Below are 57,671 nucleotides of genomic sequence, written 5' to 3' on the forward strand. Positions count from 1 at the left end.
ATATAGATTTCCTTCGTATTGATGGCGAGTTTCGTCATTAAATAATAAATATCTTTCTTCATAGATACCTTTTTTGCTTTGATTACCTTCTGCTGTAAATAAGGAAAAGTTAATAAGTCATTTAACGCTTTTGCTTCATCATACGCACGATGCCAAATCTCTGTTTCTTCATCAGCCATCCGCCTTAATAAATCATCTATATACTCTTCCATCTCCTTCTCTCCCGTCCAAATGAAATCTATCTCTTTGCATTCTATATACGATAGACTACTATATCAATAGAAAAAAGAGGATGCCACAGCATCCTCTCCTTCTCTTCTCTATTCCACACAAGTAAACTGCGTCCAAGCTCCTACATAATTTAGTAAGAATAACTCCTCTTCCGCAATTGTACCGACGATATTTTTCCGTTCATCTATCGGCATTTCTTTTAAAATGATTTGCAGTTCACCTTTATACTTTCCGAATGAGTTATTACCAATTACAACTTGCCCTCTTTCCTGTAGCACACTTTCGCGCACTGGAAAGTCATAGTCTTTATATTTTTTACGCACTTCTGTAGAACGTATCATATACTCTGTTATGTCGCCGCGTCTTACATGTAATTCTTGCAGCGTAGCTCTCTTCTCTACTTCAGTCGCTTCGTCTACAAAGTGCACTTTTAGCTGTAACATGTAGCGATTTAAATTTCCTAGTTTTTCTAACTCCTCTTCACTTGCATAAGCATTTCCGATAATGACATCATCAATTAGCCCTGTTGCCCATAAATGCTTCGCTTGTACTTCAATTGGTAAATTACGATGCTCTTCTAACGTACATAATCCGTCGTTAATATCCCATGGACCGATGTTTGCGGCATGTGATGTAATAAAGGCTGCACTGCGAATACCATGCTTTTTAAAGCGTTCACTACAGCGAATGAAATAATCGTACGGAAGACCAGTGAATTTTTGCGGATAAAAATTATGGCAACCAATTAAAGCTGATTTATTCGCTTGATGCGAAAGAATATTTTCTAAGTACGCAATATCGTTACTTACATTTAACTCGATTTTTAAACCGTACGGATTATTCGTCATTTTCGCTTCCGTCAATCCGTCAAAGCCTACATCTAATCGAATACCATCTGCACCTAACTCTGCGAAAAATGATAGATCACTATAACTAATACCAAGCTGATCAAACACAGCTGGAGCTACATCTAAAATAACTTCCATATTGTTATCTTTCGCATGATTAATAATCTCTTTAAATTCAGCTATAATTTCTTCTTTCGGACGATTCACAGATAACAAACAAGTAAATATTCTTGAAAAACCGTGTCGTGCCGCTGACGAAATATAAGCCATATCTTTTTCTTTCGTTGAATGTTCTGGATAAAGTGAAATCCCTAATTTACGCTCCATGCTTTTGCATCTCCTTCACACGTTGTATTAATGCCATGCTCGTAAATCTATATTTTGCAGATAAACATGTTGCACATAAAATTGTCGGTACAATAATTACGTACGGTGAGTGTAGACCTAACATTACATATGCACCCATTGAACAACCGATAAATAAAACTGATACTAGTAGTAACACTAATAAGGATTTACTTTGTACCCATTTCGAATAATGGGCAATACACTGTCCGATCACAAATGTAATTAAGATGATAATTGCTCCGAGCATTCTGTTTTCTCCTCTCCTGCTAATTGTTGTTTCTCATACATTTTGAAGAATGGATAGTAAATAACGAATGAGATTACAAAGTTAACAAGTACAAGTACACCAGCCATAATTGTCCAGTCCGTACTAATCACCGCTGCAATTGGTGCTAACATCGTAAATGGCAATTTCGCCATCATGAGTGGAATCATACCTGAAACAACTGCGAAATATGATACTGTCGTTGTCACTAACGGTGTAATAACGAACGGAATAATTAAGATTGGGTTCATTACAATTGGTGCCCCGAAAATAATTGGCTCGTTAATATTGAATAAACCTGGTACGAATGATAATCTACCTAACTCTTTTAGGAACTTAGATTTAGAGAACATAAACATAATTACTAAAGCTAACGTTGAGCCAGATCCGCCAATCCATACGAACCATTGAATGAACTGCTCTGTAAATAAGTTTGGTAACTGATGTGCATTTCCTGTAGCCGTGAACACTTCCATATTTTCAAGAATTGCGGAATCCCACATCGGACGAATGATTGGTCCTAAAATTGCCGGTCCATGTATACCAAATGACCAGAAGAACACGATTAAGAATACTGTTAATAAACCACCGAATAAGTTATTTCCTACTAGTACTGATTTTAATGGTGCGATTAAGTATGTAATTGTTGTATTTACATCGAATTTCAAACCGTAGCGAATGCCCCAGAATAAAAGAATAACTACTAATGTTGGAATTAATGCTGCAAACGAATTTGAAACTGCTGGTGGTACACTGTCTGGTAATTTTCTTGAGATATTATGCTTAATCATAAAATGATAAATTTCCACTGCAATTAATGCTGTCACAATTGCGCCGAATAAAGACGTTGCACTTAGTGTTCCTACTGAAATATATCGACCTGCATCAATAACACCTGGTACAGCTTTCGTAATTTGAATTGGTTCAACTGATGCTAGTAAAAAGGCGAGTACAGATAGTAGCCCTGCACTTAATTGATTGAGCTGATAAAAGTTCGCGAGCGAAGCCCCTACTCCAAACGCTGCGTATAAGGCCATTAGTCCTACTGTAAATCGGAATGGAATATCTAAAATATGGCGAAACGGTGCAATCCATTCCATATATGCATCAATTGGTAAATTTAAAAAGATAACGAAAAATGACCCGACGATCGTTAACGGTAATGTAGAAATAACCCCATTTCGAATTGCCAATAAATGTCGTTGTCCTGCAATCTTTTGCGTTGTTGGCATAATCTTTTGTTCCATAAAACTCATAAACCCATTCATCAATAGCCCTCCTCTTTCTCTCTACTATAAAAGAATGAAATAAACTTTATAACATTATAATGTTTATATTTAAAAAGATATAATTATGCTAAAACTAATTGTTCTGCTTGCCTAAGCACTTTCAAACCATCACACATGCCATAATCTCGTTGGTCTATAATTGCAACTGGTATGTTGTATGAGTTTGCAAGAAACTCTACAGCTGGAAATAAATATTTCACTTGTGGACCGATTAAAACGACATCGGCTTCTTTTATTTCAAGTTTCACAAGTTCTGAATCAACCGCCTTAATTTTATAATTCTTCTCCTGTTTCTTTGCCTCTTCTTGCATTTTTCTTACGACCATACTCGTTGACATGCCTGCTGCACAACATAATAAAATATACATCTTATACTGTCACTTTCTCTTCTACTCGTTTATGAAGAGTAATAAATTCTTCAGCTAGTTCTTTCACTGTAATTGCATTCATTAAATGGTCTTGTGCGTGCACTAACAGTAAACTGATTTCTGTATGATTTCCTCTTGCCTCTTCTTGAATTAAATCCGTTTGAATACGATGTGCTGCTGAAATTTCCTCACTAGCAAGTTTCATCTTTTCACCCGCATTCTCAAAATCTCCTTGTCTTGCAAAAGCGATTGCTTCAAGCGCTGCACTTCTCGCATTGCCACCATGTAAAATTAATGCAAATGGAGTTTGCATATCAGCCATTTTAAATTCCCCCAAGCTATATGTTTTCTATATTTTTATCTTATTATGAAAACGCATACAATTAAACATAAAAAACTTCCGTTATGTAACGGAAGTTTTTATATACTTTTTCAAAATGATAATAAAATCTCTTGAAAATCTTCAATTACCTCGGTCTGAGTAAGTTTCTCTATCGTAGTTTGACTAGACATAATATCATATAAAAAATCATAAAGCCTTTGCAAATCTTCATTATTATTGCGCTTTACACTAAATAAAATAATTACTTGTACTTTTTTATCTCCCCAATCAACAGCCTTTTCAAGTGTGCAAAACATCAAAAAAGTTTCCTCACTTAATAACTGCATCGGATGCGGGATTGCAACTGAATTCCCAACCGCTGTCGGAGACGTATTTTCTCTTTCCATAACAGAAGCATAAAAGTTTTCTTGTACATAATGTTTCTCAGCAGCTTTCTCACATAAAAACTGAATAACATCCTCTTTCGTAGAAGCACTATGATTTAAAAAAATTAAATCTTCCTTAATATAAGGCTGCACACTATTATTCACATGCGTAAACAACCGCTGACCAATCGATTTAATCTCTTTATCATCAAATATTGAATTCACTTTTATAACTGGAACAGGCAAGCCACTCGGTATATGAATCGTACTAATAATACAATCTATTTTTTCTTTATAAAGATCTTCTACTTTCAATTGATAATAGCCTGTAATACCTACAATCTCTAATTTATCTCGGAACTGTGATAAAATTTTATATTTTAATAGTTGTGCACTTCCTTGACCAGTCGCACAAACTAATAAGCATCTTTTCTTTTGATTTTGCTCCTGCAAACGGCTCATCGCTCCGCCGAAGTGAATTGCAATATAGCCAATTTCACTTTCAGGGATCGATTCACCCGTATATTCACCAATGATATCTCCAACAAGAACCGCAATTTCAAAAGCATACGGATAATTCTTTTTCACTTCTGCCAAAAGAGGATTTCTCGTATTTAACTTATACTTCAAACGATTTAATAACGTTTTTAAATGAATACCAAATCCAAATAATAATTCTTCATCATAATAAAAAATAAGATTCCGTTCTTCCGCTACTTTAAAAAGAATATGTTGCATAAATGCATATATATCTTTTCCTAATAGCTCTTCTACATTTTCATAGCGATCTCTCGTTGTAACAGCAGTACTTAATAAATGCATCGTCACATATAATACTTCTTCTTCTGGAAATGAAAATTTCAACTCTTTCTCTAAATCTCCTAAAATCTGCTTCGCAATTGTATATTCTTTCTTTATTATAAGTTCTGATTGCTCCGTATGCAGTTCTTTCATATAATGTTGACTTTGACAACGCTTTAATGCGATTGCAATATGAATGACTAAATTATCAATTTCTATATCAGATAAATATATTGTTCCACCTTCAATATACTTTAATATAATTGAACGGATGTGTGATATATAAGGTAGCGATAAATATGTCTCCGTCTGCTCAAATTGCTCATGAAACGGAGTATGGTCATAACGCGGTAAACCATATTGTGATAAACAAGAACGAATATTAAATTCCTCTCCAACAATACGTATACCATAATACGGTCTCTTCTCAATTTGTAATTTATAGCGACCACATATATCTGTAACTTCTTTCATAATTAAATTAACCGTTGATTTGCTCACATAAATCTCTTCCGCTAATTCTGAAAGCTTCACATATCCCTCTGTCGTTAAAACACGCTGCAGAATGTACGCTATTCTTTCTTCATAAGAAGTTGGGATCTTTTCCGTCTGTTTTTGAAATAGACTCACACAAAAGTCTTCAAATTTCTTCGTTTGTATAATTTCTAATTCGTACCCAGTCCCTCTTTGCGATTCGATTTTCGCTCCGTTTTCTTCCAATATATCATTTAATAATTTTATATCCTTTTGAATCGTCTTCGTTGATACATGTAAACGGCCCGCTAAAAAAGCTCGATTTAACATCGATTTCTCTTCTAAAAACTCCTCTAAAATAGAAATTAATCGCTGCTGCACCTTTGTCATAGCTCTTCCTCTCGCTCTTTATATATAAAGGGGGAAAAGCTGCTGAAATCAGTAGTTTTTCCCCTTTATATTCTCTCTATTTCTTTAATATGAATCCGAATTTATCCCATGCTTGTAAATAATCTAATAAGAAAATTTCTTCTTCTATAATTCGACCAACTACATTTGTTTTTCCTGTATTCACCATATCTTTTAATGCAATTTGTAATTCGCCCTTATACTGGCCATATTGTTCATTATCAATTAATAAATCTCCACGCTTAATTTCGCGCGTATTATGAGGTTTAAACTCTTCTTTTTTATATTTCACACGACTTTGTGTAGAACGAATCATATATTCAGATACATCTCCGCGATAAAAATGTGGTTCGTCTAATACGATAATTCTTTCTAGTTCTGTCGTTGTATCATATAGTTCTATATCAAATGTTTGTTTCTCTTTATTTAATGCACCTAGTGCTTGTAATTCTTCTTCTGACGCATATGCGTTTGCAATAATAACATCATCAATTAATTCTGTCGCAAATAAATGCTTCGCCTGTGTTGTCATCGATAATTCACGATGCTGCTCTAATGTACATAACCCTTCTGTTACTGGCCAAGGTCCGTATGTTGCATCAAATGATGAAATAAAAGCAGCCGTTCTCATACCGTAATCTTTAAATTGTTTCGAGCATTTAATGAAATGATCGTATGATAACCCTGAATAACGATGCGGATAAAAATTATGACAACCAATTAAATTTTCACGATTTGGTCTATGACTCATAATGTTATCTACATACTTCGTACCATTGCTCATATTAATCTCAATTTTCAAACCATACGGATTATAAGTCATAATTGATTCTTCTAATCCTGAGAAACCAACATCTAAACGAATACCGTACGCACCCAATTCATGGAAGAATGATAAATCATTATACGAAATACCTAATTGTTCAAAAACAGATGGACTAATATCAACTAATACTTGGAACCCTAATGCATTCGCATGTGAGATCGTTTCTTTAAATTCTTCAATAATTTTCTCTTTTTCTCCATCCACAGATAATAAACATGTGAACACACGTGTAAATCCATATTTACTTGCTAATGTTAAATACTCCTTATCTTTCTCTACTGTTGAATGTTCTGGATAAATAGAAATACCTAATCGTCTCATATGTACACGCCTCTTTCTTCATCATATTGTAAACCTTTTCAAATATATGTAGTGAAAAAGTATATCTCCCCTTCTTGTTCACTACTCTTTTGAATCCGCTTTCTTTAAAGAAAAAACAATTTCTATCATTCTTAACACCTACAAGTCTATACATCTATACTTTACATCTTTTTTTCATAGTTGTGTAGCTTTTACACAACTTTGTCAGTTTTTCGCCTTAAAAATTGTTATCCGTTTTCAAGACACCTTCCTTGACTGTTGCATTGGCCAATACATATACTCGAAAGAAAAGAGATAAAGTGAAACTTTAATCAGTGAGGGGGGTGTTCATCCCCCACTGATTATTAGTTGAACCAATCGGGCATTTACGGGCAGTTGATCTCCCACCTAACTTCTTTGCTCCAGTCCGATTTTGAGGTGGGAGTTTTACTGCCCGTGAATAGCGGGAAAATTTTATATAGGGGATGAATATATGGGAGAAGCAATACTCGTAAAACGAGAACCGTTATGGACAAAAGAGTTTGTTGCTTTAATTTTTGCAAACTTATGTATGTTTTTAGGGTTTCAAATGTTAATTCCAACCTTACCTGTTTATGTGAAAGAAATTGGTGGCACAAGTTCCAATATCGGATTTGTTGTCGGTATGTTTACCGTTGCGGCACTTTTTGTTAGACCGCTAACTGGGAACGCCTTGCAAAAATTTAATAAAAAAATCATTTTAATGATCGGTACTGCTATCTGTTTACTCGCTATGGGCAGTTACCTTTTCGCCTCAACTATCTTTCTCTTGCTTGCTGTTCGTATTTTACACGGAGCTGGTTTCGGTATTACAACGACTACATATGGAACTGTCGTTTCTGATTTAATTCCCTCAGCTCGCCGCGGAGAAGGCATGGGATATTTTGGCCTTTCTGGAACAATTGCAATGGCCCTCGGTCCACTTATAGGACTATGGCTCATGCAAACATATAACTTCACAATTCTTTTTTTATGTGCACTATCGTGCACAATTGTTTCATTAATATTAACGAAACTACTTCAAATCCAAAAAACGAAACAGCCGCCACAACAATCATCTAGTACTTTTCTCGATGGATTTATTGAGCGTAAAGCTTTACTTCCTTCATTATTAATATTATGTATTACATTAATGTACGGAGGAATCGGAAGTTTTATCACACTATTTGCTACAGAAGTCGGCATAGCTGATATTAGCCTCTTCTTTTTATGTAATGCACTAGCAATTGCTGTAACTCGTCCATTCTCTGGAAGGCTATATGATGCGAAAGGCCATACATTCGTCATCATTCCGGGAGTTATTATAACGTTTACAGGCATTATTTTATTGTCGTATACGACGACAATTCCGAGCTTAATTATTGCTGCAGCATGTTACGGAAGTGGTTTTGGAGCGATCCAACCTGCACTACAAGCATGGATGATTGACCGCGTAGCACCGCATCGACGCGGCGTAGCAACAGCTACATTCTTCTCCGCATTTGACCTTGGAATCGGCGCTGGAGCGATTATATTTGGATTTATTGCTCATTTTACAAACTATGCAACTGTATATCGTTACTCCTCTCTATTACTTATTGCTTTTCTCTTCATTTACATTACAAGCATAAGAAAACAAAAGTATGGCGATAAAAACACGGAAAAAGCTGCTGGATAATTCAGTGGCTTTTTTATCGTGTTAAAAAAATTGTTTTCTCTCGTTTTGCTGTTATAAAACTACATGCATTTTCCTACATATTTTTTTAACTTTCATCAAAAAATATACGATGAACTCGCAGACGCTTTCCTTGATATTCAACTGAACAATACTATTCTAAAAAGTATGATTTCTTTACAAAATTAAGATTTATACAAGATGAAAACCAATAAAATACAGCTGTTTCTTTAAGGTATTGTAAACTTTTCTACCCTTTGTAAATTTAGTGTAAATTTTACTAGCAAACCGTTTACAGTGACTCAAGGTTCAGTTAATAATTACATCGTACATGAAATTTAAGGAGTGGAATGCGTGGAATATAATGTTCAAGATATGATCTTCCAGTTCATTGGTGGATTAGGTATTTTCTTATTCGGGATTAAATACATGGGCGATGGACTGCAACAAGCAGCTGGAGATCGTCTTCGTGATATTCTAGATCGTTTTACAACAAACCCACTCATGGGTGTACTAGCAGGTATGTTAGTTACGGTATTAATCCAATCAAGCTCAGGAACAACCGCTTTAACAGTCGGACTTGTAAGCGCAGGATTTATGACATTAAGACAAGCAATCGGTGTTATTATGGGTGCAAACATCGGTACGACAGTTACTGCATTTATTATCGGAATTAAAATCGGAGAATACGCTCTCCCAATTATGGCAGTTGGAGCTATCTTATTATTCTTCTTTAAAAATAAAAAAGTACATTCTTTAGGTCAAGTTATATTCGGCTTTGGTATGTTATTCTTCGGTTTGGAATTAATGAGCGCAGGTATGAAACCTCTTCGCTCTTTAGAATCATTCCAAGAATTAACGGTTAGTATGAGTGATAACCCAATTTTAGGAGTTGTTGTCGGTACAGTCTTCACTTTAATTGTACAAAGCTCAAGCGCAACAATCGGTATTTTGCAAGAATTATTCGGTCAAGGTGCAATCGATTTACAAGCTGCCCTTCCTGTATTATTCGGTGATAACATCGGTACAACAATTACAGCTGTATTAGCAGCAATCGGTACTTCTATTGCCGCAAGACGTGCAGCATTAGTTCACGTTATCTTTAATATCGTCGGTACAATTATATTTACGATTTTATTAGTACCATTTACAAGCTTAATTCAATATTTCCAAACATCATTAAACTTAAATCCAGAAATGACAATTGCATTTGCACACGGAACATTTAACGTAACAAATGCAGTTATTCAATTCCCATTCATCGCTGTATTAGCATGGATTGTAACAAAACTTATTCGCGGCGAAGACTCTGCTATTGATTTCAAACCGCAACATTTAAACCCAATCTTTATTGAGCAATCTCCAGCTATCGCTTTAACAGAAGCTCAAAAAGAAATTATCCGTATGGCTGAGTTTTCATTACATGGATTAAAAGAAGCAAACCAATTTTTAAATACACAAGACAAAAAACACGCTGACATGGCTACTCAATTAGAAGGAGCTATTAACAATTTAGATAAAAAAATTACCGAGTATTTAGTTCTACTATCTGAAAAGCCGCTTTCACCTACGGATTCTGAAAAACATTCCGTTTTAGCAGGTGTTGTTGGAGATATTGAACGTGTTGGTGATCATGTAGAAAACCTTGTAGAACTTGTAGATTTCCAAATTTCAAATCGTGTTTCACTATCAGACGAAGCATTAGGTGAATTAAACGAAATGCTGGAATTAACGATTTCAACACTGCAAGACTCAGTTGAAGCTTTAACAAACTTCGATACCGAACTAGCTCAAACTGTTATTGCAAAAGAACGCAAAATCGACCAAATGGAACGTGTTCTTCGTAAACGTCACGTATTACGTCTAAACGAGCGTAGCTGTTCAGGTGATGCAAGTATCATCTTCGTCGATATGGTAAGTAACTTAGAACGCATTGGCGATCACGCTGTAAATATCGCTGACGGTGTTTTAGGTGAACAAGGAAAAATCAATTTAAAACAATCATTATAATGAAGAAAAGAGACGCTACATTGATGTGCACCCCAATTGTTAGACACAATTAACAATTGGAGGTGTATTTTTTTATGGGAAAGTTTTCTCCTAAAGAAAAGATACAGATAGTAAAACAATATTTTAATGGAATAGATGGTGGAAAAAGGCTTGCTAAATCTCTAGGGATTCATTCTAGTGTAATTTATCAGTGGATCAAACAATATGAGGCATTTGGAGAAAAAGCTTTTGAAAAACGCTATACAACTTATTCGCTTCAGTATAAACTAGATGTGCTTAAATATATGGATACGCAAGGGACATCTATTAGAGAAACAGCGGCAATTTTTAATATTTCCTCTCCTGAAATAATTCGTAGATGGAAAGTAGCTTATGATTCAAATGGTGTGGATGCCCTACGTTCAAAGCGGAAGGGACGTCCAGCTATGAAAAATAAGAAGGTTAAGGTGCAACCCAAAAAAGATACAGTGCTAGTTGAGGGGTCTATAGAAGCACTACAAGCAGAAAATGAACTTTTACGTATGGAAAATGATTATTTAAAAAAGTTAAATGCCTTAGTTCAGAAAAAGAACAAATCATAGATCAAGACAGAGCACAGGTAATTTATGAATTAAGGCACGAATACAAAATCATCGATCTTGTGAAAATCGCTGGTATTGCCCGCAGTACGTACTATTACTGGATTAAACAAATGGAACGTCCAGATAAATATAAGAACATTAAAGAATTAATCCAAGAGATTTTTGAAGAGAATTATGGTAGATACGGTTATCGTCGTATCACATTAGAATTACGTAACCGTGGATATATATTAAACCATAAAACAGTTCGTCGTTTAATGAATATTATTGGATTAAAATGCATGGTTCGTATAAAAAAATACCGTTCATATAAGGGAGAAGTAGGGAAATTCGCAAAGAATATTTTGAAGCGTGAATTTAATGCATCTAAGCCTAATGAAAAGTGGGTAACAGATGTCACTGAATTTCATCTCCATGGTAAAAAACTATATTTATCTCCTGTTTTAGACTTATATAACGGGGAGATTATAGCTTACAATATAGAAAATAAACCTGTGTATTCACTTGTATCAAAAATGCTTAATAAAGCCTTTACACGCTTAAATGATGGAGAAACTCCTATTCTTCATTCAGATCAAGGATGGCATTATCAGATGAAGATATATCAACAATCACTAAAAAAACATAAGGTTATCCAAAGTATGTCCCGTAAGGGAAACTGTTTGGACAATGCAGTCATAGAAAACTTCTTTGGCTTATTAAAATCTGAATTATTCTATCTTAAAGATTTTGAAAGTATGGAGCATTTTAAGATAGAATTAGAGAATTATATTCATTATTATAATCACAAAAGAATTAAAGTGAAGTTAAATGGAATGAGTCCAGTACAATACCGGACTCACATCCAATCAGTCGCTTAACTTCTTTGTCTAACTTTTTGGGGTCAGTTCACATTAAGCGTCTCTTTTTTCACTTTATTTTAACAACTGTTCTTCCTTTTAACTTTCCTTGCAATATAAGTGCAAACTTCTCATCTAATTCTTCTAATGTACATTCTTCTGTATAAGACGCTAACTTTGAATTTTCCCATTCATCCGCTAACAATGTCCACACATCTCTTCTCACATCCACCGGGCATTGCACGGAATCTATCCCTAAAAGGCTTATGCCTCGTAAAATAAACGGATATACCGTTGTATGTAATTCCTGTCCTGCCACATTACCGCATGTCGTTACACAACCACCATACTTTACTGTTTTTAAAGCTGTTTCTAACATATGTCCACCTACAGTATCGATAACTCCGGCGTATATCCCTTTTAACATTGGTCTTCCTGATTCATCATTCAATTCCGCGCGATGAATCACTTTTTTCGCTCCTAGACGTAGTAGCATCTGTTCCTCTTCCATTTTCCCTGTCGCTCCTACTACATTAAACCCTAACTTACTTAAAATACTAACAGCTACACTCCCTACGCCGCCTGTAGCACCAGTTACTAGAACGTCTCCCATACCAGGATTAATTCCTGCTCCAATAAGCTTATATACCGACAAAGCAGCAGTAAAACCTGCTGTCCCATACATCATACTTTCCTTTAATGACATTCCTTCTGGTAAAGGCACGACCCAAGATGATGGGACGCGAATATATTCTCCGAAACCACCAGAGGTATTCATACCTAAGTCATATCCCGTTACAATAACTTGATCTCCTACATTAAAGGAGTTATCTTCACTTCTCACAACTTCTCCTGCGGCATCAATTCCTGGCGTATGAGGATACGTTCTCGTAACACCTTTATTACCAGTAGCTGAAAGGGCATCTTTGTAATTTAATGAAGAATAATGAACTTGTATGAATACGTCTCCCTCAGGTAAACTACTTACTTCTCTCTCAACAACTTTTCTTACAAACTGATGATTTTCCGTTTCGTTCACAACGATTGCTCGGAATGATGTATGATTCATTATGCTCTCTCCTTTATCCGTCAAATTCTTCTTTATTATATAGAAGAAATAAGTAAGCTTACTCATTTCTTCTTGGCTATATTTCAACAAATCTTACTTCCCTATCACTTTCTCATAATATATATTTTCATTTCTACCAAAAGCCCTTATACTTATTCTACATCTAAAAAAGAATATATAGAAAATCTGACTTTTTATAAATAAATTGAATTTTTACGAAATGTAAATGATTTGTAATGTTTTTTTTCGCTAAATTTCATTATAATAAGTGGATATGAGTGTCGTATTTCAATCCAAATGAAGGAGTACAGGAAATGGAGCAAAACCCATCTTTGCAAGAAAATACACGCAGTAAACCGAACAAAAATAAGAAAAAAATAAAAATTATTATAAGCGCTATACTATTCGTTTTATTAATAGGTGGCGGTTATACTTGGTTTTTAGTAAATAAAGCATCTTCTGCTGTTCGAAATGCCGCACACGATTTAGCACGCGGTGATAAATCAGATTTACGAGATAAAGCTGTTAAACCTATTACAAATAACGTCTCTGTTTTAATAATGGGTGTTGATGAAAGCGATGTCCGAGGAAAAGAATATGGTGAAGCTATAAGAACAGACGCGCTTTTACTTGCAACATTTAATAAAGATAGCAAAACTGTTAAACTATTAAGTATCCCACGTGACACATATACTTATATTCCAATAGAAAAGAAAAAAGATAAAATTACACATGCTCATGCATTCGGTTCTGCTAAAAACGGAAAAAATGGTGGACCACAAGCAAGCATTGATGCAGTTGAAAAATTAATGAATGTTCCTGTCGATTATTTTGTGAAATTTAACTTTAAATCATTTATAAAAATCGTCGATGACTTGGGCGGTGTTGAAGTTGATGTACCAGTTGAATTTACTGAGCAAGATAGCAATGATAATGCTGAGGCAATTCACCTAGAAAAAGGTGTTCAAAAGTTAAATGGCGAAGAAGCTCTTGCTCTTGCTAGAACAAGACACATCGATAGTGATGCAATGCGTGGACAACGTCAACAACTCGTTATCGAAGCTATTTTAAAGAAACTAACAAATGCTGGTTCTGTAACAAAAGTTGGCAACATCATTGATGATATTAACGGACAATTCGTTACAAACTTAACATTTGATGATATGCTTTCATTCTATAAGTACGGATCGGATTCGGAAATTGAGAAATTACAAATCCAAGGTGATGATTGCTATATGGCAAAAGGTGACGATACATGTAGCAAATCTGCTGGTGGTGGTCGAACTTACTACTACAATCCAGATAAAAAAGAATTAGCTAATGTTACAAATGAACTTCGTACTCATCTTGGGCTACCTGCATATACAAAGTCTGACTCAGACTCTGATTCGAAAAAGACAAAAGAATCTAAGTCTGAAAATTCAAGTGAACGCGAATCAAGTAACAATGAAGTGAAAAATAAGAACAAAAATAGCAGTGAAGATACAGAAACATCGTCTAACGACAATGAATAGTAAAGAAGCAGTACTCTATGGAGGTAGAGTACTGCTTCTTTTTATTTCGTCAGAATCAAAAATCAGAACTTTCTAACTATCTTTTTTAATATTTTTAAATTATAATAAATAGTAGCAATCTATTCCAATTATCAGGGGGCTCATACATATGAAAGCTGCAGTAAAACATAACATCTCAGATTTTAAAGACTACTTAAAATCCAACGATATATACATGGAAGAAAATATAGATGAAAATGATGGCTCTGTTCATTTTTCAGTAGGATTAGAGACAGAAGCTGGCGCAAAAATTCAACTTATCGCTGCTTTCCAAAACGAACATCCTACGGTGGATATATACTGCTTCAATGTTGCTCACGTGCCTGATGCAACATCAACAAATGATATTTTACATGTCATTAATGAATTAAACACATCTTATCGCTTTGCAAAATTCACATTAAACAAGCAAAATGCAATTGATATTTCAGCATCTCTTGCATTCTCAGAACCAAACTTTAATCCAGCACTTGTCTTTGAACATACGAGAATGCTATATAAATTAGCAAATGACGAATATAAAAACTTAATGAAAGTTATTTGGGCATAAATAAAAGGATGGGCTACAAGCAGCCCATCCTTTTATTTCGATATCATATCAATCCACATTTTAACAGCAGTGCCTACAATCAAAATCGATAACATATATTGCAGTGCTTTTTGATTGGTCCCCTTCCCGACTCGCACTCCAAGCGGCGCAGCAAAGATACTTGCAACCGCAATAATAAGAGCTGGAATTACAACTACTTGACCAGTTATCACTTTTCCAGTCGTAATCCCTACTGAGGAAATAAACGTAATAGCGATAGATGTTGCTATTGTTGTACGTATCGGCAATTTTAAAATAACTAACATAATCGGTACTAATAAGAAAGAACCGCCAGCACCTATAATGCCTGATGCTCCTCCTACAATAAACGCTAACAAGCTTGCTAACCATTTATTATATGTCACTTCACCACTGTTATTTCGTTTCGGTACGAACATCATAATAGCAGCAATTGTTGCTAACGCTGCATAAACAACATTGACCGTATGTTCCTCTAATACGTTAGCACCAAAGCTCCCTATGAAACTTCCTATTAAAATACTAGCTCCCATATACACAACTAACGTTTTATCCATATCATTACTTTTCCGATAAGCCCATGCGCCTGCAAAAGTTGCAAAGAATACTTGTACCGCTGTAATACTACTCACTTCATGTGACGTATAACCAGTAAATCCTAACAATACTGGAATGTATAAGATCATCGGATAATTAATAATCGCACCGCCAATTCCAACCATTCCTGATATAAACGATCCTATAAACCCAATTATAAAAAGTAATAATACTAAACTCACCTGTTATGAAGTGACCTTTGTCAATAGTTTTTCACCCATAATATTTTTCTTGATGGCATACAAAAGCTTCAGAAATAAGATCTATCGACAGTTAACCACTCTGTTATTCGTGGATTGGTTACCTCAGGTTAATGGTTCGTCGTTAGGCTCTTATAATCTCACTGCGTGGATCACACCTTTTCAAATTCTAATAAATAGCTTGTTTATCAGAATTTCAGCCATGCCAGAAGAGGTGAGTCATAGATAGCCAGACCTGTAATTCACTATCTCTGAAGCTCATCTATGCCATCAATTGATACCTTTGATTTCTAACTATGAATCAATCAACTTCATATCCTTCCCTCTTTATTTTCGGTGAATTTTACCTGTTTCTAATCCCCATATAAAACACCCCAGTTCTCTTGCGATAGCTGTAACGGCAACATTTCTAGGCTTCCCTTGATATATCATGCGATAATATTTTCTTTGTAACCTTTCTACAGCCTGATCCGCATAAGCAATCACTTCGCTTCGTTGCCCTTTTTGTCTTGCTTTCACTCGCTTCGATTTTAATCCGATTGCTCCTTTTACCAACGCATTTGCACATTCTACAAGAGTAGACCTAACGGTCGAATTTCCTTGTTTTGTAATCGAACGTCGACTGATTTTCTCTCCACTTGAGCTTTCGCTTGGCGTCAATCCTACATAAGCCATAAATGCTTTAGCCGTGGGAAAACGAGTGAAGTCTGCAATTTCCACATGAACAGTCATTGCCGATGTTGTATCTATACCTTTTAAGCATCTTAACTTTGCGATTGGTTCTTCGTACCTTTCACGATGAGATAATTCTTCTAATCTCAAACTGAACCGCTCAATTTTATCGACTAGAACATCATACTGTAATAGGTATTCGCCTAACGTTTCTTTGAATAATCCTTGTAGATCAAGATTCTTTAACCATTTCATATAAGCGATTGTCCAGCTTGATTTCCCTTCATACACATAGCCATGTCTTAAAAGGAATGCTTTTATCTGTTGTTTTATTTTTTTCAAAGATGTTTTAAAATCACCTAACATGCGGATATACTCTTTCACGGCAACATCCTCTTCTTCTGGAACATATACTTCTTTATAGGTGCCATTTGCTAAATTAAGAGCAATCATTTTGGCATCGAATTTATCATTTTTCACCATTTTGTTTTTTGATGAACTGTACATTGTTGTGGGAGCTAAAATATCACAATCAATTCCATTTTGTTCAAGAAGATTATGAAGTGAATACCCTAAACAACCAGCCTCATATCCAGCTTTAATTTTTATATCTTCACCATATTTTGTTTTCAGTTTCTCAACGAATTTTTTTACGAGAGATACATTTGAAGCACATCGTGCTTCTCTTACAATTTCCCCAGTTGTTCCGTGTAGTGCACATAAGCTAAAACTTTCCTTGTGGACATCCATCCCAATATATATTATATTTTCCATAGTGGCCTCCTATTATCATAGGGTATAACCCCATTCATAATGTTTTCATTCATTATTATGGGTTAAAATCCCTGACTTGATAATCTAGGAGGTCACTTCATATTATCTTACATCCCCCTCCTTCTAAAAAGAAGGTGATTTAAATGAATAAGTTTACATTCCCATCCGAAGCATCTGCTAAATATGCCCCTACGCCTGCAAACTCTATCCCTTCCATAATCTCTTCCTCTTTTAACCCTAATAAATCTACTGTCATTTGACAAGCTACAAGTTTAATTCCTTGTTCTTTCGCCAAATCAATTAAATCTGGCAAAGGCATTGCGTTATGTTTTTTCATAATGCCTTTAATCATCTTTGGCCCCATGCCAGCAAAATTCATTTTGGATAATCCCATCTTATCGGCACCGCGTGGCATCATTTTTCCAAATACTTTTTCTATAAATGTTTTCTTTACATTCACATGTTCATCTTTCCTTAAAGCATTTAATCCCCAGAAAGTATGAAAAATAGTTACCTCTTGGTCATACGCCGCTGCACCATTTGCAATAATATAAGCAGCCATTGCTTTATCGTAATCTCCGCTAAATAACACGATTGTCGTTTTCTTCTGTTGTTCCATATTGTTCCTCCTTCGAATTACCTATAGGGGTATTTAATTATTTATAAAAAGGCTCAAACCTTTTATCTCTATGCTATATGACTTTACCTTCCCAAGCTAACATACCACCTACCATATTGATTGCTCGAAAACCGTAACCTTCTAAAAATTGAACGGCTCTTGCACTTCTCGCGCCAGAGCGACAAACGATAATATATTCTTTCTTTTTATTCAACTCATGCATACGAAACTCTAATATCCTTAGCGGAATATTACATGCTTCTGGAATTTTTCCTTCAGCTACTTCTTCTACTTCACGGACATCCACAATATTTACTGCTTCTTTACGTAATAATTTTTCTTCTAATTCTTTTGCTGTCATTTCTTTCATTTTAAAGTCCTCCTCACAAACCATTCATACCACCTGAAACATTGATAAGGTGCTGGAATCCTAATTTCTTTAATACCTTTGCCGCTTGCTTACTTCTCATCCCGCTCTGACAAATAACGATTACTTCCGCATTTTTATCTAATTGATTTGCTTTACTAGCTAACTCATTTAACGGGATATTTCGAAATCCCTTCATATGATTCCCTCTATATTCACCTACTGTACGAACATCGATAAATTGCTTCCCCTTTTTCCCCACTATACTCTTTAATTCTTTTCCACTTATATTTCGAACACCTTTTACCGGTAAAAAACGTGAAATAACAAATCCTGCAGCAAGTACAATGAAAAGCGTACTTAATATTGTGTTCATATAACTCCCCCTCTATATTTATAAAATTATTTCTTTACTACGCCTTCTTAATCCAAAACTTTAGTACATCGCCTTCTTCTTCATGCTTTACAATGTCATGACCACTTTTATTTGCCCACGCTGGAATATCCTTAACTGACCCTTTATCCGTTACATGTATTTCTAACACTTCTCCAGTGTCTAAAGCATCCATTGCTCTCTTTGTTCTTACAATCGGCATTGGACATGCTAAACCTTTCGCATCTAATACTTGTTTTATATTCATAATCAATTCCTCCAATTTGTTATTTTTATAATGACTCATGCACTGCACAACGATTTGGGCCAATCTCCATTTCTCGCTCTTCTTCCACACTCGGATGAATTTTCCCCATATTCGTTTGACGAATTTCTTCATATGCATTTGGTTGTGGCGGTAAGTTCTCTGTCACAGCTTTACGAAACTCTATTTCATCAGCAATATTTAACCCTACATTCTCTTTAAATAAATCTTGTAAGCTCGCACTCACAACGCCTCTTTCATCCATTTCACTTATTTTTGAATAATGGGCTGGTAAAACAATTAAATCTTGAGACAGTTCCTTATAAAGTGTATATAACGTATTTCTTAAATCACTCACCCAATCTTCAGCCTTACCAGCAAGATCAGGACGCCCGATTGAATCTACAAATAAAATATCGCCTGATAATAAATAAGAATCATCAACAATGAATGACGTACTTCCAATCGTATGCCCTGGTGAGTATAATGCGTCAATTACAATTTTAGTACCCCCCACCGTAATAACAGATCCTTCAACAAGCGGTTCGTATGAGAAAACAACTTCCTCGGCATCTTTTGGCGGTAACCAATACGTACCACCTACCTTTTCAGCTAACTTACGTCCACCAGAAATATGGTCTGCATGTAAATGTGTATCCATTACATTCGTAATCGTAACGCCATGCTCTTTCGCAAACTCTTCATATGCCTCGGCTGTCCTTACCGCATCAATAACTGCTGCTTCACCGTTAGAAACAACCATATAAGATAAACAGCCTTTTCCAAGACGATTAAATTGATATATACTCCCTCCGCCCTGTACATCCCCTACTTTTAACGGCTTCACATATTCACTCCAAGCTTTCATTCCACCAGCTAAATAATAAATATTTTGTAATCCCGCTTCTGTTAATTGCTCTGCCACAAATATAGAAGACCCTTCTTTTGCACATACTACTAAAACATCTTTATCTTTAGGTAATTCACTTACAATATGATCTACACCATCTAACAAGTCAAAGTAAAGTTTATTAATAGAAGAAACTTGTTTCCCTTCAATTTTCCAATCTTCATAATCCGTCTCATTACGAACATCTAAAATGAATAACTCTCCGAATAAAACTTTCTCTGCAACATCTTTTGCTTGTAACGGTTTAACATTCATCTTATTACCCCCATAGGTATATTTTCGTTCAAAAAAATTTACTTCTCTATATTCCCTTGCCACTCTACCATACCTGGAATGACATTTTTCACATTTAAATAACCTTTCTCATTCAACATTTGGCAAGCTATATCACTGCGATTACCAGTTCGGCAAATAACATAAATTTGCTTCGTCTGATCTAACACTGCGCTGTCTAATTCACCTAATGGCACCGAAATGGCAGATGGAATATGGCCAAAAGTAAATTCCGCTGCTTCGCGAACATCTAATACAATGCTCTCTTCCCCATGAGACAATATAGACTGTAATTCTGCATTCGTAATTGTATGTGGATATTTCACAGCTTCATTCACTTCATACTCGTTTGCTTTCCTAACATAATGCACCAATACATCCCCCTCGTGTTTCGTCCCGATATATTGATGTCCTACTTTACTCGCCCAACTTTTTATATCTACCGTAGATCCTTTATCTGTTGCCTTAACTTCAATCACCTGCCCTGGTGTTAACCCTTCTATCGCCTTCTTCGTTTTCACAATAGGCATCGGACAAGCCAAACCTTTACAATCTAAACTCATATCCACTTTTATACTCATAATCGATTCCTCCACAATTCACATACATATACCTGTAGGGGTATATTAAAATGTTTTTGAAAATCTGTCAACACTTACGTTTGACAGATTATCGGCTTTTTACAAGTAATTGAACAGCTTCTTTAATTAACTCTTCATTTGAACCATTACCACTTTCAAACTGTTCACGCAAACATTGCTCTAAATTCGTTCCAACAACGAGTCCAATTGTACGATCAAGTGCAGAACGAGATGCCGTTAACTGTGTAATAACCTCTCGGCAATCTTTTCCTTCTTCCATCATACGAAGCACACCACGAACTTGACCTTCAATACGTTTCAATCTATTTTTCATATCTTGATTGTATTCCACTATAGACCACCTCCGTAATTGTAACTATATTATACATTACTTTATAACTTTGTATAATATCATATACCCTTCAGGGTATATTGTAAAGTTTTTAATCTTTAGACTGAAATTTATACTTACTTCACAATTTTTCTAAATTATATAAAAATAGGCCGAATCAACCATATGATTGGTTTCGGCCTATTTTTATTAATTTACGTTAATCATTATTAATTTAGCTACATTTCTATCATTAATCACAATCTCTTTTTTCTCATTATTCGGCAATAAAATTATATACTTTCCTTTTCTAGGAATCTTCCAAATCAATTTTCCTTCTTGATTAGTTTTCCCTATCGAAATCACGATTTCTTTACTAGGCTGAGGTAATTCATCTTTTATAAGCATAATTTCAAAGTCTTTTATCTGTTGTTTCTCTTTATTTTGAACATAGAAAGTTATAGGATTAACAACTTTACTAACATTCTCTTCGTTATTTACTATATAACTAGACATCATGATTATGACCAATATACAATACAAAATCCAAATAGAATTACTATATTTATTCAGGCCATTTTTTAATATTATTAAACACATCGTCTGTTATCCGATTTCCAAAATTCATATTTTTATGTAACTACTCAGCTTAGTTAGGAAACAAGGCATGCCAAATACATGTTTTCCATTCGAAAACATGAAAAAGAAAAGACTCCAATAAGAGAAATAATCTAGATCAAATAGAGAATTTCTCTTATGAAATTGTGCAATTCCACGGAACCGTTCCGGTTTCTATAACCTGGCCTATCGCTTGTAACACAGATTGTTTTTGTTTTTTCATGGTACTCATAAAGCTTCGTATCTGACAAAAAGATTCTGCGCCTTCCTTACTTCGGAAAGTCCCAGATACTTTCTGTTTCACTTTCGTCATTCGAATATCTCGTTCCGCTTGATTGTTATCAAATGGAACGTCTGGATGTTCTAAGAATGCTAGAATTCTGTCATCATATTTGACGAAGCGATTCCATAAATTTTGAGCAGGCGTCTGTTTTCTTTTCTTTTTTGAGTCTGAAGAAAGCAACTCCTTTTCTTTCAATATGGATTGATAAATGGTAACCAGCTTCTTTTGTTCTACTTTTGGCAGAATTCCTTTGTATTGTTTTTTTTGATGCAAAGCTTCCGAGAGAAACTCCTGCATGTGTTTGGCCCATTTTTCTCCGGTACTATCTATAATTCCTTGCAGATCTCGTAAGAGATGGGCATTACATAAAACGTGTCGACAATCTGTAAACACATCATATGGCTTCCAACCATCATGCATCGCAATTCCAGAAAAAGAAGGCAGTATTTCACCCGCATCCATGGCTTCTTTTCCACGTTTTGCATGAATATGTTGCAATGTCACCTCCGGTGTACTGGCAGTATGTAACCACTGTGTTTTACCTTCTACTCGCATACCTGTTTCATCAAAATGAACAACCGAAGACTGAAGAATCTTTTCTTTGGCTTCCTGTACAAAAGGCTGCAGTTGAGAAGCGAAAGCTTTTGTATGATTGACTAGGGTTCCTTCGCTGATAGAATGGCCAAAACAGTCTTGAAAGAATTCTTTTGTTCGTTGCAAAGAAATACACTGATAATGTGTTAAATAAGGAATCAGTCTTTTTATATGCGGACCATATTGTACAGAACGAGACACTGTAGAAGGAAACTGGGATTCTTGGATAGTATGACAATGAGGGCATTCTTTTTGTTCTACTTTGTGTTCCGTTACTTCTATCTGGATAGGTGGTAAATCATATACTTGGCGAATGCGGTATCCTTTCACAGGTTCGTTGTGTAAGGACGTGTTACAACACGTACAATGCGTAGGAGAATAGGTAATTGTATGGTCTAGAGCCGTTGTCAAACCAAGAGTATGTCCTTTATGGCCCAACTGGCCACCTGTTTGACGATTAGACGGTTTGCGCAAACTTTTGGTAACCGGTTTACACAAACCATCTGTAGAAGGCGGTTTATGACTATTTTTGGAGTTTTTTTTAGAACGATTTTCTAATTCTTCTATACGTCTTTCAGATTTAGAGAATGTTTCTTCAAATAAAGAAATAACAGCTTCAGGACCTTTTTTATAGGCCGTTAAAATGACTTTTCGATCGACCATACTATCACCTCCACACTGTTTGATATACTCAGTATTTACAGATAGAGGGCATATGAAACTAGTAAAATAAAAAAGACGCCGACAAGTGGCTGAGTAGTTACATTTTTATTTCCTCTTGTATGAATGGCTATTATTTTGATACCGGTATCGAAATACTGATATACAGGTGATCCACTTTGCCCCTCATAAGTATCAATCTTGTATGTTAACATTCTAGGAGAAACTCCCTCAATTGGACCATAGTCTCTCCACATTGTGTAACGTTCATTTCCTATTTTATCAGCGGGATATCCAGGAATCGCCGCAAGTAAACCTTTTGGTGATTCTACATAGGTAGTTCTATATCCCAACCAGCCAATATAATCTCCTGGAGACCCATTTAATTTAATCGTTCCATAATCATAATCTGAATTTTCATTATCAGTCCATCCACTTACTGAATAGAGTTTTGTCCAACTATAAGGTAAATACGGTGCTTGGTTTCCATTTCTACCAGGGGTCACAATAACATTTGTCGCCCATCCACCAATTTCTTTATTGTAAATACAATGTCCAGCTGTAAGCACTGTATCTTTACTAACTAGTGCTCCTGTACACCCATAAACTTCTCCACTATTTTACTGAGTCGCAACATGGACTATAGCGCTATACGGATATGAATTTGTATCATTAACCCGTATTCGATCATCGCTTCCTATAACAGAATAGGTAAGAATATTAGGTGAATAATTTAACGTACTATTTTCCAAATATGCTCCCCAATCTTCCCCACCATGTTTTCGCCCTTCAAATGAGGGCGAAACAAGATCTTCTCCCCTTCGATCATTACTATACAATGATTGTTCTTGAAACAGTTCACGTTCTCCCTCATTTGAGACCGATGTCCACGGTACATCTTCTGCATACACCTTCTGATGCACCAAAAATACTATGCAAAAAAATATAAAAAGAACACCAAAACGATAAAGAGCCAACCTGCATCTTATAGAAATAAAGCTATCCAACATAACTTACCTCCTATACAAGTGATAGCAAACAATTGAGGATCCCTTTATAAATTCTAGTTTTTCTTTTTTTAGAAGTCAATGTAATTAACAATGATAATCATTGTTAATTACATTGACTTAATAAACTCAAACAATTATTTATATTCTTTACTCTGCTTTCAAAAATCTGTCTTATTAAAGCTTCACTTTATTACATAAGCCCGTAACCTTCTTCACAATCAGCTCCGCAGTATTTTTCTCCGGTGGCATCAATAAATTCGTAACAGGCCCATATACAACAGGATTTAATTCTACTTCATATCCACCATATGTAAACTCTTCCCTTGTCGGTAAATAACCAATATATCCATTCGTATATCCACCAAGAAAGGCTATTTCATTTTGAAGACTCTCTTTCACTTCTAACGCGGTTTCTGAAAAAGGTTCCATCGGTATACCAAAGAACATTCCATCATTAACTTGAAACAGTTGAACTTCTAAATCAATACGTAACTGCCGAATACCTTGCTTATATTTCTCTAAAACGATAGTAAGCCACTCGTCCGTGTTCACACCCCACTGCTTCTCCGCCAATTGAGCCATGCTTCGTATCTCATTCATTTCAGGAATATCTTTCAACTTCATTTGCATCATACTCGAAACTGTTCTTAAATTTACAATTGGGCTATATGTAACTATTGGCAATATTGTTAATACATGTCCACTAAGTGTGTAAGCCATTTGCTTTACTGCTTCCCTTGAACCGCGATACTTCGCATTTACATTACCAGCAGCTCCTTGCACAATAATAACAGGGCAATTTACGATTTTCTCAAGAATCTCCCTCGTCATTCCAGGATAATCCGCTGATAATACATCGCTATCACCTTTTAAAACATTCGGATGCGCAGTACAAAATACAATAATCCCAGATAGCTCCTTCGTTTCAGCATTTCTTATTGCTAACATGCCAATTCGCTTATCTACAACACCCTCTATATTTGTTCCCATCTTTGCTCTTCCATCAGATGTTCTCTCTCTTCGGTTTATCCCAATATCACCTGTCGTAACACTCCAGCCAACTTCACATAGCCCCAAGTTATTATTTGCAGTAACAGCACCGTGCACTACATTATTTACTAAACTCGTTTTATACGACTTTACTAAAGCTTGCTCACCAACAGTTTCCGGACCAGAATGTGTATGTGTATAAACAACTGTTATTCGCTCAAATGGCACATGAAGCCTGCTAGCTACGCGCTCACGAATAATATTCGTATCTTCTACTAACATCCCAATATTATCAATGCTTATAAACACAGTTTTCATTTCATCTTTTTCAAATACAAAAACTGTCCCATAAATATGCTCTTCAATATTATTTATTCCTGTCTCTCTATGGTATCCAACAAAATCAATACCGACAGGCGGCGTAATATCTACCTTGCATACCCCTATTTTGCTCATTTGAATCGCTCCATTTCTCTATATAACTCCCTTTCTTCAAGAATAGCATATTTAACTTTGCCCCAAATAAAAAAGAACGGACATAGCATTCTATGTCCATTCTTTTCATCACACATACTTCCGATGCACCATCTTCCCATCATAAGAAAACACAACGCCCTTACTTTCCACAATCGACTCCATATGCACCGTTCTTCCCCATAACTGATGAATGTATGGCAGTACTTTTTCTAAGTATTTTAAATCGAGCTCAATTCCTTCGTAACTATGTTTAATGTACAACTCTCCGTTCTTTAAGTAGTCACCATCTTCTACTACTAAGTACGGGAAGCCACCATTTGTACGCATATTTACGAGCTGATCACGTACATGTTCCCACTCTTTATCTATTACCTTATATTCTTTTCCTTGGCGTTGGAATAAGTACATATCTTCTCTCATTACGAGATCTTTGTTTAAGTAGTTCCTTAAGAATGATACATCCCATTCGATTTCGCGTACTTCAAAGATTTTGTCACGGCCAGATCCTGGTTTTACACCGCGTCGTTTCATTTCTTCTGTCGGGTTATTGTAGCGCTCCTCTATATCTTCAAACATTTTAATACCTAGGTAGTATGGGTTAATACTTGTTTTTGATGGTTGAACTACACCTGCATTAAGCTTTGCGAATTCAATCGCTTCAGAAGATGTTAAGTCCATTTCACGGAGTATGCGTTGATGCCAGTATGATGCCCAGCCTTCATTCATAATTTTTGTTTCAAGCTGCGGCCAGAAATATAGCATTTCCTCACGCATCATCGTTAATATATCTCGCTGCCAATCTTCTAGCTCACGGCTATATTCTTCAATGAAGAGGAGTAAATCTTTCTCTGGTTGCGGCGGAATTTTCTTCTTTTTATGCATATTAGGTCGTTCTCTCTTTTTGTTTCGATCATCTAAATTCCATAAGTCATCGTACTGTGATATCTTTTTCTTTTCTACATCCTCTTCTAAATCTTCAATACTCCACGCAAGTTTTGGACGCATAATCGATGGGTCAATATGCTCTTGAATGGCAAGTACGGCATCTAAAAATGTTTCTACCTCTGCTTTTCCGTACTTATGCTCATACGCTTTCACACGGTCCGCTGTTGCCGCCATACTTTCTACCATATCTCGCTTCGTATTTGAAAAACGAATATTATTTTTGAAGAAGTCACAGTGTGCTAAAACGTGCGCTACAATTAATTTGTTTTGAATTAAAGAGTTCGTATCTAATAAAAAGGCGTAACATGGATCAGAGTTAATAACGAGTTCGTATATTTTACTAAGACCTAAATCGTATTGTAATTTCATTCTGAAAAACTGTTTTCCAAAACTCCAATGTGAAAACCGCGTTGGCATCCCATATGCACCAAATGTATAAATAATTTCCGCTGGACATATTTCATAACGCATCGGATAAAAATCAAGCCCAAATCCCGTCGCAATTTCCGTAATTTCCGCAATCGCATATTGCAGTGCTTTATCGTCACTTGCTCTCATTATTTTCCCTCCTTACACTTTCCCTTAAGAAAGTGTATGATGAAAAACAAGCTTTCATGAGGATTGATTGCATAATAAAAAGACACCCCCGCAAAAACGAGAATGTCTCATCTATTAACCTTCAATAATCTCCATCTTCTCCGTAATCGGAGTACGAGCTTTTCCTTCTGGCGCTTTATCGAAATAGCCGATATGAAGAATTCCAACGATACGTTGTCCTCTTGTTAAACCGATTCCTTCTATAAATAATGGATTGTAGTTCAATCCGCCTGATTTCCAAACGCAACCTAATCCGCGTTCCCAAGCAAGAAGCTGGAAGTTTTGCATAAATGCACATGTTGCAGCGTAATCTTCGTCACGCTGAATTTGACGCGGATCTTCATTTATATATACAACGATTTGTGCAGGCGTGCTTAAGAAACGATCTGATAAAATTTTACCGCGCTTTGCTCTTTCTTCTTCTGTGAAAGAGTTTAATACTGCATCTACTAATTTCTTGCGGCCTTCTCCAATGTATAATTTACAATTCCATGGTTCACGATATTTATGATTCGGTGCCCACGTTGCGTCGTTTAATAGTTCAATTAATAACTCTTTATCTACCGCTTTGTCTGTAAATGTACGAACAGAGCGCCTTTCTTTAATCACATTAGCGATGGAAGTATATGTAGTCATATTTATCTCTCCCTTATTTTTATCTATATGTATAAGTTTATTGTTGGCATTGATATTGATTTTCAATTTCGATTATACCTTAGTTTTTTACTATTAATCAATGTTTTATGTTGGAAAACTTCTAAAAACGTCATTTCATACTGTGAATAAAAAAACTTAACTTGTTCACAAGTATTTCACATTTTATGGAAATGATATGTGTACAGTTTTCTACATTATCCATCTAGGAGGAGTTTACATGTACAAAAAAATCGCAGTAAGTATGACTATGGCAGCATTATTATGCGGGATATCCACCTTCCCTACGTCCGCTGCCACGCCAAAAGAAGTAACAATGCATCATCATAAACCAATTTCAGAAGAAGAAATACAATCGCTAGAAAAACTTGGCTATAACAAACATGAAATTTGGAGAGCTGCTCACATTGCAAGAATCAGTAAACAAGAAATAAAAGATGTTTTATCTTACTATAAGCAAAATAAATCTTGGGAGAAAACAGCCGAGCATTTCGGTGTAGATCCAAGTAAGCTGAAAAAGCATCATATGAATAAAGAAACAAAGCAAGCACTGCTACAACAGTTAGCAACTATGCAAAAATCCACACCGGATCAGCTAAAGCAAAAAATGAAAGAATATAACATCAAATTGCGTCATCTTACTGTGTTAACAATCATCTCTCAAAAAAGCAATACCCCTCTTGATGATGTATTAAAAATGAAAAAAGATGGAATGGACATTAAACAAATTGCCGAAAAATTAAATGTAAAAAGAGAAGATATACGAGCGGAAATGATGAAATTAGTGAAGTCTATTAAAGAACAAAAAACAAATTAAAATGCTAAAAAGGAAGAGCCATTCACCACTCTTCCTTTTCTTTATGAACTTTCAATTTTTAAGTATAAATTCCCGTCTTTCCCAAAAACTAACACAAGTAAATGATGTAAGTTAGGGGTGAGAAAATGTTCGGTTTATCATCTAAGAAATCAAAAAAGACTAATACAAAAACACTTTGTTCTATCCCAGAATTTATACAAACCATGAAAGAATCAAGCGATTTTGTTTCTTATAACGTACTTGAAGATGAAACGTTATGCTTGTTTTATTATAAATCTGTCGTGGAAGCACTTATTATTAAACAATTTATTTTAACTCCTCTAAAAAAAGAATCGGAACAAATTCAAAATATCTCTGATTTATGTAATATCGTCTCTATTGAAGATATTATTACCTCCCCTTCTGTTGATGATATTCGTGAGAAATTATTAGGTGGATATATTTTAATACGCTTAAAAAACAATTCGAATCCCGATCAATATGCTTTAATTCGTGCTGAAAGTACTGTTTTAGGAACACGATTATATAACGATACAGAAAATGAGTATAGCGTAATCGGGCCTAAAATCGGTTTTGTTGAAAACCTTGATACAAATATACACTTATTACGCCGAAATATTGTAACGGAGCAACTCATTTTTAAAGAAGTTACCGTCGGATCTATATCAAAAACGAAAGTAGCAGTTGCTTATATAGAAGGAGTTACAAATGAACAATTTATCAACACCGCAATACAACGGCTAGAAGACATTGACTTTGATGTCCCATTTGATTCAACTATGATTGAGCAATTTATTAGTGATAATAGCAATTCACCTTTTCCTGTTCTATTACCTACAGAACGATTAGATCGAGCTGTATTTGCGTTAATTAACGGGGAAGTTTTGATTTTAACAGATGGCTCTCCATATGCTTTATCAGGACCAACAACGTTACTGGATTTTTTCATTTCACCAGAAGATTATTATTTACCGTGGATGATTGGATCGTTCTTTCGTATTATTCGTTTTTTTGGGGCTATATTTTCTCTTTTTTCCTCCGCTATTTATACAGCGGCTTTAACATATCATTATCAAATGATTCCTGCCGATTTACTAGGTCCTATTATTTTCTCGAGAGCTAACGTACCTTTCCCTCCTATTCTAGAAGCACTCTTTTTAGAAATTACAATCGAATTGCTTCGTGAAGCAGGAGCACGTTTACCAACGAAAGTCGGACAAACGATTGGGATTGTTGGGGGGATTGTAATTGGCCAAGCATCCGTGGAGGCGGCTTTGACAAGTACAATTTTATTAATTGCAGTCGCTTTATCCGCTCTTGCATCTTTCACAACACCAACCGTAAAGATGTCTTCTACTATCCGGTTATTACGCTTTCCACTTATTCTTTTAGCCGGTGCATTCGGAGGATTAGGCCTTATTGTCGGATTTGTATTCATTTTAGCTCATTTAATTAAATTAAAATCACTTGGATCACCTTATTTATTACCTTTATATCCATTTCGTGGTTTAGGTACAGCAGAAGGTTTTCTTCGATTACCATTTAGTCAAACGGCTCAAAGACCTTCTTTTCTTAGACCAAAATCAAAATGGCGCTATAATCCAAACAAAGCGAAGCAAAAACGTGATGGTGAGAATGAATGAAAAAAATTTTATTGCACCTTATCATTATCTTCTTCATTTTACAAACTGGCTGTACACAAACCTATATAGTGGATACACAGCGTATTATTCATATTGCTGGATTTGACATCACAAAAAACAAAAGATTCCAAGGAACTATCTTATTCCCTGAATACACACATGGTGTAAAGTCTAAGCCAGAGACGCAATCAACATCTGCTCGTTCCCTTGAAACAATCGCTTCACGATTAAATGCGAAATCTCCTCACAATGTCGTTGTAGGTCAAATGCGTGTCGTCCTATTTGGAAAAACGCTAGGAGAACGCGGAATGGGAGAAATTATTACTAACTTACAACGTGACCCAAATATCGGGCGTGATGTACAACTAGCAATTGTAGATGGATCGGCTGAAGAGCTTTTAAATTACGGAAAAAAAAATGGGTCTTTATATATTGCCGATTTACTCGAGCAAAATATACGAAATGAGAACATTCCACAAACCACATTAAACATTTTTTTATATAATTATTACTCTTCTGTATGTGATGCCTATGTTCCTTATATTAAAATGGACGATAATCATTCTATCGCTGTCAAAGGACTTGCCTTTTTAAAAGGCGATAAAGTAGTCATGTATACAGATAAAAGACATTCTGTTTTAGCAAAATTACTTATTAATCCTACGAAAAATGGACGTTACGAAGCAGCAATAAAAAAAGATAAGCATAAAGGTATGGTTGTTATACAAAACTTAGCTGGAGAAAACAAGTATGATATAGATCAAACTGGCGACATACCAAAAGTAAAAATCCATTTAAAATTAAATGGATTAATTAAAAACTCCCCCAATTGGATTGATTTAAGAAAAAAAACAAATATCAACTATATAAGAAAACAAATTGAACGAAATGTTGAAAAAGACTGCGAAGATTTAATAAAACAATTTCAAGAAAAGGAAATTGATCCTTTAGGAATACGAGATGAAATTAGAAGCCATACGAGAAAATGGAATATAAAACAAATTCGAAATATGTATAAAAATGTAGCAGTAGATATAAATTTAGATCTTAATATTGTACAATCTGGAATCGGTGAATAGTGAGGTGAAATGAGCAATGAATACAATGAATACATCAAAAACTGTCTCTCCATATTTTGCATTTATTTTATTGCATTCTCTCCAGATTGGTATAGGAATTCTCGGATATCAACGTGTAATTTTAAAAAACGCTGGTTATGATGCCTGGATTTCTCTTATTATTGCGGGAATTGCAACTCATATTGTACTGGTTTGTATGTTAAAAATGCTTGAAAAAGACGGAGATTTAATTAGCATTCATACAACAACCTTTGGAAAATGGATTGGCTCTATATTTTCTGTAATTTTCACTCTTTATTGCTTATTATTTTGCCTTACTGTTCTTCGTACATATATGGAAGTGATACAAGTTTGGATTTTCCCTACCATTAAGTTATGGAAACTTACCCTTATGTTTTTATTAGTCACTTACTACATTATAAAAGGCGGCTTCCGCTCTGTGACAGGGATATGCTTTTGGGGTATTGTGCTTCCTATTTTCGTGATATTTTTTTTAATTTATCCAATGAAGTATGCACATTTCCGTAATATTTTACCTATTTTTACGCATTCACCTTTTGACATGCTTATATCTGCAAAGCACTCCGCATTGGAATTTCTGGGGTTTGAAACAATTCTTATCTTTTATCCCTTTATTGAAAAAGGAAAATCTTTAAAACGATGGGCCCATGCTGGAATTGCTTTTAGCACCTTAATTTATGTAGTTTTAGCTATCGTATCCTTTATGTATTATAGTGAGGGTCAATTAAACCGTACTATTTGGCCTACTTTAACAATGTTAAAAATAATTAAAGTTCCTTTTATTCAGCGTTTTGAATATATTATTATTTTCGTTTGGTTTTTAATTATTTTACCAAACCTTTGCTTAACCATTTGGTCATCATGTCAAACGATGAAGCGTTCCTTTCATATTTCATTTAAATTTACATTACCGTTTTTTATTTTCATCATATTTTCAGCTTCTCTGCTTTTCACAAACCGTGAAAGTATCAATACATTAAATACCGTACTATCTCAAGCGGGTTTATATATTGTATACGCTTATATCCCAATTTTATTTCTATTTCATTCGCTAAGATGGCGTTTCAAAAATCAGTCGAAAAAATCTTCACCCGACACTCCATAATCTCTGATACAATTTGATTAATACATTTGTAAAGGGGACAAGCGAATGAAAAAGTATGTATTTTCTTTACTTGCAGTACTAAGCTTAATTCTTGCTGGATGCGGAAGTACTGGTACAAATGACCAAAAATCTTCTGAATCAAAAAAAGAAGAACATGACCATGCATCCCACACTCAACAAGCTGACATTCAAGAGAAAACAAAAGGAGTCGACACACTTCCGACCTTCCTAGATAAGCTTGATCCACAAATGAAAGATATTTACACCGTCGCTGGGCAAGATGCAGAGCTATTAGATTGGATTCCATGCTATTGTGGTTGCGGTGAAAGTGTAGGACATAAAAATAATAAAAACTGCTTTATTCGTGAAATTAAAAAGAATGGTGAAGTTGTTTGGGATTCCCACGCAACGACTTGCGTCAATTGCCTAGAAATCGCAGTTGAATCTGCTTCCATGAAACAAAAAGGAAAATCAACGCTTGAAATTCGTAACTATATCGATAATAAATACAAAGAAGGCTATGGCAAACCAACACCTACGCCAATGCCAAAAGCTTAAAAAACGAGGGAATTCCTCGTTTTTTCTTTTCATTCTCTTTTTTTCTTAACAAATTCTTTCAAGTGTATTTCTCCTTACTTATCACACACTATATATAACTCTCGGTAAGGAGGGTACACAGTGCAAACATATAACGACTATGATAAAGCTCTCTATTACACGTATTGCTGTAATTGGGATAAATTACTCGTTCTCATGGTTCAAACGAACGATCAATTATTTTCTAAGCGTATTGAGCATTTTTTACACGCTTATCAATACAGCAAAGAACTACCAGAAGTTGATAAACAACTGCAGCTCCTATTTCAATATATTGACCATGCATCCCAAAAGTCGCATGTAGAAGAAGTAGAGCAAATTCAAATGTAAAATATAGCGCTATTCTCTTTAGGAGAATGGCGCTTTTTTAAAATATTAATACCAATAAAAGTTTCCTCTTATAAAACTTTTATTGATAAACATATTTTTTCTTTCTTTTCTATACCACTTCATACTATAATTTAGTATGTAACTATTATAAGAGAGGTATAAAATATGGGACGAGAAAAAAAGCAAGAATATGCTTTACTTACCGCATGGGGAGCTTCTTTTATCGCTACACTAGGAAGTCTGTACTTTTCCGAAATCATGAAATTTGAGCCTTGTGTCCTTTGTTGGTATCAACGCATTTTTATGTATCCATTCGTTTTATGGCTTGGTATTGCTGTAGCAAAGAAAGACTATCGCATCGCAAGTTATTCTTTACCAATCGCAACTATTGGCGCTTGTATTTCTTTATATCACTATGCAATTCAAAAAGTCGCAGCATTTTCAGCAGCTGGGGCAGCTTGTGGACGTGTACCATGTACGGGAGAATACATAAACTGGTTCGGCTTTGTGACAATCCCGTTTTTAGCACTTATCGGCTTTATTACAATCGCTGTTTGTAGCTTTATTGTCATCAAAAACAAATAAGGAGATGAAAGAATGAAAAAAATGCTTATATTTGGTGGTATTATTATCGCCTTGTTCGTGGCAATTTTTGCAGTAACACAAATGGAAGAAAAAAATGCTACTAGCCAAAAAATTGATAATCCTACTGAAAGTAAGACAAACGGTTCTGACTACTACACAAATAAAATCTCTCTTTCAGATCTTCAAAAGAACTTAAAAGAGAAAAAAGAAGAAACAGTATACTTTTATCAAACATCTTGCGTTCATTGCCAAAAATTATCTCCTGTCGTAGTGCCGATGGCTAAAGACTTGAACGTTGATATGAAAGTTATGGATATTGAAAAATTAGATGCTCCTTGGGATGAATATAAAATTCAAGGTACACCAACAATCATTCATTTTAAAGATGGCAAAGAAGTAAGCCGTATTAGCGGTGAACAGCCAAAAGACAAATTAAAAGAATGGCTTGAGCAAACGAAAAAGTAACGAGAAAAGGAAACTCCTTCTACACATGAAATGGGCGTAAAATCCCACACTAATGTATAAGGAGGGGGTTTTATGCCAGAAGTAAGATGTTCTGTTTCCAACTGTTCTTTTTGGGGACAAGGTAACTTTTGTCAAGCAAGTGCGATCGTCGTTCAGCCTGATGCAGATGAAACTGGTCAAACTGAAAATGATTCATATACAGCTGCTGTTTTAACAAACGAGACGCTAGAAAGTTCTGTAGCAACGAGTGTAGAGACTTGTTGTCATACATTTAAGCCTAAATATTAAACATAAAAAGCATACGATTCATCGTATGCTTTTTTACATCCCTCTCCAAAAATCATGCATAATAAAAAAATATAAAATAACGAGAACGGCCGTCCCGCATAGGGTAATGCGCCGATATATACTCTTCTCTCCTTCCCTCGCTTTCACAAACGCCCAAATAAATCCGAAGAATAATATTAAATCAACATATGGAACATAAAAAGAAAAGACGAGAAACGCATATAAATACACGATAAATAAACAGGTCGTTACTAAGAAAACTTTAAACGCAAATTCACTTTTCATAATATAACCGCCCCCTATCTGTACTGTATTATATTCAGCAAAATACAATAGTTGCAGTTAAACTCCAAGTATAAATAAGCTACCGTCTGTAATACGGTAGCCATTACGGAACATTGTATTTCCGTTTATATATATTACTTAAGATCGAAGAAGGAATTTGCTCGTAACGAATTTTCTCTCCTGTTTCATCTATAATATACGAATTGTTTCCTATATAATATATTCCATCTTTTCGCTTTGAGTACACTGGATATCTTTCGTTCGGCAATACCGTTTTCACTTTCGTTAACTGTCCATTTGGTTCTTGCCAATATATATCTGCGCGGTCTACTAACGTAAGTACTCCAATTTGTTCTTCTTCTATTTTTCGTCCATTCCAGCTCACAACGCGATAACCAAGCTTATTCGCTTCATATTCGGGGCTCGTATGAAAACGAGAAATGATTACTTTTGTTTGTAATTGTACTCGGTCATATAACCATTGTATATCCCTGTCATGCATGCGAATACAGCCATTTGATTCCCTACTTCCAATCGTCCATTCCCGATTTGTCCCGTGAATCGCATATTCATTCTTATCTAGCCCAAGCCATCTCGTACCAAGAGGGTTATTCGGTGCACCCCCAGCTATTTTTTTTCGATGGTATTCTTTATTTTTAAATTTAGTTATAATACAAAAATTACCTTCAGGCGTAGGTGTACGATCTCTTCCAGTCGTTACTGGAAATGTTTTTGTGTAATTTCCATTCTCAAAAAAAGACAACTGGTTTGTGGTAAGATTCACTAATATTAAATGATCTGTATCAGCAAAAGCACTAACCGGTAGGAAGAAAAATAATAGTAAAACGAAACATACCCTTTTCACCTATATCCCCCCTAGCGCTCACCATAATAATTGTAATTAGCTTTACTTTGCTCTTATAAATGAAAACTATCCATTTACAATAACGCCCCCATTTACATGTATCATTTGTCCCGTAACATAAGAAGAATCACCAGACGCTAAATATACATATGCCGGCGCTAACTCATATGGTTGACCAGGCCTTTGCATCGGGACATTGCTCCCAAACTGAGAGACTTTCTTCTCATCAAAGCTCGATGGAATAAGCGGTGTCCAAATCGGTCCCGGCGCAACACCATTTACACGAATTCCTTTTTGTACTAATGATTGAGAAAGTGATCTTGTAAACGCTACGATTGCTCCTTTCGTTGCGGAATAATCAATTAACGTTTCATTCCCTTCATATGCAACGATAGATGCCGTATTTATAATGACATCTCCTTTCTTCAAATGAGAAAGTGCGGCTTTCGCAACGTGAAAATAAGAAAAAATATTAATACGAAAAGTCTTTTCTAGCTGTTCTGCTGTAATATACTCTAGTCCTTGCTGCGGATATTGCTGCGCGACATTATTTACTAAAACCTGTAAACTACCTAGCTGCTGGACGGTCTCTTCTACAATATCTTTACAATGCTGTTCATCACTTAAATCACCTGGCAACAATACACACTTTACTCCTTCTTTTTCAACACGTTGTTTCGTCTCATTTGCATCTTCTTCCTCATCTAAATAAGCAATCGCAATATTTGCTCCCTCTTTCGCAAAAGCGATGGAAACAGCTCGTCCAATCCCACTATCTCCCCCTGTAATTAATACATTCTTTCCTTTTAACTTTTCGCTACCTTTATAATTCGAATCTTCAAACTGCGGAAGTGGATTCATTAATGATTCAATACCAGGCTGTTTATTTTGATGTTGCGCTGGCATTGTTACAAAGTTTTTTTGCTGTGGCATAGCTTCTTTCAACTCCTTTTTCTTATAATGTGCATAATAAAAACTGAAATTCAAACATCAAGTTACGATTAATATTCGAATTTAAGACACAAAATATGAATTGTTGTAAACTTTTTATACAAAACTATTGCAAAATAGTTAAAAAACGAATATTATATATAACTGTTGTGAAAATTATTCGTAAACAGAAAGGATGTTTATATGTTTAACCTTTCAAAACATAAAACTTCTATTAAAACTGAAATTATGGCAGGTATTATTACCTTCTTAACAATGGCATATATCATTGTCGTAAACCCAGTCATCCTTGGGGATGCAGGTGTTCCATTTGAACAAGCATTTACAGCAACAATTATCGCTGCTGTTGTCGGAACATTATTTATGGCGATCTTTACAAACTTACCAATCGCAATCGCGCCAGGTATGGGATTAAATGCTTACTTCTCTTACTCTGTTGTAAAAGCTCATGAAGGCATGACTTTCGCAATTGCATTCTCTGCTGTATTCGTAGCAGGTATGATTTTAATTTTGCTATCATTTACATCTTTCCGTACAAAATTAATGGAAGCAATTCCTGAAAACTTAAAACATGCAATTACTGCTGGTATCGGGCTATTTATCGCCTTTATCGGTTTACGTTTAACAGGTATCGTTACAAAAAATGATGCAAACTTAGTTGGACTTGGTGATCTTCACTCTGCTCCAGTTCTACTAGCATTAGCTGGACTTGGAATTACTATTATCCTTATGTCTTTAAATGTAAATGGCGCACTATTTATCGGTATGCTATTAACTGGTATTATCGCTTTCTTCACAGGACAATTAACATTCTCAAACGGTGTTACATCAATGCCTGGATTACCAGAAGGAATTATCGTTTCAAATCCAATTACTGCTGTATCTGACGTAATTAACTACGGATTATACGGCGTTGTATTCTCATTCTTCCTTGTTACATTATTCGATACAACAGGTACATTACTTGGCGTTGCTCAACAAGGTGGATTTATGAAAGATGGAAAGCTTCCAAAAGCTGGACGAGCTCTTCTATCTGACTCATTCTCAGCAACAATCGGTTCTATGTTCGGAACAACACCATCAACAGCGTACATTGAATCATCTGCTGGTGTTGCAGCTGGTGGTCGTACTGGTTTAACAACTGTTACAGTAGCTGTTTTATTCGCACTAGCAGCATTCTTCGGACCATTAGTAAGTGCCGTTTCTGGTGTATCAGCTATTACTGCACCATCATTAATTATCGTTGGTAGTCTTATGATGGGATCAGTTCGCCACATCGATTGGGACGCATTTGATGAAGCATTCCCAGCATTCTTAGTAATCTTAAGCATGCCACTTACATCAAGTATCGCAACAGGTATCGCTCTTGGATTTATTTCATACCCACTTATGAAAGTGGCAAAAGGTAAATTCCGTGCTGTTCACCCACTTGTGTATGTATTTGGAATTTTGTTTGCTTATCAATTAATTTTCTTACCACATTAAAATCCCTCATAAAGAGGGATTTTTTATTTATAAAAGAAAAGTAGAGCATCGAAATGAAGTGACCCCTAAAAGTTAGACACGGTTATTTGATTAGGCAGCTTGATAAAAGTGAGTCCGGTATTGTACCGGGCTCATTTTTAATTTTGCCTTAATCCGTTTCGTATTATAATAATCTATATATTTTTCTAATTCTATTTTAAAGTGCTCTACATTTTCAAATTCTTTTATGTAGAGGAACTCCGATTTCATAATCCCAAAGAAATTTTCTATTACTGCGTTGTCGTAACAGTTGCCTTTTCGAGACATACTCTGGACGATAGCTCTTGATTCTAGTGTACGGACGTATTGTCTCATTTGATAATGCCATCCTTGATCCGAATGCATCAGTAGCTGGTGCGTTTCAGGTAAACGTTCCAATGCTTTCTCTAACATGTCTGAAACAAGCGAATACGTCGGTCTAGAACCAATTGTATAGGTAATAATTTCACCATTATACAAATCTAATACAGGTGATACATACAGTTTTTCTCCAAACAATTTAAACTCTGTGATGTCTGTTACCCACTTTTGATTCGGTGCATCTGTATGAAAATTACGCTCTAAAATATTAGGTGCAATTCTACCGACTTTTCCTTTATAGGATTTATATTTCTTCATACGCACAACACACTTTAACCCAAGCTCTTTCATAATGCGCTGAACCTTCTTGTGGTTCACTTTCTGGCCACGATTCGTTAATTCATCACGAATGCGACGGTAACCATAACGACCTTCATTTTCCTCATAAATCGCTTTAATCTCAGCTTTCAAATCGGCATCTACATCTGGACGATTCATTTTCTTTACTAAATCATAATACGTGCTTCGAGGAATAGTAGCTAGCTCCACGAGTGCCTTCACCGAATATTTATGCCTTAATTCATAGATTACTTGCGCTTTGTCTTGTTTTGTGATTTTTCCTTGTTTTGAACTAAGGCATTTAACTTTTTTAAGTACTCATTTTCCATCTCAAGCTGTTTAATGCGTGCTTCAAGTGCTTCGACTGACCCTTCAGCTAAATGTTGTTTTAATTGTTTATTTGAATCTTTTTTCATGGATGGACGCCCCTTTTTCTTAGATTGAAGGGCATCAATTCCTTGTGTTTCGAGCTGTTTTTTCCAAACAGAAATCGTTGAAGGGGCAGGAATATTAAAGATAGCTGCCGTCTCAAATAAGGACATACCGTTTTCAATCATAAAGTTTAGTACGTCTAGTTTAAATTGTTGTGTGTAATTTGTACATCGTTTTAGAAAAGCTTCCAGACCATTCTGTTTATATTGGTTTACCCAATTCAAAATGATTGTGTCACTTATACCGAGCGATCTACCCATTTCTCGATAACTTTCATTTCCGTTCAAATAACGTAGAACGATTTGTATTTTTTCATCAGCTGTAAATTTAGCCATAGAAAAACTGCACCTCCAATTGTTAGACTGTGTCTAACAATTGGGGTGCAGTTCAAAATTAGATGCTCTACTTTTCTTTTGTTACTTTTAACACTTCTCATTTACTTGTAATTCTTTACTGTACTTTTGAATGAACACTGACGAAATAACCATTACCATCCCTACACTTAACCCAATAAGCTGATCTAGTAGCATTTCATCATGAATGAACCAGCGCAGTAAAAATACACCACTAAAAATAAGCAACATAGCAAATCCAGTATGTCTAAGACCTTTATATACATTTTCCATATGTATCACCTCTTCACATACTTTTATCCATATTATACTATACATCCATCAAGCAAACGTATTGTCCTCTGGCAGCATGCAGCTACCTTTTGATCGTGTGTTACAACTAGCACCGTTTTCCCTTGTTTATGAATCTCTTTTAAGATGCTCATAATTTTCTTTCCGTTTTCTTGATCAAGAGCACCCGTTGGTTCATCAGCGAGGATAATTTTAGTATCTTGTGCTAAAGCCCTTGCTATTGCTGTTCTTTGCTGTTCTCCACCTGATAACTCGTAAGGATATTTGTTAATATGCCTCTCAATCCCTACCATTTTCAGCATTTCTTTTGAAATTTGCATACGTTTCTTATGAGAAATTCTTCTATATACAAGCGGAAGCATTACATTTTCAACAACTGTATAATCATCTAATAGCGAAAAGTTCTGAAACACAAATCCCACTTCCGTATTTCTATACTTATGATAGTTTGCCTTTAATGTACTTGTATCCACTCCATCTAAAAAATACTTTCCAGTAGAGGGGCTATCAATTAAGCCAATAATGTTAAGAAGAGTAGATTTCCCTGAACCAGAGGGGCCCATAATAGCTATCATTTCGCCTTGTTCTATTGTAAGATTAATATCTTTTAAAGCACTAAAATTACTATGTCCAAAGCACTTCGCTACATTCTCAAGCCTAATCATCTATAACACCTCTTTCATATATATTTTTTTATTTTTAATACAGTGAAATAAATGATTGCATATATAATGAAGATCATTATAATTGATAAAGCACCTATAACAACCAATGATTCTATAGAGACTTTTAACGTTCCAAAGAAAGATACTATACTATTTTCTAACCCTTTCTGAATTTCAATTACTCCGCTATTCTCCCATTGAAAATACATTATTCCTAAACATATCGATAAAACGAATAGCAACATATACTCAATAATAAATGGAAGACATATTTGAAAAGTGCTTGCACCTAACGCTGATTTAATAGAAATATTTTTATACTCCATATAAAGTGCTGCCATTGATGTTAATACGATAGATAGAAATGAAAAAAATAAGACTGTACCGCTTAATAATAAGGGGTATGACATATTATCAATACCTTGTTTTTCATTTTCTAACAATTTATTCGGATTTGTAACATAATACGAATAACCCTTACCTTCTGTTACCTTTAATACTTTCTTTTGAAATTCATTTATATTTATCTTTTCATTTGTTTCTATAATTAACCCATTGTATAAAAGTTCTGCACTATAGAACTCTATTTCTTCTGTTCCAATTGGTAAAATCGCCATGTCATCTAATAATGTAATACGATTATCCGATATTTCACCGCTTCGAGGATATGTGAATGGTGAATTTTTTTCTAAAAAGCCAATTACTTTTAGCTTCATTTTTCCAGATGGTATAACATCACCAATAGATACCTTACCTATATAATTAGCCCCTAATATAACAGGTCTAATATCAAATACTGATTTATGAAATTCCAATTCCTCAAAATATCTTCCTTGTGAAATTCGTATATGAAAGTACTTATTAATATCTTTATCAACAATAAGAGTCTTTATCGTTCCATTTTCTTCTTTTAAACTAAGTGAATAGTTACGGAACAAATAATTTGTTTTATTTGTTATTGGTATCGTATTAGATAACCCTTGCATGAAATGTTGATAATCATTTTTCGCTTTTTCTTCGCTAAACAATGTTATATCTTGCGTCGCATAAAGTTCATAGAAATTTTTATGAGTCGATAAATTATTTGCTATCGTCATCATTTTTCGATATCCGGAAAGATTACTAACAAATTCTATTGCTGAAGAAAATGCAATAATTAAAGAAATTACTATAATCAAACTTGGTAACAACCGTTTTTTCACAGACCGTATAGAATCAAATATAAAAAACATGAAGACCTCCTACGTTCTTAAATGTTTTCCGGGATATATATTTATAATGTGCTTGATTGGAATTACAGTAACACAAATTGTAAGAAGAATTATAAAAACAACATTGCATATCAATACATATAGTGTTAACGGTTTTACTAAGTATGTCTGAAAATAAGTATGAATTGTTCCCGAAAACATTTCTAACGTAATAAAAACTAAGAACATCGCTACTAGAGAAATAAACAAAATTTGAATATATAGTTCGCAATAAATAGATATATTAGAAGCACCTACTGCTTTTTTTAATGAAATCTCTTTTTCTTTTTTATAAATCCAAAATAAAACCGCAGAAATGCCAGAAACAATTGCAACAAGAATGAATTTATAGTAATACTTATTTGCTGGATCTACATGTGTCACATCTAGTTCCTGAAGATTTCGTTCATTCAGTATTTGAACATCTCCCGAAAGCACTTCTTTACTCCTACCCATAAACTTTTTTATTTCGTTATGAATAGATGATGTAGGATTAACAACTGTTAATTGTAATTGTTTACTCGCGATAATACCTTTTTTAGATATAGTAGGTAAGTTTTGAAGTGGAACGTATATGCCTGCTACACCGACGTCACTGTCCTTTCTTGATATAGTTCCTATTTTTTTATATGTATCATCAAATTCATATAACTCCTCTACATTCGTTTGATCGCCAACAACCATATCGTTTACATTTTCACGATGAAAATATTGTCCTTCAGAAATATATGGCTTCCAATAATAATCATCTTTTAAGTTCACAGCTATGATCTTTGTTGCCCCTGAACTATTCAATGCTTTTAAATTTTCTACGTAAATATCACTTTTCACAAAAGTATCTTGTATGAGGGGAATTATCGTTTCCAATTCGGTTTCATTCGCTATCGGAACAGTTAACGTTTGATTCTTTTCTGGAAAACCAATTTGAAAGGCAGCTATAAAATTTCGTTTAGACTCTGTTAAAAGCGCGGCTACTGATATAGAAAGAAAAGAAATAAAAAATGACATAAGAAGAATTAAGAAAAACAGTTTATTACTTTTTATATTTTTAAAAGCTAGGTACATGTCTGTGCTCCTTTTAAATAAGAAGGAGATGATGAACATCCCCTTCTCCTTATCCAAATATTTATAAAAACAACTGTTTAATATTTTTTACCACTGTAATCGTAAGTTACCATTACTATCAAAAGTACCTTTGTGTGTATCTTCTTGATAGTCATTATTCTCATTCGCATAGTGCTCCGAGTATAGTCCTTTTGCACCAAAGGCGTTATATGCACCATTACTCACAGTTGCGTTTAATGCTCTTCCAGATTCATGGGATCCTAATTTGTCTGAAGCGCTTTCAATATATGAATTATTTCCATTTGATTTAATAAAAGAAATTGCTACTGAACCACGAGATGCATTTTGATTCGTAGTAGTTTGAGCTCTGTAAGATAGTAGGTTACCGCTTTTGTGACCGCTTAGAGTTGGATAGAATGCACTTGTTGAGATTGATGTTGCTAATAATACTAAAGTCGTAATTGAAAAAACTTTTCCTTTCATTAACAAGCACCTCATAAATTTAATAGTTTAGTAGCGCTACATCATCATAATATCCTTCAAATAAATTCTCCTCAATAAGAAACCTCGATGTTTTACAAACTCTTTAAACACTTAAACATTCATACATTTTTAAAAAGTAACGTATAAGTAGCAATATAAAAAGACTGCAGAGAAATTCTTCTCCGCAGCCTAATCATTATTTTTGTAAAAACGACTGTAAATCTGCAAACTGTCTCTTTGCATCTTCATAGCCTTGCTCGTATAAATTTTGTAGTTTTGCTGTATCTTTTTCCATACGATCTACTTGAAGCGGCACTTCTGGGCGAATAACAAATAAATTACCCGCTTGCTCTTCTTTTTCAATGTAGTGAAGCGTTTCATTATACACTTCATAACGCTTCAGCATCGTGTTAACAAGGTTCGGATATTTTTTATACGCTTTCGCTGCAATCCATCCAAACTTTGATTTTTTCTTCGCGTAACCGTGATTTCTCGTTAAAATAACGACTGATTTTTTAAATCCATCTTCTTGCGCTTTACGAACTGGAATCGGATCAGAAATTCCTCCATCTAATAACTGCTTACCACGGTAATTTACTACAGGTGCAATGAAAGGTAATGAACTAGATGCTTGTAATAAATTTAGTGCATCATCATTTGTCCCCTCTTTTTCAAAATAAACAGACTGTCCTGTTTCACAATCTGTTGTGCCTACAAGGAAACGCTCTGGACTATTAAAGTATGTTTCAAAATCAAACGGTACATGCTTTTCTGGAATCTCATGAAAAATGAACTCCATATCAAATAATTGGCGTTTTCTCCATAAGTTTTTATACGATAAATATTGCGGGTGTGATGCATAATCAATATTTACTGTTTTATTTCTATTTCTTTGTCTGGAAAGATACGACGCTGCATGACAAGCACCAGCTGATACACCGATTACATATGGAAAATATAAATCTTGTTCCATAAAATATTCTAATATCCCGCCCGTATATACACCACGCATACCACCGCCTTCTAATACTAACCCCGTATTTTCAAGCATGTTACTCTCTCCTCTATATATATTGACTCTTTAATTATTCACCATGTTAAGTATCTTTTTCTATTATATATGAGTTCTTTCAGAAATTATATTCAAAAGACTTGAGAAAAAGGAGTTTTTTCTTCCAATTATATTTCCAAATGATCTGAGACATCCTTTATAAACCTTTGAATAAAGTCTTGCTCTGCTTTCGTATAACCATCTAAAAGTAACAGCCACTTTTCTTCAGCTTGCTTATGCAATTTTTCATGAGCTATATATATTTCATTCCCACTTTCCGTTAAGCGGAAGAAGATTTCTTTTTGATTATCTAACATTTGCATCTTCTCAACGAATTGCTTTTGAAACAACTTTGTACAAATTTTAGAGATCGCTCCCTTCGTCATGCCCATTTCTATCGTGATTGCCGTTACATTCATCAAACCATTTTTTCCGATACATTCGATTACATGTAACTCAGATAAAGACATACTACTTACACCTGTCTCATAAAAAAACTTCTCGTTTTGTCGTTTTAAATGTTCTTCTTTTTTATGCAAAAGTGTACGAATGTCCGACAGTATTTCCATTTGCTTCGTTGTATGCTTCAATCCGTTCGCCTCCTAAGTTTCCAAAGAAACAATTTAACTATATACCATTTTAAAATTATTTTTTCATCTTTACAAGTGAGAAAATCATGTTAAAATAAATTTAGTTTCCAAGGAAACTAAAATACAAGGAGGTTAACAAGATGAAAAAATCTAAACTAACTTTCATTTTATATGTTGTCTGTATGAGTGCCTTACTCGGTTCCTTCGCTCAAAATATTTACACACCTATCTTACCGATGATTCAAAATTCTTTTCACACTTCTCTTTATCTTGTAAATGTAACAGTTTCACTTTTCACATTCGTTCTTGCAATTATGCAGCTCGTATATGGACCTTTAATTGATACAAAAGGGAGAAAATCTGTCCTTATCCCTAGTTTAGTCATTAGTACAATTGGTTCAATCGGATGTGCTTTTTCGGCAAACATTTATTTATTTCTCTTTTTTAGAGCTGTTCAAGCTATAGGAATAGCGGCTATACCTGTAGTTTCAGCAACGATTATCGGCGATTTATTTGAAGGAAAAGAACGCGGAGAAGCGATGAGCCTGTATCAAATGTTACTTGCTCTCGCACCTGCAATGGCTCCACTCATAGGTGGTTATCTTGGCAGTATACATGGTCACTTATCTGTATTTCTCTTTTTATCTACACTTGGCATTATCTTATTAATTATAAACATTTCACTACTTCCAGAAACAAAGCCAAATGTAATTAAGCGGTCTAAAGAACAAAAGAATTACTCTCTTATCTTAAAAAATAAAACTGGATTTTCTATTACTCTTATTGGCTTCATTCAATTTTGTATTTACTTTTGCTTTCTCGTTTTTTTACCGAGCATTTTAGCAAATTCATTTCATTTAGCTGCAAATGCAATTGGTCTTATGTTTGTACCAATGTCTCTTTCTATCATGCTAGGAAGTTATTGCTACAAGCTTTTGCAAAAACGCCTCACAACAAAGCAAGCTTTATTCATCACTAGTTTCTTCAATATTATATGTGTCACTTTATTCTCTTTCACATATAGCATCAATATCTCATTCATCATTATCGTTACATCTTTATACGGTTTTAGTATGGGACTTTCTATGCCAACTCACACTACTTTATTAACGGAGGAATTCGTACAAGAACGCGCAACAGCCATCGGTATGTATAACTTCATACGCTATCTCGGTATGGGCACAGGGCCACTTGTAGGTGGATTTCTTGTATTTAATCAAAATTACTTTTGGATTTTCTTCCTAGGTGCAATTACATTTCTATTTATCATTTTATGCGCAATGAAAATGCTACGTTTTCAGGCTGTACAAAAAGCAAAATAGAGACCTATAGATGGTCTCTATTCTAAACTCTTTGATCTGCAACGATATGAATATCAATATACTTCGTTTCTCTCATAATTTCATTTACAATTGAACCTTTTCGAATTTCTTCCCACCTTGTTCTTGCTGATTGTCCGAGTAAAATCTGCGTTACTTGTAGTCTTTTCGCAACTTCAATAATAACATCCGCTGGCTTTCTTCCTTTTGCCTCTTCTAAAACAAAACTCGCATCAAATTGATTCGTTAACGACTTCCACTCTTCAATCGTCTGCTTTTTCCCAGCTGAAATAGAATCTATATTTTCCCTCTCAACGTTTAATACGTACAATTCAGCATTTAACCGATCAGCCATGCGCCATCCCCGTCGTATTAATTTCTCCGCTGTCGAACTGTATTGTACACAAACAAGAATTTTTTCTTTTACACCAATCGGTTCTATTACTGTTTGGCTAATTTTCTCGTCCATATCATCTGCCACTTCCCGAAGTGATAATTCTCTTAGTGCCCCTAAATTATTAAGCGTAAAGAAATTTTGTAAGCTTTGCTCTATTTTTTCTTCCTTATATATCTTTCCATCTATTAACCTCTTCCTTAATACTTCCGGCGTTGCATCAACGAGCTGAATTTCATTTGCTTTTTGTAAAATAAAATCTGGAATACGTTCTCGCACTTTAACATTCGTAATTTGAGCAACAATGTCATGAACACTTTCTAAATGTTGAATATTAAAAGCTGATAAGACGGATATACCGGCATCTAGCAATTCCTGTACATCCATATAACGTTTCTTATTTTTAGATCCAGGAATATTGCTATGCGCAAGTTCATCCACAACAACGACTTGCGGTGCACGTTTTATAATTCCTTCCACATCGAGTTCATAAAATACTTTCCCTTTATACTCTATTTCTTTTAAAGGAACTTTTTCTAAATCAGCAATTGCTTCTTCCGTCTCTTTTCTACCGTGCGTTTCAATTAAACCAATTACAATATCCGTACCATCCTTTTTCATTTCTCTTGCATCAAAGAGCATTTTATAACTTTTTCCTACTCCTGGAGCCGCTCCTACATATAACTTTAACTTCCCGCGGTTTTGCTGACGAATATATTCTAAATACTCTTCTGGTGTTCGCCTTTGAAAAGTTGGTTTATAGTCATCCGCATACAAAACACTCACAACCTTTCTTTCGAAACAACGCTACCTCAATCCGTTAGATTGAGGTAGCGTTGTTTCTATTTCAGTAGTTTCTGCAATTCTAAATTTAACTTTAAAACGTTTACGCGGTTCTCTCCAAATAAGCCAAGTGCAGCACCTTCTGTTTGATCTTTAATCAACTGATTTAGCGTTTCTTTCGGAATATTCGTTAATTTAGAGATACGATCCACCTGCACAGAAGCTGCCTGCGGACTAATATCAGGATCTAGCCCTGAACCTGAATTCGTCACTAGATCAATCGGCACTTCTGTTACCGGAACAGCCCGATTTTGTTTCTTCCACTCTTCAATACTTTTCTCTACTCGTTTCTCTAAATCTGGATTAGATGGTGCATAGTTATTTGAACCAGATGCTTCAGCCTTATATTCAATACTAGAAACACGCCCTTGAAAATAACGTGGATCCGTGAAGTTTTGACCAATTAATTTAGAACCAATCACTTCATTTTTATCATTATATATTAGACTTCCATCCGCATTATCCTTCATTACTGCTTGTGCAATACCAGTAACAATAAGCGGATATACAAGCCCGCACAACACTAGAAATGTAAAAGTAATACGGATAATTGTTGATAGTATACTTTGTTTCTTCTCCATCTTTTTCCCCTCTTCCTTATATAAACAAGCCGACAATTATATCAATTACTTTAATTCCAATGAATGGTACAATCACTCCGCCAAGTCCATAAATAAGTAGGTTTCGGCCAAGTAGTGCATTCGAACTCATTGGTTTATATGCGATACCTTTCATCGCTAATGGAATGAGTAATGGAATAATAACAGCGTTAAATAGTAATGCTGATAAAATCGCTGACAGTGGTGATGTTAGTTTCATAATGTTTAATGCCTCCATTTGCGGAATCGCAAGTGTAAACATCGCTGGAATGATTGCAAAATATTTTGCAATATCGTTCGCAATACTAAACGTCGTTAACGCACCACGCGTCATTAACAATTGCTTACCAATCCCTACAACCTCAATAATTTTTGTCGGGTTCGAATCTAAATCAATCATATTCGCTGCTTCTTTCGCAGCTGTCGTACCACTATTCATCGCTAATCCAACGTCAGCCTGCGCTAATGCCGGCGCATCATTTGTACCATCACCTGTCATCGCTACAAGTTTCCCTTTATCTTGCTCTGCTTTAATAACCGCAATTTTATCTTCTGGCTTACACTCAGCAACAAACTCATCTACCCCTGCTTCTTTTGCAATTGTTGCTGCTGTTAACGGGTTATCACCTGTACACATAACCGTTTTAATCCCCATTTGGCGCAATTGTTCAAAACGCTCACGCATACCTGGCTTTACTGTATCCTTTAAATAAATTAAACCGTAAATACGATTATCCACTGCAACTACAAGTGGTGTCCCGCCCTCTTTGGAAATGGAATCGGCTTTTTGATTTACATCTTTCGGAATCGTTCCACCTTGTGACCTAACCCATTCAATTACGCTACCTACAGCACCTTTTCTCACTTTCGTTCCGTCCTGTAAATCCACACCACTCATTCTCGTTTCTGCTTTGAACGGAACAAAATCACCTTGCTCTGCAATTTCTCGATTATATGATATAGCTTTCGTTTTTACATATTCTATAACTGATCGACCTTCTGGTGTTTCATCTAAAACTGAACTAATCGCGGCCCATTTCCCTACTTGCTCAATCGTCTCATTTCCTACAGGAAGCAATGTATGTGCCATTCGGTTCCCGAAAGTAATCGTACCTGTTTTATCTAAAATGATTGTATTAATATCACCCGCAGCTTCTACTGCTTTACCCGACATCGCTAACACATTGAACTTTGTCACGCGGTCCATCCCGGCAATACCAATTGCTGATAATAAACCACCAATTGTCGTTGGAATTAAACAAACTAACAACGCTACAAGTACAGCTGTATCAATTTGAAATCCTAAATAGTTTGTAAAAATCGGCAACGTCACAACAACGATTAAGAAAATAAGCGTTAAACTCGTTAATACTGTATTTAAAGCAATCTCATTCGGCGTTTTTTGACGAGCAGCTCCTTCTACTAACGAAATCATTTTATCAATAAATGATTCACCAGGATTACTCGTAATGACAATTGTAATCTCATCACTTACGACCATCGTCCCGCCTGTTACGGAACAAAAATCGCCGCCCGCTTCTTTTATTACAGGAGCTGATTCCCCTGTAATTGCAGATTCATCTACAGATGCTAATCCTTTGATTACTTCGCCATCATTCGGAATCATTTCTCCTTGTTTTACGATAACAACGTCACCTTTTGTAAGATCAGTTGCTGAAACTTGGACAATGTCTCCATTTTCTTTTACAACATTTGCAAACACATCTTTCTTCGACTGCTTTAAAGAATCGGCTTGCGCTTTACCACGACCTTCTGCTAATGCTTCTGCAAAATTCGCAAATAAAACTGTAAATAATAGAATGAGAGAAACTGTTATATTAAACCAACCTGGTATACTACTAGAACTACTTGGAAGAAAAGATAAAATGAACGTAATGATAAATCCAATTTCCACAACGAACATAATCGGATTCTTTATCATGACTTTCGGATTCAATTTCGCAATGGATTGCTTCATCGCATGTGTTACGATATCACGATCCATCGTTTTCGCTTGTCTAACTTCATCTTCTACAGCATGTATTTGTGACTCATTTAATTGTTTTTCTTTTACTACTACCGGTCTCATCATTTACCCTCCATTACTTCAATGTAAGAAATTCTGCAATTGGTCCGAGTACTAACATCGGGAAGAATGTTAATGCACCAACAATTACAATTGTTCCGATAAAGATACCACCAAATAAACTATTATCTGTACGGAACGTTCCGACTGTTTCTGGCACTACCGTTTTTTCTTTCAACGAAGCTGCCACAGCTAGCATCGTAATTAAACTGAAGTAACGTCCTAAAAACATAACTAAACCAGTCGTAATATTCCAAAACGGTGTATTATCTCCTAATCCTTCAAATCCAGATCCGTTATTCGCAGCTGACGATGTATATTCATATACAACTTGCGTTAAACCGTGGAAACCGGAATGAGAAATAGCATCCGTCCCTAAATTTGTTGAAAGAGCTAATGCCGAAAAGCCTAAAATGAGCAATGGATGAAATAAAATCGTGACCGCAATTAATTTCATTTCCTTACCTTCAATCTTTTTACCTAAAAACTCTGGTGTCCGTCCAACCATTAACCCAGATATAAACACTGCAATAATTGCATACATAATAATATTTACAAAACCTGCTCCAACGCCGCCATATACTGTGTTTAACATCATATTTACAAGTGGAACTAAACCGCCAATTGGTGTTAACGTATCATGCATCGTATTAACGGCGCCTGTTTCAGCAGCTGTCGTTACCGTTGCGTATAGTGAAGAAAATACCGTTCCAAATCGTACTTCTTTCCCTTCTGTACTTCCTTGTACATGTTCGATACCCATTCCATTTAATGCCGGATTCCCGTTTAGTTCAGATGTCGTAATTGTTATAAATCCTAGTAAAAACACCATAAAAAGTGAAACGAAAAGGATGCGACCTTGTTTTTTATTTCCTACCATTCGTCCGTACGTAAATGGAAGTGCTGTTGGTAATAACATCATAAGCATCATTTGCAAAATATTACTCATTTGTCCTGGATTTTCAAAAGGATGCGTAGAGTTTGCTCCGAAAAATCCACCGCCGTTATTTCCAAGTTCCTTAATGGAAACGAATGATGCAACTGGCCCACGTAATATACTTTGTTTCGCGCCATCAATCGTTTGTGCTGTAACGGCCCCGTCTAACGTTTGTGGTACACCAAGTGCGACAAAGACTAGCGCCGCAATAAATGCGATAGGAAGAAAAACTCTCGTTAACGCTCTCGTAAAATCAACGAAAAAGTTACCAAGTTCTTTTCCAGCGAGCCCTCTTATAAATGCCATAACGAGTGCTAATGTCGTTGCTGGTGCCGCAAACATTAAAAATGTAATTCCGATTAATTGTGATAAATAAGATAAACCATTTTCACCGCTATAATGCTGTAAGTTTGTATCAGCCATAAAACTAATTGCTGTATTAAAAGCGAGCGTAGGCTCCATTCCTTCAATATGTGCTGGATTTAGCGGCAACACACCTTGTAATCTGAAAATGAAATATACGACAACAATCATAAATCCATTGAGTAAAACTAATGATAATGCGTACTGTTTCCACGTTTGATTGTATGCTTTTACACCTGTAATTTTAAAAATAAGTTTTTCAAAAGGCCCGAATACTTTATCTAGCGTTTTGCTACCTTGAAAAGCTTTCTCTAAATAAATCCCCGTTGGCTTTGCTACTAAAATAAACAAGAGCATTGTAATAATGACTGCAACCCAAATCATAATGAATGATTCCCCCTAATTAAAACTTCTCTGGATTTAATAATGCATACACTAAATACACTGTAATTGCTGCGACTATAACCGATAAGACAATCATCATGATTGCTTTCCTTCTTTCACAACTTTATCTGACCAACTTGCAAGACTTGCCATCGATGCAACTAATAAAATAAAAATCCCGACCATTACAACATCTAACATAACTATCCCTCTCTTCATTTTGTTAAAATTTACCATTCAAATATTAAAAAAGAACACTGAGCTCTACTCAGTGTTCAAAAAATGAACAACAAAAAGTAAACCTCCTCTCTAAACGCTTACGAGGTTAGCTGTCGGATTCGGGCCTAAAGAGTAGCCCTACTTTCAAAACTGAAAGATTCACCCCAAGTGACGATGCACAAAATTGGTTCCCCCGCTCCATTTCTGGAACTCAGCGATTTTAGGTTTTTTTGGAAATTTTATGAATGATTTATGAGAGTAAATATACTCCTCTATATTTCACTTGTAAAGGGGTAAATTACTGAAAATAAGAAAATATCCATCTATTTAAACGCTTACATTGAGTATTATTAATATTCTTTCATCTATTTACTCGTCTTTTCTTTCATTTTCACAGAAATGATCTTTTCGATACGAAATAAAAAGAGCGAATGACATAAAGTGCATAGCTTGTTGCACTTAGCATTCGCTCTTTTTATTTCACTATTTATTCTCCTCGTAAAAAAGCACGTAAATTTCTCCCGCGAATATAAACTTGTGACAATTCTGCATGTAGCTGCTCATATTCGATAACATCTGTTTTTAAATATAAAGCGTCTTTCGATGGCAATATGATATAGGGCCTTGGAAAAATAGGATCCAGCACCACCAATTCTTGAACTCGCTCTACTGATACCGCCCAACGATTCGCTATATCTCCTAGTAACAACACTTTCATCTTCTTTTCCTCCACCCTATTCAAAAAATAAAAAAGAAATATTATCACAATTCGTAAACACGACAAATTTAGCTCCAATTGTTTCATAGAGCCTCGCTGGATATCGTTTATTCCTTGTAACAACAGTAATAGGTGCTTGAAAAGAAAAGCGAATGTGTTCTGTGAAGAAACTAACGATTGGAAGCTCATCTCCTAGTAAAATCACCTTCTTAATACACTCACAAATACTAGTAAAGTCCTGCTCCTTACTGCAACTATAAGTCCAATCAAACCCACAATTCCTAACTTCAGCCGCTATCTCTTCATTTGCCGTAAAAATAATTAACTCATGTTGAAATGATACTAGATCTCTTAAACTATCTACCTTACTTTCTTCTCCAACACAAATAAGTGTTAGTTCCATGTACCTCATCCTCCTTAGTATAAAAGAAATCAAACATAGATTGATATTCCCCTATACTAATCAGATCGATGAAGTGATGTATCCATCATGGCACCGTCCTCTCTCAAGACGCTTACGAAGTTAGCTGTCGGATTCGGACTTTGAGAGTAGCCCTACTTTCAAACTTGAAAGATTCACCCCGAGTGACACTGCACAAATTGGTTCCTCCGCTCCATTTTTGGAATTCAGCGATTTTAGGATTTTTTGAAAATTTTCAAGAATGATTTATGAAAGTAAATATACGCCTCTATATTTCACTTGTAAATAGGTAAATTACCTAGAATAAGAAAACATCTCATTATTTAAACGCTTATAATATGTATTTTTAATACCCTTTCATCTGTTTTCTTATCATTTCTTTTTTCACAGAAATGATATTTTACATACAAAAAAGCAAATGTATATAAGCACCTATCTTAGGTGTACTTAACATTTACTCTCTCTTTCTTTCAAAATTTATCCCGCGAATGCAACTTACAAAAATTCTGCACGTAAGGTAATATCCGCCTCTAAATATATCGTATTTTATTATAACGATATAATATATAACTTCAAGAATATTATATACTCACAATCTAAACTACACTTGCAAAAAAACTCAAAAATATTCTTCCTTTAATTTTTTTGCAAGTGTAGCAAGAGAATTACAATAGGTAAACAAACTGATTTTATTTATTTTCTTAATCCTACGATAGCCGTTAGCCTATAATGTAACTTATCATCCAATTCATTAACCCATGTTTTTTATTTAACAATTTTCATCTCATTCAAAGGCCAATAAACAACATTTGCTTTTCCAATAATATTATTTGCCGGTATAAAACCAATATCGCGACTATCTTTACTACCACGGCGATTGTCTCCTAATACAAAATAATGCCCCTCTGGAACTATAGGACTAAGAGTTGATGGCAATGTTTTTATATTAAAGTCATCAGTAAGTAACTCCTCCCTTTCCAAATCTTTCTTTTGACTCTCCAAATAAGCCTCACTATATTTTTTACCATTTATATATAGCTGGTCATTTTTATATTCAATATAATCCCCTGGAAGGCCTATAATACGCTTTATATAATTCGTTCCATCTTTATGCTTGAATACAGAAATATCAAATCGTTCTAGACCATTTAATTTGTATCCAATTTTATTCGCTACCATTCTATCTCCGTCCTGAAGAGTTGACATCATTGAGCTTCCCTCAACTACTACAGGAGTAAACATAAAGTGGCGTAACAAGAGAATCAATATAACTATTATTAAGGGTAGAATCCAACTTCCTTGTATTCTTTTTTTAGATTCATATGGCTCATTTTTCCTCATTATCTACCATCCCTTCCACCTTTGAAAAACCTATAAAAAATTTTCAAGTCAATATTTTTTAGTAAACCTTTCCATCTACTATATTTATTATTCCATCACACTGTTTCGCAACCCTATCATCATGGGTTACAATTAAAATAGTTTTTTTCTGTTCTTGATGTATACTTTTAAAAATGTCTAAAACTTGCTGACCTGTTCTTTGATCCAATGCTCCAGTTGGTTCATCAGCTAGAATAATATCTGGATTGTTAATCAATGCTCGGGCAATTGCCACACGTTGCCGTTGTCCACCTGATAAATTATATGCATATTCAGATGCCTTTTCCTTCATACCAAGCCTTTCAAGTATTGATAGCACTCTTTCTTTTTTATTAGTTTTGTCCTTACTATATAGAATTGGAATTTCAACATTTTTCATAACAGTGTAGTCCTCAATAAGTGCAAAATCTTGTACAACAAAACCAAAGTGCTCATTTCGTATAGTAGCTAATTTCCTTCGATTTAAAGATTGCAATTCTTGATTATACAACTTATAAGTACCCATACTCGGGATATCTAAGCAACCAAGTATATTCAACAATGTAGATTTCCCTGAACCTGATGGACCCATGATCGCTAACATACTACTTTTTTCTATTTTCAATTCAATATTTTGAAGAACTTTCACTTCATTGGCCTTCGATTTATTATAAACTTTTGAAATATTATTCAGCTCAATCATTTATTCTTTTCTCCTTAATATGTCACTTATCTGTAAACTAAAAAGTTTAATAAAGCTAGGAATACATGTTATTAAACAAAGAAATAAAATCGCTCCTGAAACCCCTAATACTATGAAAGGTTGATTGGATACTAGCACAGAAATAATAGAAGCAAGGATCCAAACAATAAATATTTGTAAAAAAATCCTTAATGCAATATCCGATCTGTTTCCACCACAAAAAATATGAATACTAAATTCTCTTAAATTTTTTCTAACAAATTCTAATGTATTAATAATAACTAATGAAAAGGCAAAAATAATTACCCATATTGATATAAACAAAAATACACCTACAGATTTTTTGGTAGACATCTCCATATACTTTGAGACGCCACCTACATTATTGAAGTTATAATTATATAGTCGTGATTTTTCTGTAATATTTCTAAGTTCTGTTATATCATTTTTATTCTTTGTTATAATTGTTGCATTTTCAAGATAGGTTTCATATGCATAATTTCCATTCACATACATATCATCAAATTTTGTAACATCCATTGGTATTAATACCGTGTCATCCAGCTCTATAACACCTTTGCCGGATGATATATCAACGAAACTTTGTCCTTCTTGTAAAAAACCAACCACCTTATACTTTAAATTATCTATATTAACAAACTCATCATTGATATTCATAAACTTTTGATAAGAATGCCCCAGTACAACTGGTATACTCTCGTTACTTGTATACTCCCAATCGGAATCAAAAAATTCTCCCTTTGATAAAGCTAAATCAAAAACATCTATAAAACTATGTGAAATAGCTAAACTTTTATAGGCTTGAACCTTAGTTTGTCCTTGCTCTATTTCAACGGAAAGAGAATTTTGTGGAATACCCTTTATTTCTATATAATCTTCAATATCAGAAAAAATTGTATACTTCTCATTTTCATTGACATATGTATATAAATCTTTCATAATACTTTCTTCATATTCGCCACCTACATACTTTTCTTTTTCTGCAAGTGATACATAATAAACATTAGAAATATCAAATGTCTTAGATAAATAGTTAAACGCATCTTGCTTTTTATACATTAAAGAGAAACATTCCGTAATTAACAATGTGATAATCATAATCTGAGTAAAAAACAAAATAAAATAAAGCTTTTTCCTCCAAATATCTTCAAGAGCATATTTTAATTGAGTTGACATCTTCCTACCTCATTATCTTGATTAATTGTTTCCTTTGATTGATAAACAACATCGGGAACGTGTAAAATATATCCATAAGAAAGAATAGTATGATACCTACAACGATTGATTCCAAACGAAATACAGTATTATACGGTAATAGGTTGAAAACATCAGTAATCAGAAATGTTATCGAGCTTCCAATTATGATCCCTATTACTCGAATAACTAGCATATTAGTATAAACTCTTAATAATAAACTTGTTTCTCCCGCACCTGATAATCGCCTAACAAACATCTCACGCTTATATTTTTCTACCCATGAAAGCACGATAGTAAATCCTGATACAAATAGCATCGCACTAGTTCCAAGAAATATAAAAAGCGCATATTTTTGGTTTAATAGATTATTTATCCATGTTTGCTTAACCTTTTCATAAGAGATTGTAATTGTATTATCTGTTTCTTGTATAGTAGTTAATAAATCCTGTATAAGGGACTCACTATTTCCTCCTGCATCCAAGAAATACTCTCCCTTTATTGATTCTTTTGGGGTTGCTTCTAACGACGACTCAAGATTCGCTACTACATTAGTAAAAGTATCAATATAGCCAATTACTTCATACTCCCTACCATCAAAGTAAAAGTACTTTTTACCATTTTTAACAACTTGATCATCTTTGTTCCAAACATTAATATAAGCTTTTCCCTTCTCCACGCTATACATAAAAGTATTTTCATTTGAAAAGCTTAATCGACTAGCTTCTTGCGGTATATTCTTATAAAATGTAAAATTGGCACGTTGTT

61 protein-coding genes, 2 pseudogenes and 2 riboswitches (2 of these 65 cut by a window edge) are annotated in these 57,671 nt (G+C 34.9%); of the genes and pseudogenes, 16 read left to right on the forward strand and 47 right to left on the reverse strand.

Annotated elements, in window-relative coordinates:
- The 8 genes from MHI28_RS13690 to MHI28_RS13725 form a co-directional block, all read right to left on the reverse strand.
- On the reverse strand, positions 1 to 212 hold the start of the coding sequence (locus MHI28_RS13690; protein ID WP_000393375.1) for a HEAT repeat domain-containing protein. Its footprint begins 712 nt before the window's first position; 212 of the gene's 924 nt are visible here — the first part of the coding sequence; it begins with the start codon at positions 210 to 212; the stop codon falls past the left edge of the window.
- Between the two features lie 108 nt (positions 213 to 320).
- On the reverse strand, positions 321 to 1,406 hold the full coding sequence (locus MHI28_RS13695; protein WP_000440072.1) for a DUF871 domain-containing protein: 1,086 nt from the start codon (positions 1,404 to 1,406) through the stop codon (positions 321 to 323).
- Positions 1,396 to 1,674, reverse strand: coding sequence for a hypothetical protein (locus tag MHI28_RS13700; RefSeq protein WP_000900039.1), 279 nt, complete (start codon positions 1,672 to 1,674; stop codon positions 1,396 to 1,398). Before MHI28_RS13700 ends, MHI28_RS13695 begins: the two co-directional genes overlap by 11 nt.
- Positions 1,650 to 2,960 carry a PTS sugar transporter subunit IIC gene (locus MHI28_RS13705; RefSeq protein ID WP_340828059.1) on the reverse strand — a complete coding sequence of 437 codons (1,311 nt, stop codon included), beginning with the start codon at positions 2,958 to 2,960 and terminating at the stop codon, positions 1,650 to 1,652. Before MHI28_RS13705 ends, MHI28_RS13700 begins: the two co-directional genes overlap by 25 nt.
- Positions 2,961 to 3,043: 83 nt before the next feature.
- Positions 3,044 to 3,349: a PTS sugar transporter subunit IIB gene (locus MHI28_RS13710; RefSeq protein ID WP_000275633.1), complete on the reverse strand. Its 306-nt coding sequence runs from the start codon at positions 3,347 to 3,349 to the stop codon at positions 3,044 to 3,046.
- 1 nt (position 3,350) lies between these two features.
- Positions 3,351 to 3,671, reverse strand: coding sequence for a PTS lactose/cellobiose transporter subunit IIA (locus MHI28_RS13715; protein WP_000774625.1), 321 nt, complete (start codon positions 3,669 to 3,671; stop codon positions 3,351 to 3,353).
- A gap of 110 nt (positions 3,672 to 3,781) precedes the next feature.
- A complete protein-coding gene (locus tag MHI28_RS13720) occupies positions 3,782 to 5,722 on the reverse strand; it encodes a BglG family transcription antiterminator (protein WP_000170103.1) in 1,941 nt (646 codons plus the stop codon).
- A gap of 76 nt (positions 5,723 to 5,798) precedes the next feature.
- Positions 5,799 to 6,887 carry a DUF871 domain-containing protein gene (locus tag MHI28_RS13725; protein WP_001253355.1) on the reverse strand — a complete coding sequence of 363 codons (1,089 nt, stop codon included), beginning with the start codon at positions 6,885 to 6,887 and terminating at the stop codon, positions 5,799 to 5,801.
- 472 nt (positions 6,888 to 7,359) lie between these two features.
- On the opposite strand from MHI28_RS13725, the gene MHI28_RS13730 reads away from it, so the two are divergent.
- The 3 genes from MHI28_RS13730 to MHI28_RS13740 all read left to right on the forward strand — a co-directional run bounded on the left by MHI28_RS13730 (position 7,360) and on the right by MHI28_RS13740 (position 12,010).
- Positions 7,360 to 8,562, forward strand: a complete 1,203-nt coding sequence (locus tag MHI28_RS13730; RefSeq protein ID WP_000503241.1) for an MFS transporter — start codon at positions 7,360 to 7,362, stop codon at positions 8,560 to 8,562.
- Positions 8,563 to 8,913: 351 nt separating this feature from the next.
- Positions 8,914 to 10,569 (forward strand): Na/Pi cotransporter family protein, encoded by a 1,656-nt coding sequence (locus tag MHI28_RS13735; RefSeq protein ID WP_000456251.1) that lies wholly within the window; start codon positions 8,914 to 8,916, stop codon positions 10,567 to 10,569.
- Between the two features lie 74 nt (positions 10,570 to 10,643).
- A protein-coding gene (locus MHI28_RS13740) for an IS3 family transposase (protein ID WP_327947199.1) occupies positions 10,644 to 12,010 on the forward strand; the annotation gives its coding sequence in 2 pieces (ribosomal slippage) (positions 10,644 to 11,106 and positions 11,106 to 12,010; 1,368 coding nt in all).
- A 49-nt stretch (positions 12,011 to 12,059) separates the two neighbouring features.
- Here the strand turns inward: MHI28_RS13740 and MHI28_RS13745 are convergent.
- Positions 12,060 to 13,145, reverse strand: coding sequence for a YhdH/YhfP family quinone oxidoreductase (locus MHI28_RS13745; protein ID WP_074790768.1), 1,086 nt, complete (start codon positions 13,143 to 13,145; stop codon positions 12,060 to 12,062).
- A gap of 227 nt (positions 13,146 to 13,372) precedes the next feature.
- Between MHI28_RS13745 and MHI28_RS13750 the strand changes: the two genes are divergently transcribed.
- Together MHI28_RS13750 and MHI28_RS13755 are read left to right on the forward strand one after the other, a co-directional pair.
- Complete coding sequence (locus tag MHI28_RS13750; RefSeq protein ID WP_000437427.1) at positions 13,373 to 14,572, forward strand: LCP family protein; 1,200 nt, start codon at positions 13,373 to 13,375, stop codon at positions 14,570 to 14,572.
- A 148-nt stretch (positions 14,573 to 14,720) separates the two neighbouring features.
- Positions 14,721 to 15,161 (forward strand): hypothetical protein, encoded by a 441-nt coding sequence (locus tag MHI28_RS13755; protein WP_000642361.1) that lies wholly within the window; start codon positions 14,721 to 14,723, stop codon positions 15,159 to 15,161.
- Positions 15,162 to 15,193: 32 nt separating this feature from the next.
- Here MHI28_RS13755 and MHI28_RS13760 read toward each other — a convergent pair whose 3' ends face one another.
- The 15 genes and pseudogenes from MHI28_RS13760 to MHI28_RS13830 form a co-directional block, all read right to left on the reverse strand.
- On the reverse strand, positions 15,194 to 15,958 hold the full coding sequence (locus tag MHI28_RS13760) for a sulfite exporter TauE/SafE family protein (protein ID WP_000060625.1): 765 nt from the start codon (positions 15,956 to 15,958) through the stop codon (positions 15,194 to 15,196).
- Between the two features lie 345 nt (positions 15,959 to 16,303).
- Complete coding sequence (locus MHI28_RS13765) at positions 16,304 to 17,422, reverse strand: IS110 family transposase (protein ID WP_277548338.1); 1,119 nt, start codon at positions 17,420 to 17,422, stop codon at positions 16,304 to 16,306.
- Between the two features lie 139 nt (positions 17,423 to 17,561).
- Positions 17,562 to 18,041 carry a DsrE/DsrF/DrsH-like family protein gene (locus MHI28_RS13770; protein ID WP_000437740.1) on the reverse strand — a complete coding sequence of 160 codons (480 nt, stop codon included), beginning with the start codon at positions 18,039 to 18,041 and terminating at the stop codon, positions 17,562 to 17,564.
- A 73-nt stretch (positions 18,042 to 18,114) separates the two neighbouring features.
- Positions 18,115 to 18,411: a rhodanese-like domain-containing protein gene (locus MHI28_RS13775; protein WP_000661799.1), complete on the reverse strand. Its 297-nt coding sequence runs from the start codon at positions 18,409 to 18,411 to the stop codon at positions 18,115 to 18,117.
- A gap of 13 nt (positions 18,412 to 18,424) precedes the next feature.
- On the reverse strand, positions 18,425 to 18,784 hold the full coding sequence (locus tag MHI28_RS13780; protein ID WP_001092313.1) for a rhodanese-like domain-containing protein: 360 nt from the start codon (positions 18,782 to 18,784) through the stop codon (positions 18,425 to 18,427).
- A 37-nt stretch (positions 18,785 to 18,821) separates the two neighbouring features.
- On the reverse strand, positions 18,822 to 19,049 hold the full coding sequence (locus tag MHI28_RS13785; protein ID WP_001022560.1) for a sulfurtransferase TusA family protein: 228 nt from the start codon (positions 19,047 to 19,049) through the stop codon (positions 18,822 to 18,824).
- A gap of 25 nt (positions 19,050 to 19,074) precedes the next feature.
- On the reverse strand, positions 19,075 to 20,211 hold the full coding sequence (locus MHI28_RS13790) for an MBL fold metallo-hydrolase (protein WP_340828060.1): 1,137 nt from the start codon (positions 20,209 to 20,211) through the stop codon (positions 19,075 to 19,077).
- A gap of 38 nt (positions 20,212 to 20,249) precedes the next feature.
- Positions 20,250 to 20,810 (reverse strand): sulfurtransferase TusA family protein, encoded by a 561-nt coding sequence (locus MHI28_RS13795; protein WP_086413292.1) that lies wholly within the window; start codon positions 20,808 to 20,810, stop codon positions 20,250 to 20,252.
- 88 nt (positions 20,811 to 20,898) lie between these two features.
- Positions 20,899 to 21,162 (reverse strand): metal-sensitive transcriptional regulator, encoded by a 264-nt coding sequence (locus MHI28_RS13800; protein WP_000456206.1) that lies wholly within the window; start codon positions 21,160 to 21,162, stop codon positions 20,899 to 20,901.
- Positions 21,163 to 21,351: 189 nt separating this feature from the next.
- A complete protein-coding gene (locus MHI28_RS13805; protein ID WP_000335660.1) occupies positions 21,352 to 21,741 on the reverse strand; it encodes a DUF2606 family protein in 390 nt (129 codons plus the stop codon).
- 154 nt (positions 21,742 to 21,895) lie between these two features.
- On the reverse strand, positions 21,896 to 23,299 hold the full coding sequence (gene tnpC, locus MHI28_RS13810; protein ID WP_100909799.1) for an IS66 family transposase: 1,404 nt from the start codon (positions 23,297 to 23,299) through the stop codon (positions 21,896 to 21,898).
- 35 nt (positions 23,300 to 23,334) lie between these two features.
- Positions 23,335 to 24,306: pseudogene (locus MHI28_RS13815) on the reverse strand (trypsin-like serine peptidase).
- Positions 24,307 to 24,480: 174 nt separating this feature from the next.
- Positions 24,481 to 25,752 (reverse strand): neutral/alkaline non-lysosomal ceramidase N-terminal domain-containing protein, encoded by a 1,272-nt coding sequence (locus tag MHI28_RS13820; protein ID WP_000034541.1) that lies wholly within the window; start codon positions 25,750 to 25,752, stop codon positions 24,481 to 24,483.
- 108 nt (positions 25,753 to 25,860) lie between these two features.
- Positions 25,861 to 27,276, reverse strand: coding sequence for a stage V sporulation protein SpoVR (gene spoVR, locus MHI28_RS13825; protein WP_001202690.1), 1,416 nt, complete (start codon positions 27,274 to 27,276; stop codon positions 25,861 to 25,863).
- 114 nt (positions 27,277 to 27,390) lie between these two features.
- On the reverse strand, positions 27,391 to 27,951 hold the full coding sequence (locus tag MHI28_RS13830) for a nitroreductase family protein (RefSeq protein ID WP_000214814.1): 561 nt from the start codon (positions 27,949 to 27,951) through the stop codon (positions 27,391 to 27,393).
- A gap of 238 nt (positions 27,952 to 28,189) precedes the next feature.
- On the opposite strand from MHI28_RS13830, the gene MHI28_RS13835 reads away from it, so the two are divergent.
- The 9 genes from MHI28_RS13835 (at position 28,190) to MHI28_RS13875 (ending at position 34,899) form a co-directional block, all read left to right on the forward strand.
- On the forward strand, positions 28,190 to 28,786 hold the full coding sequence (locus MHI28_RS13835; RefSeq protein ID WP_142287171.1) for a hypothetical protein: 597 nt from the start codon (positions 28,190 to 28,192) through the stop codon (positions 28,784 to 28,786).
- Positions 28,787 to 28,911: 125 nt separating this feature from the next.
- Positions 28,912 to 30,429, forward strand: a complete 1,518-nt coding sequence (locus tag MHI28_RS13840) for a spore germination protein (protein WP_340828061.1) — start codon at positions 28,912 to 28,914, stop codon at positions 30,427 to 30,429.
- On the forward strand, positions 30,426 to 31,508 hold the full coding sequence (locus MHI28_RS13845) for a Ger(x)C family spore germination protein (RefSeq protein ID WP_000722242.1): 1,083 nt from the start codon (positions 30,426 to 30,428) through the stop codon (positions 31,506 to 31,508). Before MHI28_RS13840 ends, MHI28_RS13845 begins: the two co-directional genes overlap by 4 nt.
- Positions 31,509 to 31,524: 16 nt before the next feature.
- Positions 31,525 to 32,634, forward strand: coding sequence for a GerAB/ArcD/ProY family transporter (locus tag MHI28_RS13850; protein ID WP_001095145.1), 1,110 nt, complete (start codon positions 31,525 to 31,527; stop codon positions 32,632 to 32,634).
- A 45-nt stretch (positions 32,635 to 32,679) separates the two neighbouring features.
- On the forward strand, positions 32,680 to 33,192 hold the full coding sequence (locus MHI28_RS13855; protein ID WP_086413682.1) for a PCYCGC domain-containing protein: 513 nt from the start codon (positions 32,680 to 32,682) through the stop codon (positions 33,190 to 33,192).
- Between the two features lie 120 nt (positions 33,193 to 33,312).
- On the forward strand, positions 33,313 to 33,561 hold the full coding sequence (locus tag MHI28_RS13860; protein ID WP_001195459.1) for a YhdB family protein: 249 nt from the start codon (positions 33,313 to 33,315) through the stop codon (positions 33,559 to 33,561).
- Positions 33,562 to 33,726: 165 nt separating this feature from the next.
- Positions 33,727 to 34,146: a disulfide formation protein C gene (locus tag MHI28_RS13865; protein WP_000532265.1), complete on the forward strand. Its 420-nt coding sequence runs from the start codon at positions 33,727 to 33,729 to the stop codon at positions 34,144 to 34,146.
- Positions 34,147 to 34,158: 12 nt separating this feature from the next.
- Positions 34,159 to 34,611 (forward strand): thioredoxin family protein, encoded by a 453-nt coding sequence (locus MHI28_RS13870; protein WP_000738451.1) that lies wholly within the window; start codon positions 34,159 to 34,161, stop codon positions 34,609 to 34,611.
- A gap of 72 nt (positions 34,612 to 34,683) precedes the next feature.
- On the forward strand, positions 34,684 to 34,899 hold the full coding sequence (locus tag MHI28_RS13875; protein ID WP_001115488.1) for a DUF1540 domain-containing protein: 216 nt from the start codon (positions 34,684 to 34,686) through the stop codon (positions 34,897 to 34,899).
- A gap of 33 nt (positions 34,900 to 34,932) precedes the next feature.
- On the opposite strand, the gene MHI28_RS13880 is transcribed toward MHI28_RS13875, so the two are convergent.
- The 3 genes from MHI28_RS13880 to MHI28_RS13890 all read right to left on the reverse strand — a co-directional run bounded on the left by MHI28_RS13880 (position 34,933) and on the right by MHI28_RS13890 (position 36,982).
- Entirely contained in the window at positions 34,933 to 35,184 is a 252-nt protein-coding gene (locus MHI28_RS13880; RefSeq protein WP_000834195.1) for a hypothetical protein, read from the reverse strand.
- 103 nt (positions 35,185 to 35,287) lie between these two features.
- Positions 35,288 to 36,049 carry a L,D-transpeptidase gene (locus tag MHI28_RS13885; RefSeq protein WP_000831959.1) on the reverse strand — a complete coding sequence of 254 codons (762 nt, stop codon included), beginning with the start codon at positions 36,047 to 36,049 and terminating at the stop codon, positions 35,288 to 35,290.
- A 66-nt stretch (positions 36,050 to 36,115) separates the two neighbouring features.
- Positions 36,116 to 36,982: an SDR family oxidoreductase gene (locus tag MHI28_RS13890; protein WP_001136290.1), complete on the reverse strand. Its 867-nt coding sequence runs from the start codon at positions 36,980 to 36,982 to the stop codon at positions 36,116 to 36,118.
- 201 nt (positions 36,983 to 37,183) lie between these two features.
- Between MHI28_RS13890 and MHI28_RS13895 the strand changes: the two genes are divergently transcribed.
- Positions 37,184 to 38,485, forward strand: a complete 1,302-nt coding sequence (locus MHI28_RS13895) for an NCS2 family permease (RefSeq protein WP_000482710.1) — start codon at positions 37,184 to 37,186, stop codon at positions 38,483 to 38,485.
- Between the two features lie 90 nt (positions 38,486 to 38,575).
- On the opposite strand, the gene MHI28_RS13900 is transcribed toward MHI28_RS13895, so the two are convergent.
- The 8 genes and pseudogenes from MHI28_RS13900 to MHI28_RS13935 all read right to left on the reverse strand — a co-directional run bounded on the left by MHI28_RS13900 (position 38,576) and on the right by MHI28_RS13935 (position 45,343).
- Positions 38,576 to 39,930, reverse strand: a protein-coding gene (locus MHI28_RS13900; protein ID WP_208730123.1) for an IS3 family transposase whose coding sequence is annotated in 2 segments (ribosomal slippage) — positions 38,576 to 39,477 and positions 39,477 to 39,930 — 1,356 coding nt in all. Because the reading frame shifts where the segments join, the coding sequence is not laid out codon by codon here.
- A gap of 87 nt (positions 39,931 to 40,017) precedes the next feature.
- Entirely contained in the window at positions 40,018 to 40,221 is a 204-nt protein-coding gene (locus tag MHI28_RS13905) for a hypothetical protein (RefSeq protein ID WP_044783318.1), read from the reverse strand.
- 32 nt (positions 40,222 to 40,253) lie between these two features.
- Positions 40,254 to 40,904, reverse strand: coding sequence for an ABC transporter ATP-binding protein (locus tag MHI28_RS13910; protein ID WP_086413680.1), 651 nt, complete (start codon positions 40,902 to 40,904; stop codon positions 40,254 to 40,256).
- A pseudogene (locus MHI28_RS13915) lies at positions 40,905 to 42,136 on the reverse strand (ABC transporter permease). It abuts the gene before it with no gap.
- A gap of 9 nt (positions 42,137 to 42,145) precedes the next feature.
- A complete protein-coding gene (locus MHI28_RS13920; protein ID WP_000280233.1) occupies positions 42,146 to 43,219 on the reverse strand; it encodes an ABC transporter permease in 1,074 nt (357 codons plus the stop codon).
- Between the two features lie 87 nt (positions 43,220 to 43,306).
- The gene (locus tag MHI28_RS13925) at positions 43,307 to 43,702 is read right to left on the reverse strand and encodes a hypothetical protein (RefSeq protein WP_142287207.1); all 396 of its coding nucleotides are present in this window, start codon (positions 43,700 to 43,702) and stop codon (positions 43,307 to 43,309) included.
- 196 nt (positions 43,703 to 43,898) lie between these two features.
- Positions 43,899 to 44,753, reverse strand: coding sequence for a patatin-like phospholipase family protein (locus MHI28_RS13930; RefSeq protein WP_044783321.1), 855 nt, complete (start codon positions 44,751 to 44,753; stop codon positions 43,899 to 43,901).
- 128 nt (positions 44,754 to 44,881) lie between these two features.
- Positions 44,882 to 45,343 (reverse strand): MarR family transcriptional regulator, encoded by a 462-nt coding sequence (locus tag MHI28_RS13935; RefSeq protein ID WP_000683325.1) that lies wholly within the window; start codon positions 45,341 to 45,343, stop codon positions 44,882 to 44,884.
- Between the two features lie 140 nt (positions 45,344 to 45,483).
- On the opposite strand from MHI28_RS13935, the gene MHI28_RS13940 reads away from it, so the two are divergent.
- Positions 45,484 to 46,665 carry an MFS transporter gene (locus tag MHI28_RS13940; protein ID WP_000748740.1) on the forward strand — a complete coding sequence of 394 codons (1,182 nt, stop codon included), beginning with the start codon at positions 45,484 to 45,486 and terminating at the stop codon, positions 46,663 to 46,665.
- Positions 46,666 to 46,687: 22 nt separating this feature from the next.
- Here MHI28_RS13940 and kdpDN read toward each other — a convergent pair whose 3' ends face one another.
- From kdpDN to MHI28_RS14000, 12 genes are all read right to left on the reverse strand, one after another.
- The gene (gene kdpDN, locus MHI28_RS13945; RefSeq protein WP_074790778.1) at positions 46,688 to 47,842 is read right to left on the reverse strand and encodes a KdpD-like non-kinase potassium sensor; all 1,155 of its coding nucleotides are present in this window, start codon (positions 47,840 to 47,842) and stop codon (positions 46,688 to 46,690) included.
- Positions 47,843 to 47,898: 56 nt separating this feature from the next.
- Positions 47,899 to 48,480: a K(+)-transporting ATPase subunit C gene (gene kdpC, locus MHI28_RS13950; protein WP_000412615.1), complete on the reverse strand. Its 582-nt coding sequence runs from the start codon at positions 48,478 to 48,480 to the stop codon at positions 47,899 to 47,901.
- Between the two features lie 16 nt (positions 48,481 to 48,496).
- On the reverse strand, positions 48,497 to 50,587 hold the full coding sequence (kdpB, locus tag MHI28_RS13955; RefSeq protein WP_001247991.1) for a potassium-transporting ATPase subunit KdpB: 2,091 nt from the start codon (positions 50,585 to 50,587) through the stop codon (positions 48,497 to 48,499).
- 13 nt (positions 50,588 to 50,600) lie between these two features.
- Complete coding sequence (gene kdpA, locus MHI28_RS13960; RefSeq protein WP_000638328.1) at positions 50,601 to 52,268, reverse strand: potassium-transporting ATPase subunit KdpA; 1,668 nt, start codon at positions 52,266 to 52,268, stop codon at positions 50,601 to 50,603.
- 19 nt (positions 52,269 to 52,287) lie between these two features.
- Positions 52,288 to 52,368, reverse strand: coding sequence for a K(+)-transporting ATPase subunit F (gene kdpF / locus MHI28_RS13965; protein ID WP_000973728.1), 81 nt, complete (start codon positions 52,366 to 52,368; stop codon positions 52,288 to 52,290).
- The gene (locus MHI28_RS13970) at positions 52,365 to 52,469 is read right to left on the reverse strand and encodes a SipW-dependent-type signal peptide-containing protein (protein ID WP_000887894.1); all 105 of its coding nucleotides are present in this window, start codon (positions 52,467 to 52,469) and stop codon (positions 52,365 to 52,367) included. Before MHI28_RS13970 ends, kdpF begins: the two co-directional genes overlap by 4 nt.
- A gap of 99 nt (positions 52,470 to 52,568) precedes the next feature.
- A riboswitch (cyclic di-AMP (ydaO/yuaA leader) is annotated at positions 52,569 to 52,714 on the reverse strand.
- A gap of 260 nt (positions 52,715 to 52,974) precedes the next feature.
- Positions 52,975 to 53,205 carry a hypothetical protein gene (locus MHI28_RS13975; RefSeq protein ID WP_000866315.1) on the reverse strand — a complete coding sequence of 77 codons (231 nt, stop codon included), beginning with the start codon at positions 53,203 to 53,205 and terminating at the stop codon, positions 52,975 to 52,977.
- Positions 53,206 to 53,221: 16 nt separating this feature from the next.
- A complete protein-coding gene (locus tag MHI28_RS13980) occupies positions 53,222 to 53,608 on the reverse strand; it encodes a hypothetical protein (RefSeq protein WP_000424067.1) in 387 nt (128 codons plus the stop codon).
- Between the two features lie 93 nt (positions 53,609 to 53,701).
- A riboswitch (cyclic di-AMP (ydaO/yuaA leader) is annotated at positions 53,702 to 53,848 on the reverse strand.
- Between the two features lie 543 nt (positions 53,849 to 54,391).
- Positions 54,392 to 54,967 (reverse strand): signal peptidase I, encoded by a 576-nt coding sequence (gene lepB, locus MHI28_RS13985; protein WP_001230619.1) that lies wholly within the window; start codon positions 54,965 to 54,967, stop codon positions 54,392 to 54,394.
- Positions 54,968 to 55,025: 58 nt separating this feature from the next.
- Positions 55,026 to 55,688 (reverse strand): ABC transporter ATP-binding protein, encoded by a 663-nt coding sequence (locus tag MHI28_RS13990; RefSeq protein WP_044783323.1) that lies wholly within the window; start codon positions 55,686 to 55,688, stop codon positions 55,026 to 55,028.
- Positions 55,689 to 56,885 carry an ABC transporter permease gene (locus MHI28_RS13995; RefSeq protein ID WP_000107176.1) on the reverse strand — a complete coding sequence of 399 codons (1,197 nt, stop codon included), beginning with the start codon at positions 56,883 to 56,885 and terminating at the stop codon, positions 55,689 to 55,691.
- 4 nt (positions 56,886 to 56,889) lie between these two features.
- Positions 56,890 to 57,671 carry the 3' portion of an ABC transporter permease gene (locus MHI28_RS14000; protein WP_086413675.1) on the reverse strand. It continues 205 nt past the right edge of the window, so the window shows 782 of its 987 coding nt (coding positions 206-987); the start codon falls outside the window, past its right edge; its stop codon occupies positions 56,890 to 56,892.

The sequence above is a fragment of the Bacillus sp. FSL K6-0268 genome (assembly GCF_038005425.1).
Classification (GTDB): domain Bacteria; phylum Bacillota; class Bacilli; order Bacillales; family Bacillaceae_G; genus Bacillus_A; species Bacillus_A thuringiensis_S.

What these genes read in the sequence shown, in the direction of transcription:
- MHI28_RS13910 (WP_086413680.1), bottom strand. Translation starts at nt 40,904, where the DNA reads ATGATTAGGCTTGAGAATGTAGCGAAGTGCTTTGGACATAGTAATTTT.
- MHI28_RS13840 (WP_340828061.1), top strand. Translation starts at nt 28,912, where the DNA reads ATGTTCGGTTTATCATCTAAGAAATCAAAAAAGACTAATACAAAAACA.
- kdpC (WP_000412615.1), bottom strand. Translation starts at nt 48,480, where the DNA reads ATGGAGAAGAAACAAAGTATACTATCAACAATTATCCGTATTACTTTT.
- MHI28_RS13920 (WP_000280233.1), bottom strand. Translation starts at nt 43,219, where the DNA reads ATGTACCTAGCTTTTAAAAATATAAAAAGTAATAAACTGTTTTTCTTA.
- MHI28_RS13930 (WP_044783321.1), bottom strand. Translation starts at nt 44,753, where the DNA reads ATGCTTGAAAATACGGGGTTAGTATTAGAAGGCGGTGGTATGCGTGGT.
- MHI28_RS13775 (WP_000661799.1), bottom strand. Translation starts at nt 18,411, where the DNA reads ATGAAAGAAATGACAGCAAAAGAATTAGAAGAAAAATTATTACGTAAA.
- MHI28_RS13990 (WP_044783323.1), bottom strand. Translation starts at nt 55,688, where the DNA reads ATGATTGAGCTGAATAATATTTCAAAAGTTTATAATAAATCGAAGGCC.
- tnpC (WP_100909799.1), bottom strand. Translation starts at nt 23,299, where the DNA reads ATGGTCGATCGAAAAGTCATTTTAACGGCCTATAAAAAAGGTCCTGAA.
- kdpF (WP_000973728.1), bottom strand. Translation starts at nt 52,368, where the DNA reads ATGATGATTGTCTTATCGGTTATAGTCGCAGCAATTACAGTGTATTTA.
- MHI28_RS13980 (WP_000424067.1), bottom strand. Translation starts at nt 53,608, where the DNA reads ATGGAACTAACACTTATTTGTGTTGGAGAAGAAAGTAAGGTAGATAGT.
- MHI28_RS13755 (WP_000642361.1), top strand. Translation starts at nt 14,721, where the DNA reads ATGAAAGCTGCAGTAAAACATAACATCTCAGATTTTAAAGACTACTTA.
- MHI28_RS13855 (WP_086413682.1), top strand. Translation starts at nt 32,680, where the DNA reads ATGAAAAAGTATGTATTTTCTTTACTTGCAGTACTAAGCTTAATTCTT.
- MHI28_RS13785 (WP_001022560.1), bottom strand. Translation starts at nt 19,049, where the DNA reads ATGAATATAAAACAAGTATTAGATGCGAAAGGTTTAGCATGTCCAATG.
- MHI28_RS13925 (WP_142287207.1), bottom strand. Translation starts at nt 43,702, where the DNA reads ATGAAAGGAAAAGTTTTTTCAATTACGACTTTAGTATTATTAGCAACA.
- MHI28_RS13715 (WP_000774625.1), bottom strand. Translation starts at nt 3,671, where the DNA reads ATGGCTGATATGCAAACTCCATTTGCATTAATTTTACATGGTGGCAAT.
- MHI28_RS13995 (WP_000107176.1), bottom strand. Translation starts at nt 56,885, where the DNA reads ATGTCAACTCAATTAAAATATGCTCTTGAAGATATTTGGAGGAAAAAG.
- MHI28_RS13765 (WP_277548338.1), bottom strand. Translation starts at nt 17,422, where the DNA reads ATGGAAAATATAATATATATTGGGATGGATGTCCACAAGGAAAGTTTT.
- MHI28_RS13845 (WP_000722242.1), top strand. Translation starts at nt 30,426, where the DNA reads ATGAAAAAAATTTTATTGCACCTTATCATTATCTTCTTCATTTTACAA.
- MHI28_RS13780 (WP_001092313.1), bottom strand. Translation starts at nt 18,784, where the DNA reads ATGAACACAATATTAAGTACGCTTTTCATTGTACTTGCTGCAGGATTT.
- MHI28_RS13905 (WP_044783318.1), bottom strand. Translation starts at nt 40,221, where the DNA reads ATGGAAAATGTATATAAAGGTCTTAGACATACTGGATTTGCTATGTTG.
- MHI28_RS13770 (WP_000437740.1), bottom strand. Translation starts at nt 18,041, where the DNA reads ATGGAACAACAGAAGAAAACGACAATCGTGTTATTTAGCGGAGATTAC.
- MHI28_RS13970 (WP_000887894.1), bottom strand. Translation starts at nt 52,469, where the DNA reads ATGTTAGATGTTGTAATGGTCGGGATTTTTATTTTATTAGTTGCATCG.
- MHI28_RS13790 (WP_340828060.1), bottom strand. Translation starts at nt 20,211, where the DNA reads ATGAATGTTAAACCGTTACAAGCAAAAGATGTTGCAGAGAAAGTTTTA.
- MHI28_RS13820 (WP_000034541.1), bottom strand. Translation starts at nt 25,752, where the DNA reads ATGAGCAAAATAGGGGTATGCAAGGTAGATATTACGCCGCCTGTCGGT.
- MHI28_RS13890 (WP_001136290.1), bottom strand. Translation starts at nt 36,982, where the DNA reads ATGCCACAGCAAAAAAACTTTGTAACAATGCCAGCGCAACATCAAAAT.
- MHI28_RS13805 (WP_000335660.1), bottom strand. Translation starts at nt 21,741, where the DNA reads ATGTGTTTAATAATATTAAAAAATGGCCTGAATAAATATAGTAATTCT.
- MHI28_RS13795 (WP_086413292.1), bottom strand. Translation starts at nt 20,810, where the DNA reads ATGAGTATAAAAGTGGATATGAGTTTAGATTGTAAAGGTTTGGCTTGT.
- MHI28_RS13870 (WP_000738451.1), top strand. Translation starts at nt 34,159, where the DNA reads ATGAAAAAAATGCTTATATTTGGTGGTATTATTATCGCCTTGTTCGTG.
- MHI28_RS13710 (WP_000275633.1), bottom strand. Translation starts at nt 3,349, where the DNA reads ATGTATATTTTATTATGTTGTGCAGCAGGCATGTCAACGAGTATGGTC.
- MHI28_RS13875 (WP_001115488.1), top strand. Translation starts at nt 34,684, where the DNA reads ATGCCAGAAGTAAGATGTTCTGTTTCCAACTGTTCTTTTTGGGGACAA.
- kdpA (WP_000638328.1), bottom strand. Translation starts at nt 52,268, where the DNA reads ATGATTTGGGTTGCAGTCATTATTACAATGCTCTTGTTTATTTTAGTA.
- MHI28_RS13700 (WP_000900039.1), bottom strand. Translation starts at nt 1,674, where the DNA reads ATGCTCGGAGCAATTATCATCTTAATTACATTTGTGATCGGACAGTGT.
- MHI28_RS13730 (WP_000503241.1), top strand. Translation starts at nt 7,360, where the DNA reads ATGGGAGAAGCAATACTCGTAAAACGAGAACCGTTATGGACAAAAGAG.
- MHI28_RS13695 (WP_000440072.1), bottom strand. Translation starts at nt 1,406, where the DNA reads ATGGAGCGTAAATTAGGGATTTCACTTTATCCAGAACATTCAACGAAA.
- MHI28_RS13850 (WP_001095145.1), top strand. Translation starts at nt 31,525, where the DNA reads ATGAATACAATGAATACATCAAAAACTGTCTCTCCATATTTTGCATTT.
- lepB (WP_001230619.1), bottom strand. Translation starts at nt 54,967, where the DNA reads ATGAGGAAAAATGAGCCATATGAATCTAAAAAAAGAATACAAGGAAGT.
- kdpB (WP_001247991.1), bottom strand. Translation starts at nt 50,587, where the DNA reads ATGAGACCGGTAGTAGTAAAAGAAAAACAATTAAATGAGTCACAAATA.
- MHI28_RS13895 (WP_000482710.1), top strand. Translation starts at nt 37,184, where the DNA reads ATGTTTAACCTTTCAAAACATAAAACTTCTATTAAAACTGAAATTATG.
- MHI28_RS13975 (WP_000866315.1), bottom strand. Translation starts at nt 53,205, where the DNA reads ATGAAAGTGTTGTTACTAGGAGATATAGCGAATCGTTGGGCGGTATCA.
- MHI28_RS13750 (WP_000437427.1), top strand. Translation starts at nt 13,373, where the DNA reads ATGGAGCAAAACCCATCTTTGCAAGAAAATACACGCAGTAAACCGAAC.
- MHI28_RS13720 (WP_000170103.1), bottom strand. Translation starts at nt 5,722, where the DNA reads ATGACAAAGGTGCAGCAGCGATTAATTTCTATTTTAGAGGAGTTTTTA.
- MHI28_RS13725 (WP_001253355.1), bottom strand. Translation starts at nt 6,887, where the DNA reads ATGAGACGATTAGGTATTTCTATTTATCCAGAACATTCAACAGTAGAG.
- MHI28_RS13830 (WP_000214814.1), bottom strand. Translation starts at nt 27,951, where the DNA reads ATGACTACATATACTTCCATCGCTAATGTGATTAAAGAAAGGCGCTCT.
- MHI28_RS13835 (WP_142287171.1), top strand. Translation starts at nt 28,190, where the DNA reads ATGTACAAAAAAATCGCAGTAAGTATGACTATGGCAGCATTATTATGC.
- MHI28_RS13940 (WP_000748740.1), top strand. Translation starts at nt 45,484, where the DNA reads ATGAAAAAATCTAAACTAACTTTCATTTTATATGTTGTCTGTATGAGT.
- spoVR (WP_001202690.1), bottom strand. Translation starts at nt 27,276, where the DNA reads ATGAGAGCAAGTGACGATAAAGCACTGCAATATGCGATTGCGGAAATT.
- MHI28_RS13705 (WP_340828059.1), bottom strand. Translation starts at nt 2,960, where the DNA reads ATGAATGGGTTTATGAGTTTTATGGAACAAAAGATTATGCCAACAACG.
- MHI28_RS13865 (WP_000532265.1), top strand. Translation starts at nt 33,727, where the DNA reads ATGGGACGAGAAAAAAAGCAAGAATATGCTTTACTTACCGCATGGGGA.
- MHI28_RS13880 (WP_000834195.1), bottom strand. Translation starts at nt 35,184, where the DNA reads ATGAAAAGTGAATTTGCGTTTAAAGTTTTCTTAGTAACGACCTGTTTA.